58 protein-coding genes (1 of these 58 only partly in view) are annotated in these 54,935 nt (G+C 71.5%); 38 read left to right on the forward strand and 20 right to left on the reverse strand.

The window, feature by feature from the left end:
• Nucleotides 1–5 precede the first annotated feature (5 nt).
• The 8 genes from ACWCXC_RS19525 to ACWCXC_RS19560 all read left to right on the forward strand — a co-directional run bounded on the left by ACWCXC_RS19525 (nt 6) and on the right by ACWCXC_RS19560 (nt 6,805).
• Nucleotides 6–725 carry a lytic polysaccharide monooxygenase gene (locus ACWCXC_RS19525; protein WP_450890049.1) on the forward strand — a complete coding sequence of 240 codons (720 nt, stop codon included), beginning with the start codon at nt 6–8 and terminating at the stop codon, nt 723–725.
• Between the two features lie 161 nt (nt 726–886).
• Complete coding sequence (locus ACWCXC_RS19530) at nt 887–2,344, forward strand: menaquinone biosynthesis decarboxylase (protein WP_450682604.1); 1,458 nt, start codon at nt 887–889, stop codon at nt 2,342–2,344.
• Entirely contained in the window at nt 2,341–3,258 is a 918-nt protein-coding gene (gene mqnP / locus ACWCXC_RS19535; RefSeq protein WP_450682605.1) for a menaquinone biosynthesis prenyltransferase MqnP, read from the forward strand. Before ACWCXC_RS19530 ends, mqnP begins: the two co-directional genes overlap by 4 nt.
• Before the next feature lie 63 nt (nt 3,259–3,321).
• The gene (locus ACWCXC_RS19540; RefSeq protein WP_450890050.1) at nt 3,322–4,002 is read left to right on the forward strand and encodes a UbiX family flavin prenyltransferase; all 681 of its coding nucleotides are present in this window, start codon (nt 3,322–3,324) and stop codon (nt 4,000–4,002) included.
• A 109-nt stretch (nt 4,003–4,111) separates the two neighbouring features.
• The gene (locus ACWCXC_RS19545; protein WP_383650798.1) at nt 4,112–4,567 is read left to right on the forward strand and encodes an Lrp/AsnC family transcriptional regulator; all 456 of its coding nucleotides are present in this window, start codon (nt 4,112–4,114) and stop codon (nt 4,565–4,567) included.
• 48 nt (nt 4,568–4,615) lie between these two features.
• Nucleotides 4,616–5,779 carry an aminofutalosine synthase MqnE gene (gene mqnE, locus ACWCXC_RS19550; RefSeq protein WP_383650530.1) on the forward strand — a complete coding sequence of 388 codons (1,164 nt, stop codon included), beginning with the start codon at nt 4,616–4,618 and terminating at the stop codon, nt 5,777–5,779.
• A 105-nt stretch (nt 5,780–5,884) separates the two neighbouring features.
• Nucleotides 5,885–6,409 carry an N-acetyltransferase family protein gene (locus tag ACWCXC_RS19555; protein ID WP_450682606.1) on the forward strand — a complete coding sequence of 175 codons (525 nt, stop codon included), beginning with the start codon at nt 5,885–5,887 and terminating at the stop codon, nt 6,407–6,409.
• 141 nt (nt 6,410–6,550) lie between these two features.
• Entirely contained in the window at nt 6,551–6,805 is a 255-nt protein-coding gene (locus ACWCXC_RS19560) for a DUF4229 domain-containing protein (RefSeq protein ID WP_450890051.1), read from the forward strand.
• A gap of 494 nt (nt 6,806–7,299) precedes the next feature.
• Here the strand turns inward: ACWCXC_RS19560 and ACWCXC_RS19565 are convergent, their stop codons facing one another.
• Nucleotides 7,300–7,767: an NUDIX hydrolase gene (locus ACWCXC_RS19565; RefSeq protein ID WP_450890052.1), complete on the reverse strand. Its 468-nt coding sequence runs from the start codon at nt 7,765–7,767 to the stop codon at nt 7,300–7,302.
• A gap of 198 nt (nt 7,768–7,965) precedes the next feature.
• Between ACWCXC_RS19565 and ACWCXC_RS19570 the strand changes: the two genes are divergently transcribed.
• Nucleotides 7,966–8,094, forward strand: a complete 129-nt coding sequence (locus ACWCXC_RS19570) for a hypothetical protein (RefSeq protein ID WP_450890053.1) — start codon at nt 7,966–7,968, stop codon at nt 8,092–8,094.
• 445 nt (nt 8,095–8,539) lie between these two features.
• On the forward strand, nt 8,540–9,883 hold the full coding sequence (locus ACWCXC_RS19575) for a dicarboxylate/amino acid:cation symporter (RefSeq protein WP_450682608.1): 1,344 nt from the start codon (nt 8,540–8,542) through the stop codon (nt 9,881–9,883).
• 36 nt (nt 9,884–9,919) lie between these two features.
• On the opposite strand, the gene ACWCXC_RS19580 is transcribed toward ACWCXC_RS19575, so the two are convergent.
• Nucleotides 9,920–11,071 (reverse strand): glycosyltransferase, encoded by a 1,152-nt coding sequence (locus ACWCXC_RS19580; RefSeq protein ID WP_450890054.1) that lies wholly within the window; start codon nt 11,069–11,071, stop codon nt 9,920–9,922.
• Between the two features lie 211 nt (nt 11,072–11,282).
• Between ACWCXC_RS19580 and ACWCXC_RS19585 the strand changes: the two genes are divergently transcribed.
• A complete protein-coding gene (locus tag ACWCXC_RS19585) occupies nt 11,283–11,945 on the forward strand; it encodes a TetR/AcrR family transcriptional regulator (protein ID WP_450682619.1) in 663 nt (220 codons plus the stop codon).
• Between the two features lie 33 nt (nt 11,946–11,978).
• Here ACWCXC_RS19585 and ACWCXC_RS19590 read toward each other — a convergent pair whose 3' ends face one another.
• Nucleotides 11,979–12,830: a MaoC/PaaZ C-terminal domain-containing protein gene (locus tag ACWCXC_RS19590; protein ID WP_450890055.1), complete on the reverse strand. Its 852-nt coding sequence runs from the start codon at nt 12,828–12,830 to the stop codon at nt 11,979–11,981.
• Nucleotides 12,831–12,834: 4 nt separating this feature from the next.
• On the reverse strand, nt 12,835–14,154 hold the full coding sequence (locus ACWCXC_RS19595) for a 3-oxoacyl-ACP reductase (protein WP_450890056.1): 1,320 nt from the start codon (nt 14,152–14,154) through the stop codon (nt 12,835–12,837).
• Nucleotides 14,155–14,239: 85 nt separating this feature from the next.
• On the opposite strand from ACWCXC_RS19595, the gene ACWCXC_RS19600 reads away from it, so the two are divergent.
• Together ACWCXC_RS19600 and ACWCXC_RS19605 are read left to right on the forward strand one after the other, a co-directional pair.
• On the forward strand, nt 14,240–15,508 hold the full coding sequence (locus ACWCXC_RS19600; protein ID WP_450682612.1) for an acetyl-CoA C-acetyltransferase: 1,269 nt from the start codon (nt 14,240–14,242) through the stop codon (nt 15,506–15,508).
• A gap of 236 nt (nt 15,509–15,744) precedes the next feature.
• Nucleotides 15,745–17,646 (forward strand): AMP-dependent synthetase/ligase, encoded by a 1,902-nt coding sequence (locus tag ACWCXC_RS19605; RefSeq protein WP_450890057.1) that lies wholly within the window; start codon nt 15,745–15,747, stop codon nt 17,644–17,646.
• Nucleotides 17,647–17,667: 21 nt separating this feature from the next.
• On the opposite strand, the gene ACWCXC_RS19610 is transcribed toward ACWCXC_RS19605, so the two are convergent.
• Complete coding sequence (locus ACWCXC_RS19610; protein WP_450682614.1) at nt 17,668–18,444, reverse strand: helix-turn-helix domain-containing protein; 777 nt, start codon at nt 18,442–18,444, stop codon at nt 17,668–17,670.
• Between the two features lie 279 nt (nt 18,445–18,723).
• Between ACWCXC_RS19610 and ACWCXC_RS19615 the strand changes: the two genes are divergently transcribed.
• The 9 genes from ACWCXC_RS19615 (at nt 18,724) to ACWCXC_RS19655 (ending at nt 28,933) form a co-directional block, all read left to right on the forward strand.
• Nucleotides 18,724–19,398: a DUF4097 family beta strand repeat-containing protein gene (locus tag ACWCXC_RS19615; RefSeq protein WP_450890058.1), complete on the forward strand. Its 675-nt coding sequence runs from the start codon at nt 18,724–18,726 to the stop codon at nt 19,396–19,398.
• Between the two features lie 35 nt (nt 19,399–19,433).
• Nucleotides 19,434–20,399 carry an ATP-binding cassette domain-containing protein gene (locus ACWCXC_RS19620; protein ID WP_450890059.1) on the forward strand — a complete coding sequence of 322 codons (966 nt, stop codon included), beginning with the start codon at nt 19,434–19,436 and terminating at the stop codon, nt 20,397–20,399.
• Nucleotides 20,396–21,172: an ABC transporter permease gene (locus ACWCXC_RS19625; protein WP_450890060.1), complete on the forward strand. Its 777-nt coding sequence runs from the start codon at nt 20,396–20,398 to the stop codon at nt 21,170–21,172. Before ACWCXC_RS19620 ends, ACWCXC_RS19625 begins: the two co-directional genes overlap by 4 nt.
• 253 nt (nt 21,173–21,425) lie before the next feature.
• Complete coding sequence (locus tag ACWCXC_RS19630; protein WP_450686110.1) at nt 21,426–22,379, forward strand: LLM class F420-dependent oxidoreductase; 954 nt, start codon at nt 21,426–21,428, stop codon at nt 22,377–22,379.
• A gap of 76 nt (nt 22,380–22,455) precedes the next feature.
• Nucleotides 22,456–23,241: an SDR family NAD(P)-dependent oxidoreductase gene (locus tag ACWCXC_RS19635; protein WP_450686109.1), complete on the forward strand. Its 786-nt coding sequence runs from the start codon at nt 22,456–22,458 to the stop codon at nt 23,239–23,241.
• Between the two features lie 124 nt (nt 23,242–23,365).
• Nucleotides 23,366–24,487: an LLM class flavin-dependent oxidoreductase gene (locus ACWCXC_RS19640; protein WP_450686108.1), complete on the forward strand. Its 1,122-nt coding sequence runs from the start codon at nt 23,366–23,368 to the stop codon at nt 24,485–24,487.
• Between the two features lie 342 nt (nt 24,488–24,829).
• Nucleotides 24,830–26,569: an N-acyl-D-amino-acid deacylase family protein gene (locus ACWCXC_RS19645; protein WP_450890061.1), complete on the forward strand. Its 1,740-nt coding sequence runs from the start codon at nt 24,830–24,832 to the stop codon at nt 26,567–26,569.
• Complete coding sequence (locus tag ACWCXC_RS19650) at nt 26,566–28,029, forward strand: aldehyde dehydrogenase family protein (protein ID WP_450681594.1); 1,464 nt, start codon at nt 26,566–26,568, stop codon at nt 28,027–28,029. Before ACWCXC_RS19645 ends, ACWCXC_RS19650 begins: the two co-directional genes overlap by 4 nt.
• 154 nt (nt 28,030–28,183) lie before the next feature.
• Nucleotides 28,184–28,933, forward strand: coding sequence for a hypothetical protein (locus ACWCXC_RS19655; RefSeq protein ID WP_450890062.1), 750 nt, complete (start codon nt 28,184–28,186; stop codon nt 28,931–28,933).
• A gap of 129 nt (nt 28,934–29,062) precedes the next feature.
• On the opposite strand, the gene ACWCXC_RS19660 is transcribed toward ACWCXC_RS19655, so the two are convergent.
• Entirely contained in the window at nt 29,063–29,968 is a 906-nt protein-coding gene (locus tag ACWCXC_RS19660; protein WP_450890063.1) for a LysR family transcriptional regulator, read from the reverse strand.
• 134 nt (nt 29,969–30,102) lie between these two features.
• Here ACWCXC_RS19660 and rarD point away from each other — a divergent pair, with 134 nt between their 5' ends.
• From rarD to ACWCXC_RS19675, 3 genes are all read left to right on the forward strand, one after another.
• Nucleotides 30,103–31,035, forward strand: coding sequence for an EamA family transporter RarD (gene rarD / locus ACWCXC_RS19665; protein WP_450890064.1), 933 nt, complete (start codon nt 30,103–30,105; stop codon nt 31,033–31,035).
• Nucleotides 31,036–31,219: 184 nt separating this feature from the next.
• Nucleotides 31,220–32,656 carry an MFS transporter gene (locus tag ACWCXC_RS19670; RefSeq protein ID WP_450890065.1) on the forward strand — a complete coding sequence of 479 codons (1,437 nt, stop codon included), beginning with the start codon at nt 31,220–31,222 and terminating at the stop codon, nt 32,654–32,656.
• A 35-nt stretch (nt 32,657–32,691) separates the two neighbouring features.
• Nucleotides 32,692–33,183, forward strand: a complete 492-nt coding sequence (locus tag ACWCXC_RS19675; protein WP_450681598.1) for a carboxymuconolactone decarboxylase family protein — start codon at nt 32,692–32,694, stop codon at nt 33,181–33,183.
• A 40-nt stretch (nt 33,184–33,223) separates the two neighbouring features.
• On the opposite strand, the gene ACWCXC_RS19680 is transcribed toward ACWCXC_RS19675, so the two are convergent.
• Entirely contained in the window at nt 33,224–34,759 is a 1,536-nt protein-coding gene (locus tag ACWCXC_RS19680; RefSeq protein WP_450890066.1) for a CehA/McbA family metallohydrolase, read from the reverse strand.
• Between the two features lie 300 nt (nt 34,760–35,059).
• On the opposite strand from ACWCXC_RS19680, the gene ACWCXC_RS19685 reads away from it, so the two are divergent.
• Together ACWCXC_RS19685 and ACWCXC_RS19690 are read left to right on the forward strand one after the other, a co-directional pair.
• Entirely contained in the window at nt 35,060–36,178 is a 1,119-nt protein-coding gene (locus ACWCXC_RS19685; protein ID WP_450890067.1) for a serine hydrolase domain-containing protein, read from the forward strand.
• A gap of 85 nt (nt 36,179–36,263) precedes the next feature.
• Nucleotides 36,264–37,106, forward strand: coding sequence for a hypothetical protein (locus tag ACWCXC_RS19690; RefSeq protein ID WP_450890068.1), 843 nt, complete (start codon nt 36,264–36,266; stop codon nt 37,104–37,106).
• A gap of 79 nt (nt 37,107–37,185) precedes the next feature.
• Here the strand turns inward: ACWCXC_RS19690 and ACWCXC_RS19695 are convergent, their stop codons facing one another.
• On the reverse strand, nt 37,186–37,434 hold the full coding sequence (locus tag ACWCXC_RS19695) for a hypothetical protein (protein ID WP_450681602.1): 249 nt from the start codon (nt 37,432–37,434) through the stop codon (nt 37,186–37,188).
• 99 nt (nt 37,435–37,533) lie between these two features.
• Between ACWCXC_RS19695 and ACWCXC_RS19700 the strand changes: the two genes are divergently transcribed.
• On the forward strand, nt 37,534–38,379 hold the full coding sequence (locus ACWCXC_RS19700) for an LLM class F420-dependent oxidoreductase (RefSeq protein WP_450890069.1): 846 nt from the start codon (nt 37,534–37,536) through the stop codon (nt 38,377–38,379).
• Between the two features lie 43 nt (nt 38,380–38,422).
• Here the strand turns inward: ACWCXC_RS19700 and ACWCXC_RS19705 are convergent, their stop codons facing one another.
• Nucleotides 38,423–39,910 (reverse strand): hypothetical protein, encoded by a 1,488-nt coding sequence (locus ACWCXC_RS19705; protein WP_450890070.1) that lies wholly within the window; start codon nt 39,908–39,910, stop codon nt 38,423–38,425.
• A gap of 124 nt (nt 39,911–40,034) precedes the next feature.
• On the opposite strand from ACWCXC_RS19705, the gene ACWCXC_RS19710 reads away from it, so the two are divergent.
• Complete coding sequence (locus ACWCXC_RS19710; protein WP_450681605.1) at nt 40,035–40,421, forward strand: type II toxin-antitoxin system RelE/ParE family toxin; 387 nt, start codon at nt 40,035–40,037, stop codon at nt 40,419–40,421.
• A complete protein-coding gene (locus tag ACWCXC_RS19715) occupies nt 40,418–40,732 on the forward strand; it encodes a helix-turn-helix domain-containing protein (RefSeq protein ID WP_450681606.1) in 315 nt (104 codons plus the stop codon). Before ACWCXC_RS19710 ends, ACWCXC_RS19715 begins: the two co-directional genes overlap by 4 nt.
• Before the next feature lie 21 nt (nt 40,733–40,753).
• On the opposite strand, the gene ACWCXC_RS19720 is transcribed toward ACWCXC_RS19715, so the two are convergent.
• The 3 genes from ACWCXC_RS19720 to ACWCXC_RS19730 all read right to left on the reverse strand — a co-directional run bounded on the left by ACWCXC_RS19720 (nt 40,754) and on the right by ACWCXC_RS19730 (nt 42,919).
• Nucleotides 40,754–41,260, reverse strand: a complete 507-nt coding sequence (locus ACWCXC_RS19720; RefSeq protein WP_450890071.1) for a cupin domain-containing protein — start codon at nt 41,258–41,260, stop codon at nt 40,754–40,756.
• Nucleotides 41,261–41,402: 142 nt separating this feature from the next.
• Nucleotides 41,403–41,771, reverse strand: a complete 369-nt coding sequence (locus ACWCXC_RS19725; RefSeq protein WP_450890072.1) for a DUF4267 domain-containing protein — start codon at nt 41,769–41,771, stop codon at nt 41,403–41,405.
• Nucleotides 41,772–41,872: 101 nt separating this feature from the next.
• Nucleotides 41,873–42,919 (reverse strand): hypothetical protein, encoded by a 1,047-nt coding sequence (locus tag ACWCXC_RS19730; RefSeq protein ID WP_450890073.1) that lies wholly within the window; start codon nt 42,917–42,919, stop codon nt 41,873–41,875.
• Between the two features lie 412 nt (nt 42,920–43,331).
• Here ACWCXC_RS19730 and ACWCXC_RS19735 point away from each other — a divergent pair, with 412 nt between their 5' ends.
• A complete protein-coding gene (locus tag ACWCXC_RS19735) occupies nt 43,332–44,294 on the forward strand; it encodes an erythromycin esterase family protein (RefSeq protein WP_450890074.1) in 963 nt (320 codons plus the stop codon).
• Between the two features lie 49 nt (nt 44,295–44,343).
• On the opposite strand, the gene ACWCXC_RS19740 is transcribed toward ACWCXC_RS19735, so the two are convergent.
• Nucleotides 44,344–44,589, reverse strand: coding sequence for a DUF397 domain-containing protein (locus ACWCXC_RS19740; protein ID WP_450890075.1), 246 nt, complete (start codon nt 44,587–44,589; stop codon nt 44,344–44,346).
• Nucleotides 44,586–45,452 (reverse strand): helix-turn-helix domain-containing protein, encoded by an 867-nt coding sequence (locus ACWCXC_RS19745; RefSeq protein WP_450890076.1) that lies wholly within the window; start codon nt 45,450–45,452, stop codon nt 44,586–44,588. Before ACWCXC_RS19745 ends, ACWCXC_RS19740 begins: the two co-directional genes overlap by 4 nt.
• 142 nt (nt 45,453–45,594) lie before the next feature.
• Between ACWCXC_RS19745 and ACWCXC_RS19750 the strand changes: the two genes are divergently transcribed.
• On the forward strand, nt 45,595–46,032 hold the full coding sequence (locus ACWCXC_RS19750) for an ATP-binding protein (protein ID WP_450890077.1): 438 nt from the start codon (nt 45,595–45,597) through the stop codon (nt 46,030–46,032).
• A 293-nt stretch (nt 46,033–46,325) separates the two neighbouring features.
• Nucleotides 46,326–46,625, forward strand: coding sequence for a DUF6342 family protein (locus tag ACWCXC_RS19755; RefSeq protein WP_352279334.1), 300 nt, complete (start codon nt 46,326–46,328; stop codon nt 46,623–46,625).
• A 182-nt stretch (nt 46,626–46,807) separates the two neighbouring features.
• Here the strand turns inward: ACWCXC_RS19755 and ACWCXC_RS19760 are convergent, their stop codons facing one another.
• From ACWCXC_RS19760 to ACWCXC_RS19775, 4 genes are all read right to left on the reverse strand, one after another.
• Entirely contained in the window at nt 46,808–47,395 is a 588-nt protein-coding gene (locus ACWCXC_RS19760; protein ID WP_450890078.1) for a hypothetical protein, read from the reverse strand.
• Between the two features lie 244 nt (nt 47,396–47,639).
• A complete protein-coding gene (locus tag ACWCXC_RS19765) occupies nt 47,640–48,536 on the reverse strand; it encodes an aldo/keto reductase (protein WP_450890079.1) in 897 nt (298 codons plus the stop codon).
• Nucleotides 48,533–49,717 (reverse strand): cupin domain-containing protein, encoded by a 1,185-nt coding sequence (locus ACWCXC_RS19770; protein ID WP_450890080.1) that lies wholly within the window; start codon nt 49,715–49,717, stop codon nt 48,533–48,535. The genes ACWCXC_RS19765 and ACWCXC_RS19770 overlap by 4 nt, the downstream gene beginning before the upstream one ends.
• Before the next feature lie 15 nt (nt 49,718–49,732).
• Nucleotides 49,733–49,870, reverse strand: coding sequence for a hypothetical protein (locus ACWCXC_RS19775; protein WP_450890081.1), 138 nt, complete (start codon nt 49,868–49,870; stop codon nt 49,733–49,735).
• Between the two features lie 244 nt (nt 49,871–50,114).
• Between ACWCXC_RS19775 and ACWCXC_RS19780 the strand changes: the two genes are divergently transcribed.
• The 3 genes from ACWCXC_RS19780 to ACWCXC_RS19790 are packed head-to-tail and all read left to right on the forward strand — an operon-like array spanning nt 50,115 to nt 51,867.
• Nucleotides 50,115–50,534, forward strand: a complete 420-nt coding sequence (locus tag ACWCXC_RS19780; protein ID WP_450890082.1) for a hypothetical protein — start codon at nt 50,115–50,117, stop codon at nt 50,532–50,534.
• Nucleotides 50,494–51,018 (forward strand): DUF6879 family protein, encoded by a 525-nt coding sequence (locus ACWCXC_RS19785; protein ID WP_450890083.1) that lies wholly within the window; start codon nt 50,494–50,496, stop codon nt 51,016–51,018. The genes ACWCXC_RS19780 and ACWCXC_RS19785 overlap by 41 nt, the downstream gene beginning before the upstream one ends.
• 6 nt (nt 51,019–51,024) lie before the next feature.
• A complete protein-coding gene (locus ACWCXC_RS19790; RefSeq protein ID WP_450890084.1) occupies nt 51,025–51,867 on the forward strand; it encodes a helix-turn-helix domain-containing protein in 843 nt (280 codons plus the stop codon).
• A 149-nt stretch (nt 51,868–52,016) separates the two neighbouring features.
• Here the strand turns inward: ACWCXC_RS19790 and ACWCXC_RS19795 are convergent, their stop codons facing one another.
• Nucleotides 52,017–52,484 (reverse strand): hypothetical protein, encoded by a 468-nt coding sequence (locus ACWCXC_RS19795; RefSeq protein ID WP_450890085.1) that lies wholly within the window; start codon nt 52,482–52,484, stop codon nt 52,017–52,019.
• Between the two features lie 383 nt (nt 52,485–52,867).
• Between ACWCXC_RS19795 and ACWCXC_RS19800 the strand changes: the two genes are divergently transcribed.
• On the forward strand, nt 52,868–53,575 hold the full coding sequence (locus tag ACWCXC_RS19800) for a hypothetical protein (protein ID WP_450890086.1): 708 nt from the start codon (nt 52,868–52,870) through the stop codon (nt 53,573–53,575).
• A gap of 53 nt (nt 53,576–53,628) precedes the next feature.
• Here the strand turns inward: ACWCXC_RS19800 and ACWCXC_RS19805 are convergent, their stop codons facing one another.
• Entirely contained in the window at nt 53,629–54,024 is a 396-nt protein-coding gene (locus ACWCXC_RS19805; protein ID WP_450890087.1) for a cupin domain-containing protein, read from the reverse strand.
• Nucleotides 54,025–54,076: 52 nt separating this feature from the next.
• On the opposite strand from ACWCXC_RS19805, the gene ACWCXC_RS19810 reads away from it, so the two are divergent.
• Nucleotides 54,077–54,935 carry the 5' portion of a GlxA family transcriptional regulator gene (locus tag ACWCXC_RS19810; protein WP_450681617.1) on the forward strand. The gene runs 128 nt beyond the window's last position, so 859 of the gene's 987 nt are visible here — the first part of the coding sequence; it begins with the start codon at nt 54,077–54,079; the stop codon falls past the right edge of the window.

Genomic DNA, 54,935 nt, shown 5'->3' on the forward strand with positions numbered 1-54,935 from the left:
GTGGCATGAACAGCAAGCGCACAATGGCCATGGCGATCGGCGTGGGCATCGCTCCCCTCCTCGCGGTGGCGCTCCCGACGGCCAACGCCAGTGCTCATGGCTACATCTCCTCTCCCCCGAGCCGCCAGGCGCAGTGTGCCGCGGGCACCGTCTCCTGCGGTCAGATCAAGTACGAGCCGCAGAGCGTCGAGGGTCCCAAGGGCCTGAGAAGCTGCAGCGGCGGCAACTCCCAGTTCGCGGACCTCGACAATGACAGCAAGGGCTGGAAGGTCACCCCGGTCGGCAGCTCGACCAACTTCTCCTGGACCCTGACCGCCCGGCACGCCACCAGCACCTGGCAGTACTACGTCGGCGGCACCAAGGTCGCGGAGTTCAACGACGGCGGCCGCCAGCCCGGCGCCACCGTGACCCACAACGTGAACTTCGGGTCCATCACGGGCAAGCAGAAGGTCCTCGCCGTGTGGAACGTCGCCGACACGGCGAACGCCTTCTACGCCTGCATCGACGTGAACATCGGCGGCACCGGCGGCAACCCCGACCCCGACCCCGACCCGGGCACCCCCGGCGACTGCACCGCCGCCGCCTGGCAGGCCGGCTCGGTCTACAACGGGGGCGACACCGTCTCCCGCAACGGTCACAACTACCGCGCCAAGTGGTGGACCCAGGGCGACGAGCCCGGCACCGGCGGCGACTGGGGCGTCTGGGCCGACCTCGGCGCCTGCTGACGTCCGGCCCTCGCCGCGGCGGTCACCACGCCCCGGACCGGAATCCTCCGGTCCGGGGTGCGCCGGCCGGGCACGGGAGAGCCGCCCGTGCCCGGGGGCCGTCCGGCCGACGCGGGGGAGCCCCGCAGGCCCGCGGCCGGGGGGATGTCAGACTGGACGGCATGGCTTACGACGATCTTCGATCCCTCCTCCGGGCTCTGGAGCGCGAGGGCGAGCTCAAGCGCATCAAGGCCGAGGTCGACCCGTACCTGGAGGTCGGCGAGATCGTCGACCGGGTGAACAAGGCCGGCGGGCCCGCGCTGCTCTTCGAGAACGTCAAGGGCTCCTCGATGCCCCTGGCCATGAACGTCTTCGGCACCGACAAGCGCCTGCTCAAGGCGCTCGGGCTGACCTCCTACGCCGAGATCGGCGAGAAGATCGGCGGGCTGCTCAAGCCCGAGCTGCCGCACGGCTTCATCGGGGTCCGGGAGGCCTTCGGCAAGCTCGGCTCGATGGTGCACGTACCGCCGAAGAAGGTGAAGTCCGAGAACGCCCCCGTCCAGGAGGTCGTCCTCACCGGCGACGACGTGGACCTGGACCGGCTGCCGGCGCTCTTCACCTGGCCCAAGGACGGCGGCTCCTTCTTCAACCTGGGGCTCACCCACACCAAGCACCCCGAGACCGGCGTCCGCAACCTCGGCCTCTACCGGCTCCAGCGCCACGACCGCCGCACGATCGGGATGCACTGGCAGATCCACAAGGACAGCCGCAACCACTACCAGGTCGCGGCCCGGCGCGGGGAGCGGCTGCCCGTCGCCATCGCCTTCGGCGCCCCGCCCGCCGTCACGTACGCCTCCACCGCCCCGCTGCCCGCGGACATCGACGAGTACCTCTTCGCCGGGTTCATCCAGGGCAAGCGGATCGAGATGGTCGACTGCAAGACCGTGCCGCTCCAGGTCCCGGCGCAGGCCGAGGTCGTCATCGAGGGCTGGCTGGAGCCCGGGAGGATGCTCCCCGAGGGCCCCTTCGGCGACCACACCGGGTTCTACACCCCGCAGGAACCGTTCCCCGCGCTGACCATCGACTGCGTGACCATGCGCAAGCGCCCGCTGCTCCAGTCCATCGTCGTCGGCCGGCCCCCGACCGAGGACGGTCCGCTGGGCCGGGCCACCGAGCGCTTCTTCCTGCCGCTCCTCAAGATCATCGTCCCGGACATCGTGGACTACCACCTGCCCGAGTCCGGCGGCTTCCACAACTGCGCGATCGTCTCGATCGACAAGAAGTACCCGAAGCACGCCCAGAAGGTGATGAGCGCCATCTGGGGCGCGCACATGATGTCGCTGACCAAGCTGATCGTGGTCGTGGACGCCGACTGCGACGTCCACGATCTGCACGAGGTCTCCTGGCGCGCGCTCGGCAACACCGACTACGCCCGCGACCTCACCGTCTCCGAGGGGCCGGTCGACCATCTCGACCACGCCTCCTACCAGCAGTTCTGGGGCGGCAAGGCGGGCATCGACGCGACGAGGAAGTGGCCCGAGGAGGGCTACACCCGGGACGGGGGCTGGCCGGACATGGTCGAGTCCGACCCGGAGACGGCGGCGATGGTCGACCGCCGCTGGAAGGAATACGGACTGTGAGCGCCGCCGAAGCGACCCTGGGCTCCGGGCCCGCCCGACCGACCGGCAAGGTCAAGGCGTTCCTGCGGCTCGTGATGATCGAGCACTCCGTCTTCGCGCTGCCCTTCGCCTACATCGCCGCCCTGACCGCGATGTTCCAGGAGGACGGGACGATCCACTGGGGCACGCTGCTGCTCGTCACCGTCGCGATGGTCGGGCTGCGCACCTTCGCGATGGCCGCGAACCGGATCATCGACCGCGAGATCGACGCCCGCAATCCGCGGACGGCCGGGCGCGAGCTGGTCACCGGCGCGGTCTCGGTCCGCTCCGCCTGGACCGGGGCGCTCGTCGCCGTGGTGGTCTTCCTGGGCGCCGCCGCCCTGCTCAACCCGCTCTGCCTGGCCCTGGCCCCCGTCGCGGTGGTCCCGATGGTGGTCTATCCGTACGGCAAGCGGTTCACGCACTACCCGCACGCGATCCTGGGCCTGGCCCAGGCCATCGGGCCGGTCGGCGCCTGGCTGGCCGTGACCGGCAGCTGGTCGTGGGACGCGGTGATCCTGGGACTGGCCGTCGGCGTGTGGATCGGCGGCTTCGACCTGATCTTCGCCTGCCAGGACGTACAGGCCGACCGCGCCCACGGGGTGCTCTCGGTCCCGGCCCGCTTCGGGGTCCCCGCGGCGCTGTGGGGCGCCCGGGTCAGCCACGCCGTGACGACGGGCCTGCTGGTCTGGTTCGGCCTGGCCACGGACGCCGGTCTCTTCTACTGGATCGGCATGGCGATCGTCTCGGTGGCCTTCGTGTACGAGCACCGGGTGGTCCGCCCGCACGACCTGTCCCGGCTGAACCGGGCGTTCTTCCAGGTCAACGGCTTCATCGGGATCGCCCTGTTCGCCTGCGCGCTGCTCGACCTGCTGGTGCGCGGACTCGCCGTCTGAGCGGGGCGCCGCCCCGCACTCCTGGCGCGCCGCCCGTCCGGGGTGCCGGATAGGCTCGGGGGCGTGGATTCCGGGAGTTCGGTGAGTGAGCGGCGGCGCGCGCCTTGGATCGTCGGGGTGTCGGGCGCGTCGGGCACCCCCTTCGCCGCCGCGGTGCTGCGCGGTCTGCTGGCCGCGGGGGAGAGCGTGGACCTGGTGGTCAGCCGGGCCTCGCGGCTGACGCTGCTGGACGAGACCGGGATCGCCTTCCGCGACGCGCACTGGCGGGACGATCTCGCCGCCTGGCTGGCGCGGGGGGCGGACGGCAAGCCGCACACCTTCGACGTGGACGTGTCCGGCGTACGTCACTGGCCGGCCGGTGATCTGGCCGCGGGCCCGTCCTCCGGTTCGTACCCCGCCAAGGGCATGCTGATCGTCCCGGCGTCCACGGCCTGTGTGGCCGGGGTGGCGCTGGGGCTCTCCAAGGACCTGTTGCAGCGCGCCGCGAGCGTGACCCTCAAGGAGCGCAGGACGCTGGTCGTCGCGGTCCGCGAGACGCCGCTGAACGGCGCGACGCTGAAGCAGCTGGTGGCCCTCGACGAGGCGGGCGCCGTGGTGCTCCCCGCCTCCCCGGCGTTCTACGCGGGCGCGACGCACATCCAGGACCTGGTGGACTTCGTCGCGGGGCGGGTGCTGGACGCGGCCGGTGTGGGGCACGATCTGTACCGCCGCTGGGACGGGAAGCTCGGCGGAGCCGCCGGCTGATCCCGGGCGGCCCCTGAATCGCTTCTGAATTGCAGGCTGAAATACCTGTATGCCTTAGATTCAAAATGTAGACTCGCGATACTGCTGAACAATGGAAGGCTTCAGTCATATGGACGCGGTGGACAGGCAGCTCATTCAGGCCCTCAGGGAGAACGGCAGGGCCTCGTACGCCGAGCTGGGGCGGCTCGTGGGGCTCTCCGGGCCCAGTGTCACCGACCGCATCAACCGGCTGGAGTCGGCCGGTGTCATCACCGGCTACCGCGCGACCGTCGACGCGGCCTCGCTGGGCCTCGGGGTCACGGCCCTGATCGGCATCTCCCTCTCGGACGCGGCCGACCACGAGGACGTGGCGCGGCGGCTGAAGGACCTCGCGGAGATCGAGGACGCCTGGTTCATCGCGGGCGACGACTCGTACATGCTCAAGGTCCGGGTCGGTGACGTGGACGGGCTGGAGCGCACCATCCGCCGGCTCAGCGGCACCAAGGGCGTGTCGCGGACCCGTACCACGATCGTGCTCTCCACCAAGTGGGAGAACCGGGTCGGGGACCTTCCCGAAGAGGCGTAGGCGTACGGTGAGCTGAGTCCGTACCGAGAGAACGATGGAGGTGCCCTGGTGGACGCGGGACTCAAGCGCGAACTGGAGCAGAAGGTCCGAGGCGGAGAGCGGTTGTCCCGCGAGGACGGGATCGCGCTGTACGAGTCCGACGATCTGGCCTGGCTCGGCGGACTGGCGCACGAGGTGCGCACGCGCAAGAACGGTGACGTGGTCCACTTCAACGTCAACCGGCACCTCAACATGACCAACGTGTGCACCGCGTCCTGCGCGTACTGCTCCTTCCAGCGCAAGCCGGGGGAGAAGGACGCGTACACCATGCGCATCGAGGAGGCGGTGAAGCTCGCCAAGGCGATGGAGGGCGAGAACCTCACCGAGCTGCACATCGTCAACGGGCTGCACCCCTCCCTGCCGTGGCGGTACTACCCGCGGTCGCTGAGCGCGCTCAAGGAGGCGCTGCCGCAGGTCTCCCTGAAGGCGTTCACGGCGACCGAGATCCACCACTTCGAGACGATCTCCGGCATGTCCGCCTCCGACATCCTCGACGAGCTGATCGAGGCCGGTCTGGAGTCGCTGACCGGCGGCGGCGCCGAGATCTTCGACTGGGAGGTCCGCCAGCACATCGTGGACCACCGCACCCACTGGGAGGACTGGTCGCGGATCCACCGGCTCGCCCACGAGAAGGGGCTCAAGACCCCGGCGACGATGCTGTACGGGCACATCGAGGAGCCCCGGCACCGGGTGGACCACGTGCTGCGGCTGCGCGAGCTCCAGGACGAGACCGGCGGTTTCCAGGTCTTCATCCCGCTGCGCTACCAGCACGACTTCGTGGACATGAAGGACGGCAAGATCCGCAACAAGCTCCAGGCGCGCACCACGATGGCGACCGGGGCCGAGGCGCTGAAGACCTTCGCGGTCTCCCGGCTGCTGTTCGACAACGTCCCGCACGTCAAGGTCTTCTGGGTGATGCACGGCGTGCAGACCGCCCAGCTCGCGCTCCAGCACGGCGCGGACGACATGGACGGTTCGGTCGTCGAGTACAAGATCACGCACGACGCGGACAACTACGGCACCCCGAACAAGCTGGGCCGCGAGGACCTGCTGGACCTCATCCGGGACGCGGGCTTCCGGCCGGTGGAGCGCAACACCCGGTACGAGATCATCCGCGAGTACCCGGGCCCGGACGCGGAGCGGCGCGAGTCGCCGCAGCCGATGCGGGTCTGACGACCGGCGGGTCTGACGACCGGCGGGTCGTCGCACCGAGCTCCGGCCGCCCCGTGCGGCCGGAGCTTTTTCGCCTCCCGCGTATGTAAGGGTTAATCTTCGTCCATGGCTCTTACCTTTGAACTGGATCCCGCCCTCGACCGGCCGGTGCGGGACGGCATAGCCGCGCTCTGGGCCGATGTCTCCAACGCGGGCGGCGCGGTGGGCTTCGTCCCTCCGGTGTCGGCCGAGGACGTCCGGCCCGAGCTGGTCAAGCATCTGGTCGCCATGGCCGAGGGGCGGACCCGGCTGCTGGTCGGCCGCGACGAGGACGGCGCGATCGCCGCCACCGCCTTCCTCACGCTGAACACCCACCGGCTGATGCGGCACTGGCTCTGGCTCTACACGGTGATGGTCCACCCCCGCCACCAGGGCCGGGGCCAGGGGCGGGCGCTGATGGCCGCGGCGGCGGACGCCGCGCGCACCATCGACGGCATCGAGGCGATCCGGCTCACCTGCCGGGGCGGGACCGGCGCCGACCGCTTCTACGCCTCCTGCGGCTACAAGGAGGTCGGCCGGGTGCCGGCCGCGATCCGGGTGGCCGAGGGCGACGACCGCGACGACGTCATCATGCTGCTCCCGCTCGACTGACGGCGTTCACGGGCCGGGCCCGGGGGCTCCGAACCGTTCGATTGCGGGGCATGCTTCACTGGTCGGGCAGGACTGTCGTACGTAGAGAGAAGGCCAGCTGTGTCCGCTGCCAAGCCGAGCGCAACGATCCGGTACACCGCGATGCGTCTCAGCATCTTCGTCGGCTGCTTCGTCGTCGCGGCCGTCGCCGTCAACTTCGGAGTGATCCCGTCGGGTGCAGGGGGGTCCAACTTCGTCTGGGTCATCCTGCTCGCCCTGGTGCTCTCCGCGCCCCTCAGCTACGTCCTGCTGCGCAAGCAGCGCGACGAGATGTCCGAGCAGATCGTGTCCTCGGTCGACCGCGCCAAGGCCCGCCTGGAGGCCAACCGCACCCGCGAGGACGGCGTGACCTCGTAGGGGAAACCGTCCCGTCGCCTGTGCGCTATTGGTCCTGGGACGGAATCCCGGAGGAGGCGTCCCTCCCCGCCGTGCAACCACCCGCTTCCCGCGGCCCGGGAGAAGGCGCATCGGGCGTCCGTGCCGTCCTGGGGCGTGGACGAGCAGGCAGACGCCGGAGCTCGGCGAACGGCCATGGCGTTTTCGCGGCTGCGGGAGCATGGGCAGGCCACGGTCCAGCCGCCCCGTACGACCGGGCTCGCGTGCGGCGGCCCGCTTGGCGTGACCGACGAGCAGCATCTCCGTCAGCTCGACCGTCGTGGACCTCTCGAACCACCACCGGGCGCAGTCGCCGGTCACTACCCGCGCCCACAGCTCGGGATCGTGCTCGTGGACGGCCCCCAACGGTTGGAAGGCGTGCCGGCGCGCGGCCAGCCGATCGAGGTGAGCCGGTTTGCCGACGTTGTCAGGGCCGTGCCGTTGAGGCTGACGAAGTCCGGTAACTGCTCCATCGCTCACGCCTCGCGGATCGGTGTGTCGAGGACGGAGGCGATCGCGGCGGTGTTCGTGGCGATGAACTCGGCCAACTCCGGCGGCATCAGGTTCAGCTCACGGACGGCCTGGGCGGTGAAGGGCACCCGGACCACCTCGTACCCGCCCCGCTCCGGCTTCTCGAACTCGGTGCCCGTCCGCGCGGCCAGGTCCATCGACTCCAGGCGCGCCGCGAAGATGTGCTGGACTCCGACGCCTCCCTCCAACTGGTCGGTGATGAGGTGCACGAGCTCGGCACGCTCCAGCTTGCCGCCCAGTTCCTCGAACACCTCCCGATGCAGAGCCGCCTTGATGGTCGCGTCCTCTTCCTCGACACCTCCGCCGACCGAGACCCAGTACGGCTCCCTGCCGGGCTTGGTGCGCTTGATGAGGACCAGTTCGTCGCCGTCGAGAAGGATGGCGCGGGCGTTGCGCCTGACGATGTCGGTCATGCCGTGTGCTCCTTGGATGGGTAACCGGAGAGAACGGGCGGAGGGCGCCTTTTTGGCTGGCGTTTCGGCGTTTCACCAGGTGACGGACGAGGGGTACGACGGTGGTGACTGTGCAGAGATGGTCCGGCCGCGAGGCACGGCCGCTGCGCGAAGCCCTTCGCATGAGCCTGCGTGACTTCGCCGCCTACCTCGGAGCCAGTGACCGGCACCGCCCTTGACCGCGCATCGAATGAAGCGCAGGCGCGCTTCGCGGCGGCACTGGTGACCGCCCTGAAGTCCGGCGCCGAGGCCGCACTGCACGCCTACTACGCGGCCAGGAGGGTCTAGGGCCGTTCGGTCGGCTCCGGGCGAGACCAGAGTAAAGACTTTGTAAGCTTCCTCACAGTCACCCTTCTTTCTTTGTCAAACCCCAGCACCGGAGCGACCGCTCCTGTACTGGGGTTTTCGCGTGTCCGGGGCCGGAAGGACGGTCTCCGGGCCCAGAGAGCGCTTCCCAGGACCAAAGAAGAGCTTTGAGGGTCTCAAAGTTCAAGTGTTAACGTGTGCGCCATGAAGACAGCTGTGCGCCTCCGATCTGCCACGGGCACCCCGCTCGTGGAGCGCCTGCATGTCGATCTCTGCCGCTGTATGTCCGCGGTCTGTTGCCGCAACGTCTGAACCGGCACCATGCAGCGGCGCCGCCCCGGCCGTCATTCCCGGGGCGCGGGCGCCGCACCCGTTCCCCTCCGCACCGTCCCCGTGCGTCCCCATGCGTCACCTCTGGAGTGTGTCCGTGTCCGCGAACCCCGCGTCCGCCCCCGCCGGTGAGTCCACCGGCTCCGGCTTCCGTATACCCAAGGTCCCGTTCTGGGCCCAGATCGTCGCCGGTCTCGTCCTCGGCGTCCTGCTCGGCTGGCTCGCCCGCAGCCAGGACATCTCCTGGCTCTACACCACGCTCGACAAGGTCGGCCACATCTTCGTCCAGCTGCTGAAGCTGGCCGTCGCGCCCCTCGTCTTCTTCGCGATCCTGGTGTCGATCACCAACCTGCGCAAGGTCAACAACGCCGCCCGGCTGGCCACCCGCACCCTGCTCTGGTTCATGATCACCTCACTGATCGCGGTCGCCATCGGCCTCGCGATCGGCCTGATCACCAACCCGGGCTCCGGCACCGGCCTCACCCCGAAGGACGGCAAGCTCCCCGAGCACGCCGGCTCCTGGCTCGACTTCCTGACCGGCATCATCCCGGACAACGTCATCACGCCGTTCGCCGAGCTGAACGTCCTGCAGATCGTCTTCATGGCCGCCGTCGCCGGCATCGCCGCCCTCCAGCTCGGGGAGAAGGCCCAGCCGATCCTCACCCTCAGCGAGTCCGTCCTGGAGCTCCTCCAGAAGGCCCTGTGGTGGGTCATCCGCCTCGCCCCGCTCGGCACCGTCGGCCTCATCGGCTACGCCATCGCGGACTACGGCTGGGACCTGATCGGCAAGTACGCCACCTTCACCGCCGACGTCTACATCGGCTGCGCCCTGGTGCTGTTCGGCGTCTACCCGCTGCTCCTCGCCACCGTCGCCAAGGTCAGCCCGCTCCAGTTCTTCAAGGGCGCCTGGCCGGCCATCCAGCTGGCCTTCGTCTCCCGCTCCTCGGTCGGCACCATGCCGGTCACCCAGAAGGTCACCGAGCGCCTCGGCGTCCCGAAGGAGTACGCCTCCTTCTCCGTCCCGTTCGGCGCCACCACCAAGATGGACGGCTGCGCCGCGATCTACCCCGCGCTCGCCGCGATCTTCATCGCGCAGATCTTCGACGTGCAGCTGGGCATCGGCGACTACCTCCTGATCGCGTTCGTCTCGGTGATCGGCTCGGCCGCCACCGCCGGTCTCACCGGTGCCACGGTCATGCTGACCCTCACCCTGTCGACGCTGGGCCTCCCGCTGGAGGGCGTCGGTCTGCTGATGGCCATCGACCCGATCCTCGACATGATGCGCACCGCCACCAACGTGGCCGGCCAGGCGCTGGTCCCGGTCATCGTCTCGGCCCGCGAGAAGATCCTCGACCTGGACGCCTACAACGCGGCGTCGGCCTCCCCGGTCGACGACGAGGAGCCCGTCGAGGACCAGGCCCGGGTGCCGGTCGCCGCCTGACCCCTCGCCCCGCGCCGGGCTCCCCCGGGGGACGCGTCAGACGCCCCCGCAGCCCGCGCAGGCCCCGCTCGTGACATGTGGGCCTCTCCTCCAGTCCGGAGGGGAGGCCCACGACGCGTTCGGGGCCGGCCGGCGACGGCCCGCCCACGCGCGGTTGGCGAGCGTCCGGTCCCGGTAGGCGCGCGGCAGGTCGGGCAGGGCCAGCAGCCGGTCGCAGGCCCGCAGCGCCTCGTCGACCTCGCCCACCCGGTAGGCCGTCACCGAGTACTCGAAGAGCAGCCCCCACCGGTACACCCACGGCTGAACGGCCAGCAGGTCCTCCGGCGGCTCCCGGTCCAGCCCCGCCCGGACGAAGGAGTGCGCCGTGTGGTGCCGGCCGAGCCCGCGCAGCCGCCAGACCAGCTCGTAGCACGCCTCCAGCCGCTGCGGCCGGACCTCCCAGGCCCGTGACAGCGCGTCCATGGCGGACGGCCAGTCGCCGGCGTCGGCCCGCAGGATCCCGGCCTGGAGCAGCGAGCAGTAGACCTCCTCGGCCCAGCCGCCCATCCGCGCCCGGCGCTCGTACAGCGCCACCGCCCGCTCCCGCTCCCCGAGGTCGCGCAGCGCCTGGGCGAGGTGGAAGACGGTACGGGTGTTGGCCGGATCGCGCTCCAGCTCCGAGCCGAGCAGCCGGGCGTCCCGTGCTGCGCGGCCGTGGCGCGAGCCGCCGTCTGCGTGGTCGTGGATGACGAGCGCGTCCAGCAGCCGCTGGTCCTCGGCGACCCCCGCCGTCAGGTGCTCCCGGGTGACGCCCTCGTAGCGCCAGGCCACGTCCCCGCGGACCAGCCGCTTGATCCGGTGCTCGACGGGGCCCTCGTGGCGCAGCAGATAGGCGTCGGCCGTCAGCTCGGGCAGCGGGCCCCGGCGGTGCACCACATGGTCGGCGTCGACCAGCAGCAGATAGTCGGCGCGGGCGTGCGCCCGGCGGATGTTCAGCGTGCGGTTGTGCCCGAAGTCGCGCCAGGGGTCCTGGTGGAGTTCGCCGGGAATGCCGTCCAGCGCCCGGCGCACCAGGGCCTGGGTGCCGTCCGTGGAGCCGGTGTCCGAGATCACCCAGGTGTCCACGAGATCGCGTACGGAGGCGAGGCAGCGTTCGACGACCCGCGCCTCGTTCCTGACGATCATGCACAGGCAGACGGTCGGTTTCACGGCGGGCACCTCTCCCCGGCGGACAACTGCGGGCACCTCGCGGCCCTCGTGCGGGCGACGACCCTACGCAGGGGGTACGGGGGCGCGGCGGCGGCACGCCGCCGCGGGCGGCCGCGAACAGGTCTTCGGACGGCGTCCCCCGTAGGCTTACCGGGGAGTAGTGCGGCGGGGCGGGAAGGAAGTCGACGTGGGTGCTGTGAGGAACAAGCGGATGCCGCGCGCCGTGCGCGAGCGGCAGATGATGGACGCCGCGGTGCAGACGTTCGGGCAGCGGGGCTACCGGGCGGCGTCGATGGACGAGATCGCGGAGCTGGCCGGGGTGTCCAAGCCCCTGGTGTACCTCTACCTGCACTCCAAGGACGAGCTTTTCACCGCCTGCATCCGGCGGGAGGCCGCGGCGCTGCTCGCGGCGATCCGGGCGGGCGCCGAGCCGGGCCTGTCGGCCGACCGACAACTCTGGTCAGGACTGCGGGCGTTCTTCACGCACACCGCGGAGAATCCGGACGGATGGGCGGTCCTCTACCGGCAGGCGCGCACCCACGGCGAGCCGTTCGCCACCGAGGTGCACGTGATGCGCGAGGAGATCGTCGCCTTCGTGACGGGCCTGATCGGCGCCGCGGCACGCGAGGCGCACCACGACGCGGAACTCGCCGACCGCGATGTGGCGGGGCTCGCCCAGGCGCTGGTGGGGGCGGCGGAGGCGCTGGCCGGCTGGGCCAACGAGACCCCGGGCGTCTCCGCGAAGGAGGCCGCGGCCACCCTGATGAACTTCTCCTGGGCCGGTCTGGAGAACCTGATGCACGGCCGGCCGTGGCAGGTGCCGGCGGAGGAAGGCCCTCAGGGCGTGTGTGAAAGTGGCCCCGCCCGCCCGTAGGGCGCGCCAGGCGCCGCCGAGCGGGCGGGACCTTCACCACACGCCCTGAGGGCCGTCCGGCCCGGTCGTCGCGGTGCCGGTGAGGTGCAGTCGCTCCCCGTCCCGGCCGCCGCGCAGTTGGAACGCCGCGCCGTCGGAGGCGTAGGCGACGGTGCCGGGCAGCAGCACGGGGGCCCGGAAGTCGGCCCGTACGGTGTGGAGCCGGGCCGGTTCGGGGGTCTCGGCCAGGCAGCGGGCGACGGTCCACATGCCGTGGGCGATGGCCCGGGGGAAGCCGAAGAGCCGGGCGGTCAGCGGGTGGAGGTGGATGGGGTTGCGGTCGCCGGAGGCGGCCCCGTAACGCCGTCCGAGGTCGGCGGGCAGCCGCCACTCGGTGCGGACCGGCAGCGCGGGATCCGGGGTTCGGGGCTCCGGCCCGGCGGTCGCGTTCCGCGTGGTGTGCCGGGAGAGGTAGCCGCTGCGGGACTCCCACACCAGCTCCCCGGAGAGCCGCGCCTCGGTCACCATGGTCACCTCGGTGCCCCGTCGGTGCGGGCTCAGCTCCCGGGCGTACACAGTGAGTTCGAGCGGGTCCTCGGGGCGCAGGGGGCGGTGGGCGGTGATCTCGATCCAGGTGTGGACGAGGCCGGTGACCGGCAGCGGGAAGGCGCGGCGGGTCATGAGCCGCATGGCCAGGGGGAACGCCAGGACGTGCGGGTAGGTCACCGGGAGCGGTCCGGTCGCCGGGAAGCCGCAGAGCGCGCGGTACGCGGCCAGCGGGGCGGCCGCGGCCGGGGCGGGCGGTCGGCGGAGGCGGTCGGCGGGGAGGGTGGCGCCGGGGCGTCCGGCCCGTTTGAAGGGGGAGGTGACGGCGCCCCGGGCGAGCGAGAGGGCCAGGCTGGGCACGGGCTCACGCTCCCAGCAGGCTCTGGCCGCAGACCCGGACGATCTGACCGTTGACGGCGGTCGAGGCGGGCTGGGCGAACCAGGCGGTGGTCTCGGCCACGTCGACCGGGAGGCCGCCCTGGGAGAGGGAGTTCATCCGGCGGCCCGCCTCGCGGATGAGGAGCGGGACGGCCGCGGTCATCTTGGTCTCGATGAAGCCGGGGGCCACCGCGTTGACGGTGACGCCGTGGTCGGCGGCGGCGCGCGGGGCCAGGGAGCGGACCAGGCCGATGATGCCGGCCTTGCTGGCCGCGTAGTTGGTCTGGCCGTTGTTGCCCGCGATGCCCGCGATGGAGGCGGTGGCGACGATCCGGCCGCCCCGGCGCAGCGTGCCCGACGTCAGCAGGGCGTCGGTGGTGCGCAGGACGCTGTCCAGGTTGACGTCGATGACCGAGGCCCAGCGCTCGGCGGGCATGTTGGCCAGCCGCCGGTCGCGGGTGATGCCGGCGTTGTGGACGAGGATGTCGAGCCCGTCCGGGGCGGCGGACGCGATGCGGTCGGCGGCGTCGTCGGCGGTGATGTCGAGGGGCAGCGCGGTGGCGCCGAGCCGGTCGGCGGTGCGGACGAGGTCGTCCTGGGCCTGGGGGACGTCCAGGCAGACGACCCGGGCCCCGTCGCGGGCCAGGACCGAGGCGACGGAGGCCCCGATGCCCCGGGCGGCGCCGGTGACCAGGGCGGTGCGGCCGGTGAGCGGGGCGGCCCAGTCCGCGACCTCGCCGGGGGCGGCGTCGCCGACCTCGATGACCTGGCCGCTGACGTACGCGGAGCGGGGCGAGAGCAGGAAGCGCAGGGTGGACGCGGCGGAGGCGACGGCTCCGGGGGCGATGCGCACCAGCTGGACGGTGGCGCCCTTGCCGATCTCCTTGCCCAGCGAGCGCACGAAGCCCTCCAGGGCCTGCTGGGCGGCGGCCTGGTGGTGGTCCTCCGCTGAGGGCCGCATGCCGATGACGACGATCCGGCCGCCGGGGGCGAGCGAGCGGACGACCGGGTGGAGGGCGGCGTGCACCGCGCCGAGCCCGGCGGCGGTGTCGACGGCGGTCGCGTCGAGCACCAGCGCGGCGGGCCGGTCCGCGCGGGCGTCGACCGTGAGGCCGGTGGCGGCGAGGATCGCGGCCAGCTCCTCGGTGACGGCGGAGTCCCCGGCGGTGAGGGGGCGGACCGGGCCGGTCAGCGTCGGCGTCTCCAGGGTCCAGCGCCGCAGCCGGGCGGGCTGCGGCAGACCGAGCCTGCGGGTGAGGAACCTGCCGGGTGCCGTGCCGGTCAGGTGCAGATAGCGGTCGGCCATTGTCCAGACTCCCTGCTCGGTCGTAGATTTACTCCGGAGTAAGGTTACTCAAGGGTCAGGAGATGGTCGAGATGAGTTGGTCGAGATGATTCCCCTCGCACTCCCGCGGCCCCGCCGGGTCGCGGTCATCGGGGGCAGCCGCATCCCCTTCGCCCGCTCCGACGGGCCCTACGCGCGCGCCTCCAACCAGCAGATGCTGACCGCCGCGCTCGACGGTCTGGTGGAGCGGTTCGGGCTCCAGGGGCAGCGCGTCGGGGAGTTCGCGGCGGGCGCGGTCCTCAAGCACAGCCGGGACTTCAACCTGGCCCGGGAGACCGTGCTCGGCTCGCGGCTCGACCCGCGCACCCCCGCGTACGACGTCCAGCAGGCCTGCGGCACCGGGCTCCAGGCGGTGATCGCCGCCGCGAACAAGATCATGCTCGGGGCGATCGACTCCGCGATCGCCGGCGGCACGGACACCACGAGCGACGCCCCGCTCGGCGTCAACGACGAGCTGCGCCGGCTGCTGCTGTCCGTCCGGCGCGCGACATCGGCGGGCGCCCGCGCCAAGGCCCTCACGGGCCTGCGCCCCCGCCACCTCGTCCCGGACATCCCGCGCAACGCCGAGCCCCGCACCGGACTCTCGATGGGCGAGCACGCCGCCGTCACCGCCCGGCAGTGGGACATCGGCCGCGCCGAGCAGGACCTCCTCGCCGCCACCAGCCACCAGCGCCTGGCCGCCGCCTACGACCGGGGCTTCCTGGACGACCTCGTCGTCCCGTACCTGGGCCTGGAACGCGACCAGAACCTGCGCCCCGGCTCCACGGTCGAGAAACTCGCCACCCTGAAGCCGGTGTTCGGCACGGACCACCCGGACGCGACGATGACCGCGGGCAACTCGACGCCCCTCACGGACGGCGCCGCGACCGTCCTCCTGGCGAGCGAGGAGTGGGCCGAGGCGCACGGCCTGGAACCGCAGGCGTACCTCTCGCTGTACGAGACGGCCGCCGTCGACTACGTGAACGGCGAGGACGGGCTGCTGATGGCGCCCGCGTACGCCGTGCCCCGGCTGCTGGAGCGGGCCGGGCTCCGGCTCGACGACTTCGACCTGCTGGAGGTGCACGAGGCGTTCGCCTCCCAGGTGCTGGCCACGCTGGCGGCCTGGGAGAAGCGGGGGCTCGGCCCCGTCGACCGGGACCGGCTCAACGTGGCGGGGTCCTCCCTGGCCACCGGTCACCCCTTCGCCGCGACGGGCGCCCGGATCGTCGCCACCCTGGCCAAGCTGCTCGCGGAGCGGGGCGCTCCGGGCCGGGGCCTGATCTCCGTCTGCGCGGCGGGCGGCCAGGGGGTCACGGCGATCCTCGAACGCGTCTGATCCGTACGACCGCTGTCCGCGGTCCGGCGAGGCACGCCCGCCCGCGTCGCCGGACCGCCCGGTCCGGTCCGGGAGCCCTTCCGCTCCCGGCCGGACGGTTCGCACCGGCCGGGGGCCGCCTCCCGCGCCGGACGGCTCGGGCCGTGTCCGTGAGCCCCCGCCCGGCCTCCGGGCGACCGCCGGGGTTCCGGTCCGCGCCCAGGTGCACCGCCCGACCCCATCCCGAGGAGCCGCACGTGTCCACGCCACCCGCACCCACCACCCCCGTCCTGGTCGAACCGGAGAGGACCAGGGACGCCGACGGCACCGTCCGGCAGGTCTCCGTACCGGCGCTGGCCCCGCCCGTCCTGCGCGGATCGCTCGCCGAGATCCCCTTCGACAACGCCCGCGAGGCCCCTGGGGAGGCCGTCCTCAGCCGCAAGCGGGCGGACGGGGTGTGGGAGGACGTGACGGCGGCTCAGTTCGTGGCCGAGGTGCGGGCGGTGGCCAAGGGGCTCATCGCGGAGGGGCTGCGCGGCGGCGACCGGATCGCCATCATGGCCCGCACCACGTACGAGTGGACCCTGCTGGACTTCGCGTCCTGGGCCGCCGGACTGGTCACCGTGCCCGTCTACCCGACCTCCTCCGCCTTCCAGGCCCGCTGGATCCTCCAGGACTCCGGGGCCGTCGCCTGCGCGGTCGAGACCGCCGAACAGGGCCGCCTCATCAGCCAGGAACGCAAGGGGCTCGCGCACCTGGCCCACCTCTGGCAGTTCGACACCGGGGCGCTGGACCGGCTGAAGAAGAGCGGCGAGGGCGTCCCGGACGACGCCGTGGACGCCCGCCGCGCCACCCTGGAGCCCGACACCCCGGCCACCCTCATCTACACCTCCGGCACCACCGGCCGCCCCAAGGGCTGCGTCCTGACCCACGGCAACTTCTACGCCGAGGTCGACAACGCCATCGAACTCCTCCACCCGGTCTTCAAGTCCGTCAGCAAGTACCCCGCGTCCACCCTGCTGTTCCTGCCGCTCTCGCACGTCTTCGGCCGGATGGTCGCCATCGGCTGCCTGCGCGCCCGGGTCCGGCTCGGCCACGCCCCCTCCATCAGGACGGAGGACCTGCTCGACGACCTCGCCGGGTTCCGGCCGTCGTTCCTGCTGGCGATCCCGTACGTCCTGGAGAAGGTCTACAACACCGGCCGGGCCACCGCCGAGACGATGGGCCGCGCCTCCTCCTTCGACCGCGCGGCCCGCATCGCCCAGCGCTACGGCGAGGCCGTCGAGGCCGCCCAGCACGGCACGGGCCCCGGCCCCGGGCTCGGACTGCGCGCCGCCCGCGCGCTCTACGACCCGCTGGTCTACCGCCGGATACGGGCCGCGCTCGGCGGCCATCTGCGCTACGCGATCTGCGGCGGCTCCCCGCTGGGCCGCCGGCTCGCCTCCTTCTACGCGGGCGCCGGCGTCGAGATCTTCGAGGGCTACGGCCTCACCGAGACCACCGCCGCCGCCACCGTCACCCCGCCGCTCCGCCCCCGCCTGGGCACCGTCGGCTGGCCGCTGCCCGGCACCTCCGTACGCATCGCCCCGGACGGCGAGGTCCTGCTCAGCGGCGGCCAGGTGTTCAGCGGCTACTGGGACGCGGAGCGCGGCGAGGCCGTCCCCGTCCTGGACGACGGCTGGTTCGCCACCGGGGACATCGGCGCACTCGACGACGACGGCTACCTCACGATCACCGGCCGCAAGAAGGACATCATCATCACCTCGGGCGGCAAGAACGTCACCCCCGCCCCCCTGGAGGACTGGCTGCGCGCCCACCCCCTCGTCAGCCAGTGCATGGTCGTCGGCGACAACCGCTCCTTCATCACCGCCCTGATCACCCTGGAACCCGACGGCCTCGCCCACTGGCGCCGGATGGCGAAGAAACAGGACGTCCCGATTCGCGACCTGATCCACGACGAGGAGCTGCGCACCGCCCTCCAACGCGCCGTCGACGAGGCCAACCGCCTCGTCTCCCGCGCCGAATCCATCCGCAAGTTCACCGTCCTCCCCGTCGACTTCACCGAGGAGAACGGCCACCTGACCCCGTCCCTCAAGCTGAAACGGGACGCCATCGCCCGGGACTTCGCGAAGGAGATCGAGGAGCTGTACCGGAAGTAGGCGGGGCGGGAGAGGCAGGGCTCAGGCGCGGGGCGGGGCGTCCGCGCCCTCCGTGTCCGGCTCGGCCGGTCCGGCGGGTCCGTCCGGGGCCGGGGCGGTGTGGAGGATGGCTCGGGCCTGTTCGGCGGCGCGGGCTATGGCCTCGGAGACGTAGTCGAGGAAGCGGGCCATGTTTTCGAGGCGGACCCCGGCCGGGGTGTCCGCGCCGAGGACGGGGACGCCCTGGCGGGCGGTGTCGACGAGCTGGGCGGTGGAGCGGGCGCTGGCCATCATGGACCGGTACATGATGTCGTCGTCGACGGTGTAGCGCTCGCGGCGCCGCTCGTCGCGCGAGCGGCCGATCATGCCCTGGCTCTCCAGGTAGGAGATGGCCTTGGAGACGGACGCCGGGCTGACCTGGAGCCGCTGGGCGAGTTCGGCGGCGGTGAGGCTGCCGGTGTCGGTGACGTACAGGCAGGCCAGCACCCGGGACACCATCAGCGGGGCGCCGGACGCCAGGAGGACGGTGGTCAGCACCTCCTCGAAGGCGCGGACCGCCTCGGGGTCGCGCCCGTGGGGCTGCGGAGGGGTGTGCGCGGCGCGGGGCTCGGGCTTCTTGCGGCGGTGGGCGCGGTGTTCGGTGGCGCGGTGGGCCACCTCGGCGCGGTAGGCGGTGGGGCCGCCGTTGCGCATGACCTCGCGGGTGACCGTCGAGGTGGGGCGGTCCAGGCGCCTGGCGATCTCGGCGTACGCGAGGCCGTCGGCCAGCCCCAGGGCGATCTGCCGGCGTTCCTGCTGGGTGAGTCTGCCTCCCGGCATCGCGGCCTCCTCGGTGCTCCGGGCGCGCGGCCCGGTGGCCGCGCGACGGGCCGACTATAGCGTTCGATCCCAAGCCATTGCAACGGTCTCTGGAGTGTTGCGTTGCGTTATGCGCGAGGTCATTGCATCAAATTCCCTGTATCTACGTGCAGTTACTGTCTTCTGATGCAACAAAGTCGTTGCCGGTCCAGTGAATGCAACGTAGCTTTTCCTCTGTCGGAAAGCACGGGCCACCGGGGCCCGAAGCGCCGGCAGGCTCCACAGGAGAAGGAGAAAGCCATGCAGAAGTTCGACACCCCCGCCGCCGTCCGCGCCGTCCTCGACATCCCCGCCGGGCGCATCAGCCTCATCGCCGCCGACCGGGCGGACACCGCGGTCGAGGTCCGTCCGGCCGACGCCTCGAAGAGGCGCGACGTCCGGACCGCCGAGCGGGCCGAGGTCCGTTACGCCGAGGGCGTCCTGCACATCCGGATCGCCCCGGAGACCAAGCACCGCGTGATCGGCGACTCCAGCGGTTCGGTCGAGGTCACCGTCCAGCTCCCCTCCGGTTCGCACGTCGAGGCCACCGCGGCCGCCGCCGAGTTCCGGGGGGTGGGCCGGCTCGGGGACGTCGCCCTCGACGGCGGGTTCGGCAGCGTGAAGCTGGACGAGGCCGCGAGCGCCCGCCTCTCGGCCCACGACGCGGCCGTCACCGTCGGCCGGCTCACCGGGGACGCCGAGATCCGCACCCAGCGCGGCGCCATCACCGTCACCGAGGCCACCCGGGGCGCCCTCGACCTGAGCACCCAGCTGGGCGACATCACGGTCCAGGCGGCCCGGGGCGTCTCCGCCTCGCTGGACGCCGGCACCGCACTCGGCCGGATCGACAACAGCCTGCGCAACGCCGACGCCACCCCCGCCCTCACCGTCCGGGCGACCACCACCCAGGGCGACATCACCGCCCGCAGCCTCTGAAGCCGGAACCCAGAACTCGCGAAGGAGCGATTCCCGTGACGAACACCGCCATCGCCGCGCACGGTCTGCGCAAGTCCTACGGCGACAAGACCGTCCTCGACGGCATCGACCTGACGGTCCCCGAAGGCACGGTCTTCGCGCTGCTGGGGCCGAACGGTGCGGGCAAGACGACGGCCGTGAAGATCCTCTCCACGCTGGTGCGGCCGGACGCCGGGTCCGGGCCGGTCCGGATCGGCGGCCACGATCTGGCCACCGACGCCCAATCCGCCCGCGCCACCATCGGCGTCACCGGCCAGTTCTCCGCCGTCGACGGACTGATCACCGGCGAGGAGAACATGCTCCTGATGGCCGACCTCCACCACCTGCCCAAGAACGAAGGCCGCCGCGTCACCACCGAACTCCTGGACCGCTTCGACCTCACCGACGCCGCGAAGAAACCCGCCTCCACCTACTCAGGCGGCATGAAACGACGCCTCGACATCGCCATGACCCTCGTCGGCGACCCCCGCATCATCTTCCTCGACGAACCCACCACCGGCCTCGACCCCCGCTCCCGCCACACCATGTGGGGCATCATCCGCGACCTCGTCACCACCGGCGTCACCGTCTTCCTCACCACCCAGTACCTCGAAGAAGCCGACCAGCTCGCCGACCGCATCGCCGTCCTCAACAACGGCACCATCGCCGCCCACGGCACCCCCGACGAGCTGAAGCGCCTCGTCCCCGGCGGACACGTCAAACTCCGCTTCACCGACCCCACCGCCTACCGCACCGCCACCACCCAACTCCCCGACGCCACCCCCCACGACGACACCCTCGCCCTCACCCTCCCCAGCGACGGCAGCCAACGCACCCTGCGCACCATCCTCGACCGCCTCGACACCGCAGGCATCGACGCCGACGAACTCACCGTCCACACCCCCGACCTCGACGACGTCTTCTTCGCCCTCACCACCCACAACAACACCGCACCCGCCGCCGCCAAGGAGACCGTCCGATGAGCACCCTCACCCTCGCCGTCCGCGACTCGACCACCATGCTCCGACGCAACCTCCTCCACGCCCGCCGCTACCCCTCCCTCACCCTCAACCTCCTCCTCACCCCGATCATGCTGCTCCTCCTCTTCGTCTACATCTTCGGAGACACCATGAGCGGTGGGGCGGGCCGCGACGCGTACATCGCGTACCTCGTGCCGGGCATCCTGCTCATGACCATCGGGTCCACCACCATCGGCACGGCGGTCTCGGTCTCCACCGACATGAGCGAAGGGATCATCGCCCGCTTCCGGACCATGGCCATCCACCGCAGCTCGATCCTCTTCGGCCATGTGGTCGGCAGCGTCATCCGGACCCTGCTCAGCCTGGTGCTCGTCGGGGCCGTGGGGGTGGCGATGGGCTTCCGCTCGACGGACGCCACCGTCCTGGAGTGGCTCGCCGCCTTCGGGCTGCTGGCCCTCTTCACCCTCGCCTTCACCTGGATCGCCGTGGGCATGGGGCTGGGCAGCCCGAACGCGGAGGCGGCGAGCAACAGCGCCATGCCGCTGATCCTGCTCCCGCTGATCTCCAGCGCCTTCGTCCCGCTGGACTCCATGCCCGGCTGGTTCCGGCCGATCGCCGAATACCAGCCCTTCACCCCCGCCATCGAGACCCTGCGCGGACTGCTCCTCGGCACCGAGATCGGCAACAACGGCTGGATCGCCCTGGGCTGGTGCCTGCTCCTCACGGTGCTCGGTCACCGCTGGTCCCGCGCCCAGTTCGACAGGGAGGCCGCGTAATCGCCGTGCGGGCGCGGGACCGTCCCGCGCACCGCCGCACCGCCCCCGGGGCGGCGTGCACCGACTCCGTGTCGGACGCACGCCGCCCCTTCGGCGTACCGGGGCCGGTCCGCCCCGGCCGGTTGGCCCGTGCCCCTTGTCTGATGCGGCGTCAGGCATGACGATGGCCCCGCGCGGCGTCAGGTGACGGTGCGTCAGAAATGGCGTCGGGTGCGGCGTCAGCCGCGGCGTCACTCAGGGAAGGAGGCCGACGGTGCCGATATCGACCGCCGGACCGCTGTCGTACGGGATGCAGCTCCCGATCCAGTCGCAGAGCGCCATCTACGCGGAGCCCTGGGAGGCCGGGGCCACCCCCGCCGACCTGGTCGAGATCGCCCGCACCGCCGACCGGGCGGGGTTCACGTATCTCGCGAGCTGTGACCACGTCGCCATTCCGCGCCGGCTCGCGGAGGGCATGAGCACCGTCTGGTACGACCCGGTGGCCACGCTGGGCTTTCTGGCCGGGGTCACCGAACGCGTGCTGCTGATGAGCCATGTCGCGGTCGTCGGACTGCGCCATCCGCTGGCCACCGCCAAGCAGTACGCCACGCTCGACCACCTCAGCGGCGGCCGGCTGGTCCTCGGAGTGGGGGCCGGTCATGTGCGCGAGGAGTTCGAGGCGCTGGGCGCGGACTTCGAGGGGCGCGGGGCGGTGCTGGACGAGACGATCGACGCGCTGCGGGCCGCGCTCGGGCCCGAGGAGTACCCGGAGTTCGCGGGGGAGCGGTTCTCGTTCGCCGGGCTGGGGCAGCGCCCCCGTCCGGCGCAGGAGCGGGTGCCGGTCTGGGTGGGCGGCTCCTCGCCCGCCGCCGTGCGCCGGGCGGCCGTGCGTGGCGACGGCTGGCTGCCGCAGGGGGACCCCCGGGCCAAGCTGCCGGAGCAGATCGCCCGGCTGCACGCCCTGCGCGAGGCGGCGGGCGTGAGCGAGCCGATCGTGGTCGGTGCCATCACCGAACCGCTGTACGTGGGGGAGCCGGAGTGGTCCGTGGGGCGGCGCACGCTCAGCGGGAAGCCGGAGGCCCTGGCGGAGTCGCTGCGGGAGTACGCCGCGATGGGCGTGCACCAGATCCAGGTGCGGTTCCGCAGCCGCTCGCTCCATGAACTGACCGATCAGATGGCGGCGTTCGCCGCCGATGTCGCACCGCACCTCGACGGCCCGGACGAGTAGCGGCCCCCGACGAGTAACAGCCCCGACGAGTAGCGACCCCGACGAGTAACGGCCCCACACAGGCAGGGAGACGACCATGGGAAAGCTGGACGGACGGACCGTGCTGATCACCGGCGCGGCGCGCGGGCAGGGCGAGCAGGAGGCCCGGCTCTTCGCCGCCGAGGGGGCCCGGGTGGTGATCGCGGACGTGCTCGACGAGCAGGGCGCGGCCCTGGCCAAGGAGCTGGGCGAGGACATCGCGCTCTTCACGCACCTGGACGTGAGCCGTGAGGAGGACTGGCAGGCCGCCGTGGCCGCCGCCAAGGACGCCTTCGGGCGGATCGACGGGCTGGTCAACAACGCGGGCATCCTGCGCTTCAACGAGCTGGTGTCCACCCCGCTGGAGGAGTTCCAGCAGATCGTGCAGGTCAACCAGGTGGGGGCGTTCCTGGGGATCCGGACGGTGGCCCCGGAGATCGAGGCGGCCGGCGGAGGGACGATCGTCAACACCTCCTCGTACACCGGGCTCACCGGCATGGCCGGCGTCGGGGCGTACGCCGCGAGCAAGCACGCGGTGCTGGGGCTGACCCGGGTGGCGGCGGTGGAGCTGGCCGGGAAGCGGATCCGGGTCAACGCCCTGTGCCCCGGGGCGGTGGACACCGCGATGACCAATCCGGCGGCGTTGGACCCGGGCGCGGACCCGGAGGCGACGAAGGAGGCCGTGGACGCGCTCTACCGGAAGCTGGTGCCGCTCGGGCGGATCGGCAGGCCGGAGGAGGTGGCGGCCCTCGCGCTCTTCCTGACCTCGGAGGACTCCTCGTACATCACCGGGCAGCCGTTCGTCATCGACGGCGGCTGGCTGGCCGGGGTCAGCCTGTTCTGACCGGGACCACGACCGCCGCTAGCTGACGAGGCGTCAGGTATTGACGGGTCGGGGTCGCGGTGGAACAGTCGGACGCATCACAATCTGACGGTGTGTCAGAAACAATTGAGGACGGTGAACCCCCTTGGAATTCGGGCTCTTTGTACAGGGGTACGTGCCCGCCGCGCGGGCCAAGGCCGACCCCGGGGCAGAGCACAAGGCGCTGATCGAGGAGACCGAGTACGTCATCCAGGCGGACAAGTCCGGCTTCAAGTACGCCTGGGCCTCCGAGCACCACTTCCTGGAGGAGTACTCGCACCTCTCGGCCAACGACGTGTACCTGGGCTATCTCGCACACGCCACCGACCGCATCCACCTCGGATCGGGGATCTTCAACCCGCTGGCACCCGTCAACCACCCGGTGAAGGTGGCCGAGAAGGTCGCCATGCTCGACCACCTCTCCGAGGGGCGCTTCGAGTTCGGCTCCGGACGCGGCGCGGGCAGCCACGAGATCCTGGGGTTCATGCCGGGCATCACCGACATGAACCACACCAAGGAGCTCTGGGAGGAGACCATCGCGGAGTTCCCCAAGATGTGGCTCCAGGACGAGTACGCCGGCTTCCAGGGCAAGCACTGGTCGCTGCCTCCCCGCAAGGTCCTTCCCAAGCCGTACGGGAAGTCGCACCCGGCCATGTGGTACGCGGCCGGCTCGCCCGCCTCGTACGCCATGGCGGGCAGCAAGGGGCTCGGCGTGCTGGGCTTCAGCGTGCAGAAGGTCTCCGACATGGAGTGGGTCGTCGAGTCCTACAAGAACGCGGTCAAGGACGCCGTACCGGTCGGTGACTTCGTCAACGACAACGTCATGGTCACCTCCACGGCCATCTGCGCCGAGACCCACAAGAAGGCCGTGGAGATCGCGGTCGGCGGCGGGCTGAACTACCTCCAGTCGCTGCTCTTCCGCTACCACGACACCTTCCCCCGGCCCGAGGGCATCCCCGAGTGGCCGGAGCTGCTGCCGGAGTACTCCGAGGAGATCATCGAGCTGCTGATCGCCGAGGAGCTGATGATCTGCGGCGACCCGGACGAGGTGCTGACCCAGTGCCGCCGCTGGGACCGGGCCGGGGCCGACCAGCTGAGCTTCGGCATGCCGATCGGGATCAGCCGCGAGGACACGCTCAACTCGATCCGGCTGATCGGTGAGCACGTGATCCCGAAGATCGACACGGACCCCGTGCACCGCACGACGCGGTTCCGCGAGTCGGCGTAGGGCGTGTGCCGGGGGCCTAGGGCCTTTCGTTCGGATCATGCTGGGCTCGCGGGGTGTGGCACGCGTGTCTGCGGCGTTGTCGTCGGTTGCCAACGCTCCGCGTTGACGCCCTCCTCCGCCTTGCAGCCCCACGCACCACACCCCGCTCCCTGATCCAGCCTGATCCGAACGAAAGGCCCTAGCCCCCGGACCCCGGCTCCTCGAACGCCGGAGGGGCTTGGTTGTACCCCCCGCACGGGCGGCGTCTTCCCGGACCGCCGCCTCACGAGCCGGGGTGCGTGCCGCGGCCGTACGCACCCCGGCGCACACGCGTGCTTCGACCCCCGAGAAGGGAACCCCGTCATGCTCGACCACCTCATCCGCGGAGCGACCGTCGTGGACGGCACCGGCGGCCCCTCCTACCGGGCGGACGTCGGCATCCGGGAGGGCAGGATCGCCGTCGTCGCCGAACCCGGCACCGTCTCCGAGGAGGCGGCCACCTCCGAGGACGCCACCGGGCTCGTCCTCGCCCCCGGTTTCGTCGACCCGCACACGCACTACGACGCCCAGCTCTTCTGGGACCCCTACGCCACCCCGTCGATGAACCACGGCGTCACCACCGTCGCGGGCGGCAACTGCGGCTTCACGCTCGCTCCCCTGCACCCCGACCGCCCCGAGGACGCCGACTACACCCGGCGCATGATGGCCCGGGTGGAGGGCATGGCCCTCACGGCGCTGGAGGAGGGCGTGGACTGGACCTGGTCGAGCTTCCGCGAGTACCTGGACGCCCTGGAGGGCCGGATCGCGGTCAACGCGGGCTTCATGGTCGGGCACTGCGCGCTGCGCCGCCATGTGATGGGCGCGGACGCGGTGGGCGGACAGCCCACGAAGGCCCAGATGGACGCGATGCTCGCCCTGCTCCACGACGCGATGGACGCCGGGGCCTGGGGCCTGTCCACCACCCAGTCCTCCACCCACGCCGACGGCGACGGCCGGCCCGTCGCCTCCCGGCACGCGCTGCCGGAGGAACTCCTCGCCCTGTCCCGCGCGGTCGGGGAGCACGAGGGCACCCAGATCGAGGCGATCGTCGCGGGCTGCCTCGACCAGTTCTCCGACGAGGAGATCGACCTCTTCGTCGACATGACCGCCGCCGCCGGACGCCCCCTCAACTGGAACGTGCTGACCATCGACGCGGCCGTCCCCGAACGCGTCCCGCGCCAGCTGGTCCCCAGCGAACGCGCCCGCCGCGCGGGCGGCCGGATCGTCGCGCTCACCATGCCGATCCTCACCCCGATGAACATGTCGCTCGGCACCTTCTGCGCCCTCAACCTGATCCCGGGCTGGGGCGACGTCCTCGCCCTGCCCGTCCCCGAGCGCATCGCGCGGCTCCGCGACCCGGACGTCCGCGCGGAGATGCTGCGCCGCGCCGACAGCAAGGAGGCGGGCGTCTTCCGCCGGCTGGCCGACTTCGGCCGATACGTCATCGGGGACACCTACAGCGCCGCCAACGAGGGCCTGAGCGGCCGGGTGGTGCGCGACATCGCCGCCGAACGCGGCCAGGACCCCTTCCACTGCCTGGTCGAGATCTGCGCCGCCGACGAACTGCGCACCGTGCTCTGGCCGATGCCCACGGACAACGACCCGGACTCCTGGGCCCTGAGGAAGCGCACCTGGGAGCACGAGGACGTGCTGCTCGGTGGCTCCGACGCGGGCGCGCACCTGGACCGGATGTGCGGCGCCCCCTACACCACGCGCTTCCTCGGCGACTGCCTGCGCGGACGCCGGCTCGTCCCGCTGGAGCGGGCGGTGCGGATGCTGACCGACGACCCGGCCCGGCTGTTCGGGCTGCGGGACCGGGGGCGGGTGGAGGAGGGCTACCACGCGGACTTGGTGCTCTTCGACCCCGAACGCATCGACGCCGGGCCCGCCCGGCTCGTCCACGACCTGCCGGGCGACAGCCCCCGGCTGGACTCCAAGGCACTGGGCATCGTCTCGGTCCGCGTCAACGGCGTCGAGACGCTGCGCGACGACAAGGTGACCGGCGCGGTCCCCGGGACCGTGCTGCGCTCCGGCCGCGACACCAGGACGGTGAGCACCCTGTGACGACCTCACCCCAACGCCTCTTCATCGGCGGCGAGTGGACCGAACCGGCCGCCGGCCACTACGAGGTGGTCAACCCGGCCACCGAGGAGATCGTCGGCCTCGCCCCCGAGGCGAGCCGCGCCCAGGTGCACGAGGCGGCGGCCGCGGCCCGTACCGCCTTCGCCTCCTGGTCGCGCACCCGCCCCGAGGAGCGCGCCGCGATCCTCGACCGGGCCGCCGACCTGATGCACCGGGACTTCGCGGCGCACGCGGAGCTGGCCCAGGCGGAGAGCGGCGCCACCACGGGCACCGCCCGGGGCATGCAGGTCGCGGTGGGCGCGGCCCGCTTCCGGCGGTACGCGAAGGGGGCCCTGGAACCGGTCGAGGAGGCGGTCGCGCCGCAGATCAACGAGGCCGGTCCGATGGGCCGGGCCGGGATCTTCGGCGCCCTGGCCGTCCGCCGCCCGGTCGGCGTGGTCACCTGCATCACCTCGTACAACAACCCCTGGGCCAATCCGGCGGGCAAGATCGCCCCGGCGCTGGCGATGGGCAACACCGTCGTGGTGAAGCCCGCCCCGCAGGACCCGCTCTCCGTCTACCGGATGGCCGAGGCGCTGGCCGAGGCGGGCGTCCCGGCCGGGGTCGTCAACGTCGTCAGCGGCGCCGCCCCGGACGTGGGCGAGGCGGCCGTCGACTCACCGGACGTCGACATGGTCAGCTTCACCGGCTCCACGGCGGTCGGACAGCGCATCGCCGAGGTCTGCGGCCGGGCCATGAAGCGGCAGCTGATGGAGCTGGGCGGCAAGGGCGCCGCGGTCGTGCTCGACGACGCCGATCTCGACGCGGCGGTGGCGGGGATCGGGACGACGTTCTCGTTCTACAGCGGACAGATCTGTACGGCTCCGACCCGCGTCCTGGTCCACCGGTCGGTGCACGACGCGCTGATCGCCAAACTGGCCGCGTACGCGGGCTATTTGACGGTCGGGGACCCCACGGCGAAGGGCACGGTCGTCGGCCCGGTCATCTCCGCCGCCCACCGCGACCGCGTTGAGGCGTACGTGGAGCTGGGCCGCAAGGAGGGGGCCCGGGTGGTCACCGGCGGCGAGCGCCCGGAGCCCACCGGGCGCGGCTTCTACGTCGCGCCGACGCTGCTGGCCGACTGCACCAACGACATGCGGGTGGTGCGGGAGGAGATCTTCGGACCGGTCGTGGTGGTGGTCCCCTTCGACGACGAGGAGGAGGCCGTCGCGCTCGCCAACGACAGCGACTACGGGCTGATCGACTACGTGTGGTCGGGCGATGTGGCCCGGGCCTTCCGCGTCGCGGGCCGGCTGCGCGCGGGCGGCGTCGGCGTCAACACCATCGGCCGCAACATGGAGGCCCCGTTCGGCGGGTTCAAGCGCAGCGGGGTGGGCCGCGACGTCGGCTCGTACGCCCTGCACGCCTACAGCGAACTCCAGGCGATCGTCTGGCCGGGCTGACCTTCCCGGACCGGGGCGGGCGCGGGCGGTGCCCGCCAATCAGACGCCCCGGTACTTCAGTTGACTGAATAGAGGCCTTGCCGGGGTTGGTCGCCGTACTTACGCTTCATCTCCACGTCCTGGGTACTGAGCACCGAGGCGGAAGGCCGTCGCTGTGAACCTCGTTACTCTGTTTCCCTTCCTCCTCATCGGGCTTTTTCTTCTTCCCGCCGTCTCCTCCCGGATCCGACGCCGAACGGCGGCGGTCCTCGTCGAGCGTGAGGACGCCTTCCTGGCCGCGTTGCCAACCCCTTCCGTCGAATCAGCTGACATGAACGCGCTGGCACTCGAAGCCCTGGATCAGCTGTGCACGCGCAGCAACAGCATCCCGGGCGCCTCCGCGGACATGCAGGACTACTTCGGGGCGCGCGGCTGGAACGCCGCGGACATCCACCACATCATGGGCCGGCTCGCCAGTCTGGATTTCGCCCACCAAGTGGTGGGCGCCGCACACCCCTTCGGTCCCTACCGGTACTGGACCACGCAGAGCGGAGTGAAGGAGAACATGGCGAACTTCGGCCGAAAGGCTAATGCGCCGCACATCAACATCAACCAGAAGACCGGCCGCGGTGACAACCACCTCAACGCGTCCTTCGGCTCCGGGTCCGCCTCGCTCAACCAGTCCCACCAGCGCCATGTGCATCAGGAGCTGGCGCAGAGGCTCCGCGAAGAGTCCGCCGACGCGCCCCCGCTGATCGCGGACGCCGCCCAGAGCTATGCGCAGATCCTGGAAGCGGCACTGGCGACCGGGGACACCGAAGCCCGCGATGAATCGGTGGGCCGCATTCAGCGGTTTCTGCAGGCGGTGGGCAGCGGGTTTCAAGCCAGCCAGCAGTTGCTCTCTCTTCTCGGGCTGCCGGACTAAGAGGTCGTTACTTACGGTGGCTCCTGGGGCCACCGGCCATGCGGTCCGGCCACGAACGCCCCCCTGGGAGCCGTACGCCGTGCCCCGTGGGATACCACTCCGGCGGCCGACGTTCGGGCGGAGGCGGGATCAGCACTGCTGGTGCAGGGCTTCGAGGTAGGCGTGGAGCGCTGGTGAGGTGGGGGACTGCCGGCGTGTCACGGCGTAGAGCCGTCGGGTCAGGGTGGTGCCGGCGATGTCGCGGATGGCCAGGCGCGGGTCTGCCGCCGGCAGGGTCAGGTCGGGCAGCAGGGTCACCGCGCCTGCGTGGCGGACGAGTTCGAGCTGGACGTCGGCATCGTTGGAACGGTGCCGGAGGTCGGGGTCGAATCCTCCGTGCGCCCGGCAGGTTCCGATGACCATCGCGTGATGGCCGGTACCGCTGCTTGAGGAAGCCCATACCTCGTGGCGCAGCAGGGAAAGAGGGACGGGCCCGGGTCGGGCGGCGAGTGGATGCCCCGCCGGCAGCACCACGCGTGTGCCTTCGCGCAGGAGCAGGTGGTGGTCCACGCCGTCGGGGCGCGGGCGAGGATGGCCCTCGTACTCGTCGCTGATGACCAGGTCGACGGTGCCCAGGCGCAGCTCGGGCAGGGCCACTTCGAGTTCGAGTTCGGTGATCTCCACCTCGACGCGTGGGTGCACGCGTGCCATCTCCACCAGCGCGGGGATGAGCAGCCGCCGGGCCGCCGATTGCAGACCCACGGCTCGGATCCTTCCGCGGACTTCCTGGGTCAGGCCCGCCAGTTCGGTCTCGGCGTCCTGGGCCACGCTCAGGAGGACGGTGGCGTGACGGGCGAGCACCTTTCCGGCCTCGGTGAGCCGGACCCCTCGTCCGGCCGGCTCGACCAGGCGGGCACCGGCTTCCCGCTCCAGTACCGCCAGCTGCTGGGAGACCGCCGAGGGGCTGTAGCCGATCGCGGCGGCCACGGCGGCGAGGGTCCCCCGTTCGGCGAGCTCGCGAAGCATCCGCAGGCGGCGGAGATCAGACAGGACCATCCACAGATCCTAATGAATCAGGTCCATTATTCATCGCTGGTCCTTAGCGGCGAAGTGGGGAACGCTGGAGGTCGCCGCCCGCCGCTCCCAGGGCGTCCCACCCTCCCCGCCTCTCCCGGAAAGTACTGACGCTCATGAACGCGCGCACCCCGTCCCCGGCCTCCGGGATCTTCTCCTCGGTCGGAGCGTCGGTCCTCTTCGGGATCATTTTCATGATCCCTCCGCACCTTCTGCCGTTGGATCCCGAGCAGATCCTGGGATACCGGATCATCGCGATGGTCGCTCTCCTGGCCGCCTTCTTCTGCGTGGCGCGGACGTGGGACCAGGCCGCGGCGCTGGCCGGCCGCCTGCGCGCCACGCCGTATCTGGCCGGCGTCCTGGTCGTGGACGCCGCTCTCCTGGGGCTGCAACTGTGGCTCTTCGGGTGGGCGCCCAGGAGCGGGCACGGCCTCGATCTCTCTCTGGGCTATCTCATCCTGCCGCTGGTCATGGTGATGGTCAGCGTCGGGCTCTACCGCGAGAAGCTCTCCCGCCGGCGGATCGCGGCCGTGCTCTGCGCCGCAGCGGGAGTCGCGGCGGCCGTCGTCCTCGCCGACGGGCTGCGCTGGCCCACCCTGCTCGTTGCCCTCGGGCTACCGCTCTACTTCGTCAGCCGACGCGCCTTCGCTCTGGACTCGGCCGCGGCCCAGCTCTTCGAGCTCGGTGCGATGCTCCCCTTCTCGGTCTTCGTCCTGGCGGCCAAGCCGTCGCTCGGCACAGTCGTCCACCGTCCGCGACTGATCGCCGGACTTGTCCTGCTCGGGCTTCTCAGCGCCGCCGGCTTCGCGCTGTACCTGACCGCCGGCCGTGTCCTGCCGTTCTCCCTGTTCGGGGTGCTCAGCTATGTCGAGCCGGTGCTGCTGGTGCTCGTTTCCCTGACGTTCCTGGGCGAGCCCTGGCGGCCGGCCGACACGTTCGTCTACCTCCCGATCTGCGCGGGACTCGTTCTTCTCGCGCTCGAATCGGCGGCAAAGGAACCCGCAGCGCGGAAGCGGCCCGTGCCTCGGGCCGCCGGCGCCCGCCCGTGACCCAGGCCGGACCGCCGCCGGACGGGCCGACGGCCGGGTCAACGGAGCCCCCACGCACGCACACCGACATCTATCTCGACATCAAGCATCTTGCCATCAAGTCTCTTGACATCGAGAATAACTCGGGAGAGGCTTCCGGAGTTCCTTGATCTCTTGACGTCGAGATGCATTCCGGGGGTGGGCGGTGCGCCACGCGAAGGGCAGCGGTACGGCCGCAGCCGGGGCCGAACGCGGCGGGCTGCTCGCCCAGTTGCGCCGGCCGCCCGGCGGCCGGAACGCGCGGACCATGCTGCTCGCGCTGGCCGTGGACCGGACCGGATCCGGACTGTGGGCCGCCTCCTCGGTCCTCTACTTCACCTTCGTCACCCGGCTGAGCCCCGGGCAGATCGGCGTGTTGCTGGGCGCGGCCGGAGTGGCGGGCATCGCCGGATCGCCGCTGGCCGGACGGCTGGCGGGCCGCTTCCCGGTCCGCGCGCTGCTGATCGCCTGCCATCTGCTGCGGCTGCTGACCCTGGTCCTGGTGCTCACCTGTACGGGGTTCGGGGCGCTGCTGCCCGTCGTCGCGGTCACCTCTCTGGGCGACAGGGCCGCCAAGACCCTGGAGATGCTGTTCGCGACCCGCGCGGCGGGCGAACGCCGGGCCGCCTACCAGGCGTTGTCCCGCAGCGCGGCCAACGCCGGCTACGGCGTGGGGGCCGGGCTCGCCGCCATCGGCCTGGCCGTGGGCACCCCCGGCGCCTACCGCGCGATGATCCTCGCCAACGCCGCGTCCTTCGTCGTCGCCGCCCTGCTGGTCCGCCGGACGCGGGAGCCCGACGGCACACCCGCCGCCGCGATCGCCGCCGCCCCTCCACCGGCCTCCGCCCCGCACGAGGACGCCCCCCCTCCGTCGGCCCCCGCCCCGCACGCTTCGGCCGCGCGGCCCAAAAGCCCCTGGCGGGACCGCCGTTACCTCCGCTTCGTCCTGCTCGACATCCCGATGAACCTCGACGACTCGGTCCTCGGCGTCGGCCTCCCCCTCTGGCTGGTGAGCAGCACCGCCGCACCCCACGCCCTCGTCCCGGCCGTCCTCGTCATCAACACCGTGCTCGTCGTGACGCTCCAGCTCACCGTCTCCCGCCGCACGGAGGGCCCGCGCCGGGTGCTCGACTCCCTTTCCCTCTACGGCGTCCTCATGGCCGCCTGCTGCGCGCTGATCGCCGCGGCCGTGCGGTGCGGGACGTGGGCGGCGGCCGTCGTCCTGCTCGCGGCGGCGGTGCTCGTCACCCTCGCGGAGCTGATGCGCTCGGTCACCTCGTGGGAGCTGGCCGTCCTGCTCGCCCCCGACGACGCGCGCGCCGCGTATCTGGGCGTCGCCGGCATGTCCCAGGCCATCCAGAAGTCCGCGGGGCCGCCGCTGCTGACCGGGGTCGTGATGGCGGCGGGCCCGGCGGGCTGGCTGGCGCTCGGTGCGGCCGTCGCGGCCGTGGCCGCCGTGCAGCGGCGCTGCTGCGCCCGGCACCTGCGTACGCGGGAGGCCACCGGCCCTCACCGGACGGTCCCGGCCGCCCGCTCGGAGCCGTACGGAAGAAGTTCCACCGGTCCCGTCACACACGCCCCACGCGATCCGTCGACGCAGTGACCGACACCCACGGACCGCGAAGGACACCCACCGTCATGACCCAGCAGGACACCCGCACTCCCCGCTTCACCGACCCGACCGCCCTGGTTCCCGAACTGGGCGAGGTGGGACCGGCGTTGTTCCGCGCCACCGGCAACGGCACCCTCCCGCGCACCACGATCGGCCTGGTCCAGCTCCGGGCCGGCCAGCTCGTCGGCAACACCTATCTGACCGTGCTGCACACCGGGAACCTCCGCCGGGCGGGGGAGAGCGAGGAGCGCATCACCGCCGTGGCCACCTGGCACGACGCCCCGTACTTCACCCCCGCCGAACGCGCTGCCCTGGCCCTCGTGGAGGCCGTCCACACCCCGAACCCGGCCGGGGAGCGCGTCCCCGACGCGCTGTACGCGGAGGCCGCCGCGCACTACGACGAGAAGGCGCTCGCCACCCTCGCCACGGCCATCGGCCAGGTCGGCTTCTTCACCGCCCTCGCGCTCATCGGCAGGCCGCTGCCCGGCGTCGCCCCCGCCGAGCAGTGGCGGAAGTGACGTCCGGTTTCGCGGACCGGGGCGGTCGGCCCGGTCCGCCTCAGCCCTCCAGGAACACCGGGTTGGTGAGGGCGGCCAGAGCACCGGGCAACCCCGGGACCGTGGCGGAGTGGCGGATCTCGGCGCGGACGTAGGCGGCGCAGGCGGGGGTCGTGGTCCATACGGCGGTCACGTCCCTCGCATCCGGGACGGCGGTGGTGAACAGGGTCCCCTGGTCGGTGACGAAGCGGACCGTGCAGCCGGGCACGCCGCTCGCCTCCAGCCGCACCGAGACCGGCGTGGCGTCCCCCGCCACCCGCAGCCGCTCCCCGATCCCGGCGTGCTGCCCGCGCCCGCCGGAGACGCCGAAGGACAGCGACACGGCCGAGGACTCCGCGAGATAGGACCGCCCGGCCCGGATGCCCGCCACGATCGCCTCGCGCGACAACGCGTCCGCCAGGACGACGGTCTGCGGGGAGCCGACCGGCTCCGGCTCCCGGTGCGCGTCGCTGTTGCCCACCGCCGGAACCCACCGGGAACCCGAACGCACCGACGCCACCAGGGCGTTGTCCCACTCGGCGAGCGCGATCTCGTCCTCCGGGGTGTACGCCCCGTTCCACACCTCCACCGCGTCGGCCTCGCCGAACCCGAACTTCCAGTGGCAGCCGATGCAGGTGGCGTGCGGATGGGCGGGCACGACCAGGCCGCCGGCCCGCCGCACGGCCCTGGCGTAGTGGGCGAAGCGGTTGTCCCGGGCGCGGTAGCGCCAGTCGATCCAGGTGCCCGGGTCCGTGGCGACCGCCAGCACGTGCCCGTTGCGGGTGGTGATCTCCTCGCCCGTCAGCACGAGCAGGTCGTCGCCCCACAGCCCGTCCCACGCACGGTGCGCCGACGAGGTGTTGTGCTCGCTGCTGTTGACGAAGTCCAGCCCGGCGGCCCGCGCGGCGGCGGCGATCTCGGCCGGGGTCCGCTTCCCGTCCGAGTGGACGGAGTGCAGATGGCAGTCGCCCCGGTACCAGGCCCGCCCCCGCCCCCTGGCCCGCTCCGGCGGATGGACCGGCGCGGGCGTCGTCCCCGCCGGCCCGAAGCGCAGCGTCACCGTCACCTCGTAGGCCAGCCCCTGCGGCGCGACCGTGTACGGCCCCAGCGCGATGTGCCAGGTCCCGGCCCGCACCGGCCCCGCGAGATAGCCGGGCGTCGCCTCGTCGGCCCGGATGAAGAAGCCGCTCCGCGCCCCGCCGGACCACCCCCGGAACCCGTCCCCGCCCAGCGCCGTCCCGCGCTCGTCGAAGATCCCGATGTCCAGCGCGTTGCCCTGCGTCCCCGCCGGAACGGCCGGCTTCTCGTACGCGTACGAGACCGCGATCTCCGCGACCCCGCGCGGCACCTCCACCGGCAGGTACACATAGTCCGGCGACCCGGGCGGCAGCACCCCGCGCACGGTCCGGGTCCGGGTCCCGCTCTCCGGTGCGCCGGAGGCGTCCGGTCCGGCGGCGTCGGCGAAGCTCACGCTCCCCAACGTTAGGGTGCTCGCCGCCGTCGACACGAGCAGGCCGCGCCTGGCGATCGGGCGGTGTGCGGGACGCGGTGCGGACATGCGGGGCTCCCGGGACGTCGTGGACCGGAGGTGGCGGTCCGGCTGCGTGGTCCTTGGTCACGGACACCGTGGCGCGGCCCCGTGAACGGGGCGTGAACGGCGGTGGTGCGCCACTGATCGGCGGTGAAGCAGGGCGAGTTGGGAGGCGTTCCCCAGGCGGGGGGTGGGGCGTTCCCCCGGCCGGCAACGGTGACGGGCCCCATCGTCCCGCCCCGCCCGTTCCGGCAGGCTCGGTGCACACGGAAACGGGGGCCGTCCCCGTCCCGCCCGTCGGGCGGACCACCGAGAGACGAGGCAGCGATGAGACGCACGAACCGGGCCCTGGTGACCCTGGCCACGGCCCTGGCGGTGGTCGCGGTCCCCGCCGCCGCCTCCGCGGCGCCCCGGCCCGCCCCGCACGACGCCGCCCTGCGGGAACGCCTCGCCGCCGTCGTCTCCTCCGGTGCCGTGGGCGCCCTCGCGGAGGTCCGGGACGGGCGGCGCGTCTGGCGCGGCACCGCCGGGACGGCCGAACGGGACACGACCCGGCCGGTCCCGGTCGACGGCCGGTTCCGGATGGGCAGCATCACCAAGACGTTCCTCGCCACCGTCGTCCTGCAACTCGCCGCCGAGGACCGGCTGGGCCTGGACGACAGCGTCGAACGGTGGCTGCCCGGCACCGTCCCCGGCGGCGACCGCATCACCCTGCGCCACCTCCTCAACCACACCAGCGGCCTGTACGACTACAAGCGCACGCTGACGATGCCGCCCTCGCCCGCCTTCCTCGACGACCGGCTGCGCACCTGGACCGCGTCCGAACTGGTGGGCAGGGCCGTGGCCCAGCCGCCGACGTCCACGACCCCGGGCACGGCGTACGCGTACTCCAACACCGACTACGTGCTCCTCGGGCAGATCGTCGAGCAGGCCACCGGCCGCTCCTACGCCGACGAGATCACGGACCGGATCATCCGGCCGCTCGGCCTGCACTCCACCTCGGTGCCCGGGACGTCCCCGCGCATCCCCGGACCGCACCCGCACGGCTACGTCCCGGTCGTGGACGACGACGGCATGCGGCTCGTCGACTACACGGAGATGAACCCGTCCCTGATGGGCGCGAGCGGCGAGATGATCTCGACCACCCACGACCTCAACCGGTTCGTCTCGGCCCTGCTCGGCGGCCGGCTGCTCCCGGACCACCTCCTCGACGAGATGCGGACACCGGGCCTGGAGCACGGGTCGTACGGGCTGGGCCTGACCTGGCGCACCACCGCCTGCGGCACCCCGGTCTACGGCAACGACGGCGACGCCCTCGCCTATCAGACCTGGTCGTTCACCACGCGCGACGGCCGCCGCACGGCCACGGTCGCGCTCACCCCGGACTTCCGGGGCGACGCGGACGACGCCGTCGACGCCTTCCTGGACCGGGCCTTCTGCGGATGACCCCGTGAGGGCGGCCGGAACGCGCCTTCTACGCTGTGCCGACGCGTCCGCGCCGCCGACCGGCGCGGAGCGAGGAGGAGGGGACATGCGAAGACACGCGGTGTGGGGGGCGACGGCCGTCTCGGTGGTCATGGCCGTGCTCGGGGCGTCGACGGCGCACGCCGAGGGGGAGGGCGACATCCGGGTCGTCAAGGGCGTGACGAACGGCGGGAAGAGCGTCGTCGTCGGCATCGACCAGCCGGTGACCTTCCGGTCCACGCTGACGGTCAAGGACGACTCCGGCGTCAAGGGCCTCTCCCGCGCCCAGGCGTTCCACCGGACCTCCACGTCCGGTGCCCCCGTCGAGACGGTCGACATCAGTTGCAAGAAGCTCAGCACCACCACCTCGGCCTGCACGGCGACGATGCGCATCGATCCCGCCTGGTTCCCCTCGTACAACGAGAACCGCAACGCCAATGAGGCGGCCGGGAGTTGGGGCATGTACGGCATCGCCAACGCCAACGACGGCGACTACTGGATCTACGACGGGCTCGCGCCCTTCGCGTTCAAGCGCGCCGCGACCCTGACGGCCTCCGCCGCCCGCGCCTCCCGCTTCGGCACCGGGCGGCAGGTCACCGTGACCGGGGCCCTGGCCAGGGCCGACTGGGAGGCGCTGAAGTACCGGGGGTACGCCGGCCAGGGCCTCAAGCTCCAGTTCAAGAAGGCCGGTTCGTCCTCGTACACCACGGTGAGGACGGTGACGACGAACAGCGCGGGACGGGTCAGCGCGACTGTCACCGCCCCGGGGTCGGGCAGGTGGCGCTGGTTCTACCAGGGAACGTCCACCACGATGCAGGTCGCCTCCCAGGGGGACGAGGTCTTCGTCGGCACGACCGCCCTGCGCTCCACACCGCCACCACCGGTGATCCGTTCCGCGCCCGTGGAATGACGCGGGTGTCCCCGTGCGGCGGCGCCCGCCGCCGTGCGGGGGACGTGGATGCGCGGGGGCCGTGGACGCGCCCGCGTGCTCAGGAGCGCCTGCGCCGGGCGCGGACGGCCAGGGCGAAGGCGATCCCGCCGGCCGCGGCCAGCAGGAAGCCCGCCGCGCCTTCGGCCGTCCACCCGCCCGCGCCCTGCTGGCGCAGCTGGACCGACGACGCGGTCCGGGAGACGGCGGGCACCCGGAGGACGTCCCTGACCGTGACGGGGGCGCCGCCGAGGAGGACGCCGGTGACGAGCAGTGCGGTGAGAACGGTGCCGGTGCGTGTGGGACCCATGGGTGTCCGACCTCCCCCCGTAGCCGCCGAAGGCTCGGCTTTGCGCACCGTACGGCATACGTTTGAGCCGCCACCAGACAACGACGGAGGTGTCCTCGTATGCGGATCGCCACAACGATCTTCCTCACCGATGAAACGATCACACCGGTACGGCTGGCGCGCGAGCTTGAGCAGCGGGGATTCGCCGGGCTCTACCTCCCCGAGCACACCCACATCCCGGTGAGCCGCGACACCCCCTACCCGGCGGGCGGCGAACTGCCCCCGGAGTACGGCAGGACCCTGGACCCGTTCGTCGCCCTGGGCCAGGCGTCCGCCGTCACCGAACGCCTGGCGCTCGGCACGGGCATCACGCTGATCGCCCAGCACGACCCGATCGATCTGGCCAAGCAGATCGCCACCCTGGACCATCTCTCCGGAGGCCGGTTCACCCTCGGCCTCGGCTTCGGCTGGAACGTCGAGGAGGCCGCCGACCACGGCGTCACCTGGACGACCCGCCGCGAACTGGGCCGCGACCGGATGGCCCTGATGCGCGCCCTGTGGGCGGACGAACCGACGGCCTACGAGGGGCGGTTCGGCTCCGTCCGGGCCAGCTTCGCCCACCCGAAGCCGGTCCAGGCCCCGCGCGGCCCGGTCACCGGTCCGCGCACCCTGATCGGCGGCGCTGCCGGCCCCAAGCTCTTCACGCACATCGCGGAGTACGCCGACGGCTGGATGCCCATCGGCGGCCGGGGCCTGTCCGAGGCGGTGCCCCGGCTGACCGCCGTCTGGGAGGACGCGGGCCGCGACCCGAAGGACCTCCAGGTCGTCCCGTACGCCGTCCTGCCGACCCCCGGCAAACTCGCCCACTACGCCGACCTGGGCATCGAGGAGGTCGTCCTCCAACTGCCCCCGGCCGGCGAACCCGAGGTGCTGCGCACCCTGGACGCGTACGCGGCATACCTCTGAGCGGGACGAGGCGGGGCGGGGCGGGTGCGGCCTGTCCGGGAGCCTAGGAACCTTCCTGTACGAGGCGGCGCATCGTCGGGACCGGCAGCGCCGGATTGGCCGCCGCCCGGCCCGCGAGTGCGGTGTCGTCGAGGAGGGCCGCCAGCCGGTCGCCCGGAAGGCGCGGATGCCGGGCGGCGTCGGCGCGGACGAGGGGGTCGGGGTCACGGGTGAGCCGGTCGACGGCCTCCGGCCCCGTCTCGGGATCGAGCAGCGCGAGCCGCCGCAGCGCGGGGTCGGGGTCGTCGGCGTACCGGGCGAGCCCGGCCCGGGGGAAGGCGGCGTGACCCGTCAGATGCCACCGCCCGGGGCCGGTGTACTCCACGAAGCTCCGGAGCAGCAGCGCGGCCGGGGCGTGCGGATGGTTCTGGGCGAGCAGGACGCGTACGCCCGGGTCGGGGTCCTCGGCCAGCAGCGCCACCAGATCGGCGGGCAGGTGCGGCAGCACGGCGGCCCGCCGCCGCAGCAGCGGATGCCCGGACCGGGCGAGGGCGCGGACCCGCTCGGGGCCGGGCAGGGAGGCCGGGTCGTACACCGGGACGTGCTCGTACGCCCCGTCCTGCGGTACGGCGTAGTCGATGGCGGCCCGTTCGGCCTCGGTCAGCGCCGGATGGACGGAGACGGCCAGCCGTACGTCCGGGTCCGGGTCGGTGGCGAGCGCGCGCAGCAGCTCCGGCGCCAGCCCCGGCCGCTCCGCCACGTGCGCACGGACCTCGGGGTCCGGATGGGCGGCGAGGACGGCGACGGTGTCGGCGGGGGTCGTGGCATTGCCGGCCAGCAGCCAGGCGTTCCCGGGCAGGGCCTCGGCGACGACGTCGGGGGCGAGCGCCCCGTACAGCAGCAGATGGGTCCGGGCGTGGCAGCGGTGGGCGGGCAGGTCCTCCCGCACGGCGTCCGGGTCCCGCTGCCGCGCGTCCAGCGCTTCGGCCCGGGCGGCGTCCTCCCGCACCCCCACGTCCGGATCGGCCAGCAGCGCCGCCCGCACCTCCGGCGTCAGGGAGTCCCAGGCCGTGGCCGCCACGCCCATCCTGCGGACGGCCGCCGAGGGATGCGTGGGCATGGCCCGCCGCAGCCCCGGCGAGATCTGCCGCCCGAGCCCGGACACCGTCTCCGCGTCGTACGTCTCGATGATCCGCACCACCGTGTCGTCCGGCAGCGGCCGGGGCGCGCACACCCCCTCGCCCCGTGGCTCCTGCGCCAGGTGCGCCCGCACGAACCACTCCGGGTCATCCACCAGCCGCGCCCGCTGCTCGGGCTCCGCATACGGATTGCGGGCGTAGAAGCTCCGCGTGTACCGGTCCGGATGCACCACGACCGCGTCCACGACCGCCTCCGGCAGCACCCGGTCCCGGCACAACACCATCCGCACCGCGTCCGCCCCCTCCGCGAGCAGGCGCAGCAGCACGTCCACGGGCGCGGCGGGATTCAACGCCAGCCCGGCCAGCCGCCGATCCTCGGGACCGGCGGCGGCCCATATGTCTTCGGGGGTCATGCGGGGGATCGTGCCACGTGACCGCCCGGGTCGGTCGGGTCGGTCGGGGCCGCCGGGCGGGGAGCCTTGACCCAGACTCGCTGTCCCGTAGCCCATAACACCTATGCCATATATCATCAACGTTATGAACGGCGAGCGGTACACCATCGAGATCGAACCCGAGGTGCGCCTCTGGCTGGAGAACATTCCCGCCCACCTCTATGTCACCGTCGAGCAGAAGGTCGACCGACTGGCCCTCAACGCCACCACGCTTGGCGAGCCCTATACGCGCCACCTCGGCGGCAAACTCCGCGAGCTACGCTTCGACCTCGACGGCAACGCCCAGCGCATCACCTACTGGCTCGCGCCCGGACGCCGCATCGTGCTTCTGACCGTGTTCCGCAAGGCCAGGATGCGCGAGACAGCGGAGGTGGAACGTGCCCGTTCCGTCCTGGCCGCCTGCGAGGCCCACCACGTGCCGGCCGCCGAGCACACCGTCTACAGCCGCGACATCAAGGAGGAACCGCGATGAACCACGCCGAGTGGAAGACCGGTCGCCACCGCAAGCTCCTGGGGGAAGCGGCCGAGGACAACCCCGAGTACGACCGCCTCTACGAGGAGGCCGAGCTGGCCCACGACCTGGGGCAGATGGTGTACGACCGGCGCACGGCTCTCGGCCTGTCGCAGACCGAACTCGCCGAACGCTGCGGCATGCGGCAACCCCAGATCTCCCGCATCGAAGGCGGGGGAACCGTCCCCACCATCCCCCTCCTGCGACGCCTCGCCCGCGCTCTCGACGCCGATCTCACGATCAACCTCACCCCTCACGGGAACGCCGCCTGACCGAGTCCCGGGAGAGCCGCATCATGCCTCCCACCGGGCTCGGGCCCCGTCCCACGCCGTGCTGCCCAGGAAGTACGTGTCGTACAGCTCCTGGACCTCCAGCAGGCTGTCCGGGGCGACCTCGCCCAGCGCGATGCGCTTCAGGTGCCGGAAGTACTCGAAGCGTTCGACGCCCGGGGTGATGACGATGAGGATGTCCGCGTCGCTCCCCGGCTCCGCCGCGAAGGCGTGCGCGAGCCCCGGCGGGACGACGACGAGGTCCCCGGGCCCGGCGGTGACGACGTCGTCGCCGGAGAGGAACTGGGCGGCCCCGTCCAGCATGTAGAACATCTCCGCCGAGTTGTCGTGCCGGTGCGGCCGGGCCCCGTCGGCCCCGTTCACGAGCGTGACCCGCTGGGTGGAGAGCGCACCTCCCGTGGAGCTGCTGTCGGCCAGCAGCCGGACGGTGGTCGGGGCGGCGCCGACGACCTCGGCGTCGGTGGAGCGGACGATCACGGACTCGGAGAAGTCGGGAAGGAGGAGGGACATGGATGAACTCCTGGTGCGGAACTTGTTGCGGAAGGAAAGGAAGAGCAGGCGTACGTACGTGGACGGGCGGGGGCCGTACGCGGACCGGCGGGCGTCCGTACGCGGACCGGCGGGAAGCCCGTACCTGGCCGGGCGGCGGCGGTCAGACGGCGAAGAGCAACCCCGCACCGATCAGCACGACGACCGCCGTGGCGAAGTGGATTCCGAACGCGACGGCCCGCGTCCCCCCGTTGCGCAGCACGATCACCGTGTCGCCCAGCGGCACCAGCGCCACGGCCACCATGAACCAGGCACCCGCCTCCGCCCCCGCGAAGGCCAGCAGCGCCAGCCCCATGACGCCGGACACCGCGTCGCGTAACCCCTTGACGGCCAGATAGGCCGCGTCCCCGCCCTCCTTCGCCGCCACCCCGTACCCGGCGGCGGCCGGACCCGGCTGCACCAGGAACCGCACCCCGATGAACAGGACGAACAGGTCCAGCACGACGGCCAGCGTGTAGGCGGTGACGGTCATGGAACGGCTCCCCGGGACGGCTGGGACATGGACCACCAGCCTCGAAGAGTCCGCCCGCCGCGACAAGGACGATCTCCGCAACGCACCGTGAACCCACGGGTTCACGTTGCCCCGCGCGCCGCTTCCTCCCGGCAGTCCCGGCACGACCCGGGCTCGGCCGCCCTGAAGGCCCGTTCGCACCCGTCGCAGTTCTGCATCGGCACCACCGCACGCGTCCGCTTCGGAACGAACCCCGGGGCCCCGCCGCCCGACCCGGCGGGCAGCGGACTCGGCAGCAGCGCCGTCAGCCGGTGCCGCACCAGCTTCCCCGGATACCGCACCGGCACCGGAAGGTCACTCGTCAACGCCCTCCGCACGTCCTGCCCCGAAGCCTCCCGCTCGAACCACGCCACCACGGCGGGCGCCAGCGAGGCGATGTCCCCCTCCGTCAAGGTGAGTTGAGGAACATCCCGCCGAAGACCCGCCAGCAGCGCGCCAGCGGCTTCGAGGAGCGGGGTCGAGGGGTCGGAGGGCTGGGGGAGCGGCCGGGCGGTGGGCGCGGAAGGAGACGGAGTCGGCCGCGAAGGCCGCTCCAGCCGCGTCGGTGGGGCCGGGGGTGTGGGCGGCGTCGGCGGTGTCGCCGGTGTCGTGACGATCGGAGGGGGCGGCGGTACGGGCGCGGGCAGCGATACGGATACGGGCGCGGGCACGGATACGGCCGCCGGCGCGGATGCGGGCACGGACACGGGCCGCGCCGCGCGCCGGGTCCGGGCCTTCTCCCGGGCGGCCGGGTCGTGCGCGCTCCCGGCACCGGCACCCGACCGGCCCCCGGGGTGGTTGTAGGACACCGTCCGCGTGAACACCCGCCCGTCAGGCCTCCGTTCACGCGTACGCCGCAGATACCCGTGCCGCTCAAGCTCGCGCAGTGCCCCCGCGATGCGGTGCTCGCTGTCGGCGGGCAGCCGCGCGGCGAGCGCCTTGATGCCGATCTTCGCCCCGGGCGGCAGCGACTGGATGTGGAGCGCGAGCCCCCGGGCGGCGAGCGAGAGGTCGGGGTGCTGACTGAGGTGGTTGCCCACGACGGTGAAGCGCTCGGTATGACGAACGTTGACGTGCTCGACACCGGATGGTGGAGCGTAGGAGGCCGCGATAGCCTGCGAGACAGCCATCAGGAAGGGGACCTTCTTCCGAGGTGGTCAGGCCCCCGCCTGGGATTGTGTTCCCGGTGGGGGCCGTCGTGCTGCTGGAGCTTGTTGGCGTGAGCATATGCCCCGCGACCAGCCCAAAATCCAGCCCGGACCGCCGAGTTCACCCGCCCGGGTGACGGCTCCCGCAGGGTGGGTTGGTTGGGTAGGAGTTCTCTTCCAGAAGCCTTGAAAAGCCTTTACGTCGCGGCCCACCGCGACGCGGTTCCCCGCGTCGTGGCGCACCGGATCGTGGGTACCCGCGACCCGGTGCGCCGGGACGCGGCTCAGCCCTGACGTGCGTACGCGACGAACGCGGACCGGGCGTCCGGGGTGACCCGGACCTGGATATCGGCCCCTTGACCTCAACTTCGGTTCAGGTCGGACGATCTGGTCCATGCAGACAGCGACGGAATGGATCAGGCGGAACTCCCACACGCTTGTCGCGGGGAAGCCGGACGGGCCCTTGGACGATCTGCGCGCGCTCGCCCCACTGGTGCGCGACGCCAAGATCGTGGCGCTGGGGGCCGCGACCCGGCAGACCCGCGAACTGTCGGAGGTGGCGCACCGCGTGGTGCGCCTGCTGGTGGAGGAGGGGTTCCGGAGTGTGGCCCTGGAAGGCGACGATCCCGGCAGGCTCGGCCTGGAGACGTACATCGCCACCGGCCAGGGAGACCCGGGCGCCATGCTGGCAGGGGCGCGGGCCTTCTGGCGGACGGCGGAAATCCTCGAACTCGTCCGGTGGATACGGTCGTACAACGAGCGCCACCCGGACGACCCGGTACGTTTCGCACGGCAGCCGGCCGAACCGGTGCACCACACCACCCGACTCAGCGGCCTGGCGGAAGCGGAACGCGCACTCGCTGACGGTGCGACCTGGTGGCAGCGGCACTCAGGAGACAAGGTCGTCTACTGGGGCGGCATGGCCCACACCGCCGTCGGCGCCCCGCGAACCGTGTCCGTGTCTCCCGCCGAACCCCCGCAAACGCACCAGAACATGGGCGGATACCTGCGTGAGCACTTCGGCCCGGCCTTTCGCTCCATCGGCCTCACCGTGTCGCACGGTTCCATCGGCCAGCCGTTGCCGACACCGGGCCCGGCCTTCGTGGACAGCGCCCTGGGCGAGGCCGCCGGAAACAGGCCGGCCTACCTCCTGGACCTGACCCTTCCCCGCCCCGAACCGGTCCGCCGTGTCCTGGACACCCCGACTCGCACCCGCCTGATCGGCCCGGTCTACGACCCGCGGCACGACGAGTCCCACCACATGTCGGGCGGCGCCCTCACGGCATGGTTCGACGCCATCATCCACACCCAGGAGGTCACACCGTCCCGACCCCTGCGCGCGCCCGCCGAGGGATAGGGCCCTACCGGGTCGTGGGTTCCGGCGACCCGGTGCGCCGGGACGCGGCTCAGCCCTGACGCGCGTAAGCGACGAACGCGGACCAGGCGTTCGGGGCGACGTCGAAGTGGGGGCGGTGGATGTCCTTGGAGTCGCGGATGTGGATGGTGGCGGGGGTGGCGGCCACCTCGATGCATTCCCCGCCTTCACCAGAGCTGTAGCTGCTCTTGCGCCAGTTGAAGGCCACCTCAAGGCACGCTCCACCTTCGCCGCTGCTGTAGCTGCTCTTGAACCAGTGCAGTTGCTCGGTAGTCATCGCTCTCCCAGCATCTTCTCGATCAGCGTCAGGGACTCCCTCGGGGTGAGAGCTTCCGACCGGATGATCCCATAGCGCTCGCTGAACACACGGACCTCCTCAGGGTCGGTGATTAAGCGCGCGTGCCCGTATGCCTCCACGTAGGCGACCTGCTGACGCCCCTTGGGTGTGAGCATGATGAACGACGCGTCGAGACTCGGGTGCTCCTCGCGTTGAGTCGGCATGATCTGAAGCGTGACGGTGCGCATCTGACCTACATGCAGCAACCGGAGCAGTTGGCGCCTGTGGCAGTCGGCTCCGCCGATGGGACGTTGCAGAACGACTTCTTCCATGACGTACGTCATGGTCGGCGGCGGCCAGCGTTCGAACAGCTGCTGGCGGGCCATTCGATCGGCGACGCGACGTTCGATGGTTTCCTCGTCAAGCAGGGGGCGCCGCTGAGTGAACAACGCCCGCGCGTACTCCTCGGTCTGGAGCAGCCCCGGGATCGCCTGGTTGCTGTAGTCGTGCAGGGCGACCGCCTCCGCCTCCTCCCGCGCATAGTTCCGGAACCAGTCCGGGTGCCGCGTCCGGGCACGGGACAGCGCGTCGCGGACCTCGTCGGCCGCTGCGGCAAGGACCCCGTTGGCGCCGAGGACGTCGTCGACGCGGACGAGGAAGTCCGGCTGGGGCGTACGGACGCCACGTTCCATCGCGGAGATGAGGTCTTCCCCGCAGTGCATGACCTGGCCCAGCTCCCGTTGGGACAGGCCCGCGCGTTCGCGCAGGACCTTGAGCTGTTTGCCGACGGCCTTGAACAGGTGGGCCGTTCCGTCGGTCTCCGCCGGCCGTTCGGGCCGCTCCTCGAATCGCGCGTTCGCCATCTGCGCCGTACCCGCCTCTACTCGCCCGGTTCCGGTTCCGGTCCGACAGTCCCGTACAGCCTGTGGAGGGGACCCGTACGGCTACCCGGTGTCGTGGTGTCACTCCTGGTCAGCGTACGAGCACGCGGCCACGCTGAGTCACATGAACGCCGAAATCACCCTTGAGGGCGCAGAGTTCGCCCAACGCCTCTCCGCGACCCGACGCGGCGCGCGTCTCGCGCGCAGGCTTGCCGTGCAGCAACTCGACGCGTGGGGCGTGCCGTACGGGAGCGAGCTGTCCGAGGACGTGGCGGTGATCGTGGCCGAGCTGGCGGCGAACGCGGTGACGCACGGGTATGTGCGGGGGCGTGATTTCGAGGTGCGGTTGACGACCGGTGCGTACGGAATCCGGATCGAGATCGCGGACGCGCGGGGCGAGCGCCGCCCTGAGACGCGTGCGCCGCGTGCGCCGGAGGGGGCGGTTGCGGAGTCCGGATTCGGCCTGTGCCTGGTGGAGGCGCTGGCGGAGAAGTGGGGCGTGGCCGAGCGCGTGGTCGGCAAGTCGGTGTGGGCGGAGGTCGGATGGAGGGGGCGGAGGTGATGCCGTGAGGCGGTGTGCGGGAGGGGGCTGGTGATGCCCGGTTGGGTCGCCGGTCCCCGGTTCGGGAGAGGCGATCTATCCGTTACGCCCCGGGACTGTCACGGCTCTTTTCGGGCTTCTTCGTATCTCCTTCACCTTGAGGCCAGTTCACGACAAAGCGGGGCGTTATCTGGTCATAGTCCCGCGATGTGAGGCCGTCGTGTGAACGAACTGCGTAGGTTCTGGGCTCGGCTCGGGAAGCCCCATGGCGCCCGGCCGCACAGCGCGTTCACCGCAACCGGAGGGGAAATCGCATGGCTGACATCGACCTCGGCGTGGCGTCCGACTGGGACGAGGGGGACACTCACGGCCGGGTCAAGCTGCGGCAGAACCAGGTCTACCCCACCTCACCGAAGAAGGACGTGCTCATCAGCTCCCCGGTGAGCATCGAGCTGTCCGTGAACACGAACTACTCCTCCTCGCAGGAGGCGGACAAGATCTACTTCACGACCCACCACGGCTCCACGAAGAAGATCATCGCCGTGCTCGACTCCGACGGGAACCTGCACATCGCAGGCCGCCTGATAACCGAGCAGAAGGACCTCGGCTACTAGCCGACACCTCTCGGACCAGCTCGCCGACCGGATGAAGCCGGCGGCGCGGGGGAGTCCGGCGAGGTAGAGGGTGGCGGTCTTGTCATCACGGATGGCAAGACCGCTCCGCTGGTTCGGCCTTCAGCGCACTGACCGCCGTCGACCATCCGTACAACCGGTCGTCCAGCTCCGGCACGCACTGGTCATCCTGTTGACCGCCCAGGGCGCCGGGCAGGGTGCTCCGCGACGAGCTGGGCCACCCGTTCGCGGAGCGGGCCCTCCAGCTCCAGGTTGTTGCCGCGCCGCATGCCCTGAAGGAACTCCGAGGCGACGACCAGTTCGGAGAAGCGGCCGGCGGGGGTGTCGAGTACGTACGCGAACTCGCGCCGGACCCGCTCTGCCAGCTTCGGGACGATCAAGCTGGTGATGAACAGGGTGGCGGCGTCGTACCCGGCCGGTGCCATGCCCCAGCGTTCCCAGTCGAGGATGCAGAGCTTCGGCCCGCAGACGTTGCTCCACTGGATGTCTGCATGAGCTGTCGACCAGGCAGGGACCTCGGTCTCGACCTCCGCTTCGAGGAACGCTGGCAGGGCCCAGTGAAGGCGGTCCTGGCGGATGGCGACGCGGTCCGTCTCTACCGCTGTCACGGTGTCCAGAGACTGTCGTAGTGCCGACCACCAGGTGCCGGGGAGATCGGGCGCGTAGTCCAGGAGGGCGCCGTCACTGAGTGGCAGGCAGTCCACGCGGTCGTAGACCTCCGCGCGGTAGGCGAAGGAGTCGCGCTTCCACATGTGCACCGTGTGGAGGCGGGGCCGAGGAACGGTGGCCGGTACCAAGGTCTCGGCCGCCTGCGGCCCATCCCATGAAGGTGTGCGATCCGCGGGGACGGAGAGCAGCCGAAGCCACCGGTCTGTGTCAACCGGCGCGCTGATGCTCCTGCCCTCCCAGCCCCAGATCGGTGGTCCGGCGATGGTGACCCGGAGAGTGGAGGCCGCGTGCCCGGCTGCTTCCAGCAGCCGGGCAGCGGTGGTGTCATCAGGTGCTGAAGGCATCAACAATCCTTCGGACGTGTGGCTTCTCGACAGGCCGCGAGACGGCAGCGGCGGCGTCTTCCCAGTGGTCCGCCGAGGAAGCGGAGAGCAGCACCCGCGTGACCCCTGCCGTGGAGGCGACCACTCCGAGGGCAACTCGCAGGGGAGAGGCGCCAGGGACCAGCTCTTCCGCCACCGCCTCGGGCAGCATCTCGAGGAGCTTCCCTCCGTGGAGCGGTGCGGAGGCGAAGACGTCGATGCCCTGGGCCTGGGCGGCCGCAAGGGGGCCATAGCCATGTGAGGCTTCCGCCAGGGGGCCGATCTGGACGATGGACAGGGGGAGCTGTATCGCCTTGAGGTGGTTGGCCCCGCCGGCGGCCCGCTTCGCGATCTGGGCGATGCCATCCACCGAGATGAGGTCTTCGTGGATGGCGCTCCAGGTGGCGACGCCGTAGCCCTTGGTGAGACCGCGATCAACGCAGCTCTCCAGTGCCACGAACGCTTGGTACAGGCGCCTCTCCAAGGTGGCCAGGTCATGAAGTCCCAGCTCCGGGTTGTGGAGGAAGGTGATGTCGGGGACACGGCCAAGGGCGGTGCGACTCTGCTGTGCCTGCCAGCGGATGGCGCGCGGCCCGAGGCAGTGACCGGCCCCCGCTTCCTCGTCGGTCAGCACGCCGACCGCAAGGGCACGTCTCCTCTGCTCCGGGCTGAAGAAACCCACCTTTGTGGAGACTGGGGTCAGCTGGTGGGCGGCGAGGATGGGCTGAAGCGCTTCTTCTGCCTCCCCGTGCAAATAGTTCGGCGCGGTGTCGATCCAGTCGGCTCCACGGGCCATGGCCGCCTTCGCTGCTTCGGGAAGGCCGCGCACCCGGTAGGTTCCGAGGCCGAGGGATGCGGTCATCGGGCGCCGTCCACGGCGACGATCTGCGCCTTGACCAGCTCCCACGCAACACGGGCGACCTGCTCGACCGTGAGTCCCGCAGCGGCTGCCAGAGCCCCGAGCCGGTGAGGCTGCTGGTTGCCCAGCATCCGCAGGACGGGATGGACAGCCCCAGCGAACGTGAGGCTCTCCCCACCTGCCATGAGAATGGTGTTCCCTCCCTCCGTGAACCGCAGTTCGTGGCGTGTGGTCAGGAGTCGGACCGACAGACCGGGGTCGGAGGGAAGGCCGTTGACGTACGGGAGACTCGGCCGGAACCTCACCCGCTCGTTGGCGTCCCGGAGCGTGAAGTACCGCTCGATCACCTCGGGGTCGCTCAGCTCGGCGACGAGAAGATCCCGCAGCGCCGACGCGGTTTCGGCCCGCTCCTCGACGGAGCCGAAGCGTGGTAGATCGGCCCTGACGATCTCGTGTTCACGCAGGATCTCCGAAAGCCACACGATGAGGTCGGCCCCCGTTGTGACGCTCAGGCCGCAGGTCAGGTGAAGGGACCTGTCGCCCTCGGACGCGGAGACAGCGTGCCACCAGCCGCGGGGAAGGTAGAGCATGTCTCCGGAGGTGAGAACGAACTCGGCCACGGGCTCCTCCGGCGGCCTCCCGGGCTCCGCCACATCCAGGTGCATGGGTGCGGTCCGGGTGGGCCCGTAGAGCTTCCAGCGTTTCGATCCGTCGATCTGGACCACTACCACGTCGTGATCATCCCAGTGCACTCCGAATCCCTCTCGGGCCGTCCAGGACGCGTACAGGTTGACCTGGATTTTGGATCGCAGCGCGATCTCCAGCTCGGAGGCGAGCCTTTGAACGCCCGGGGACAGTTCGTCGACAGCGTCGATGACGAGGGTGGCTCCGTTGGCGAGTTGCTCATGCAGCGCGGCCGGATGGGTCCGATGGAAGACGGTTCGGCGTTTGGCCACCTCGGGGACGGTGTACGCGTCGAGAGGGATGGCCACCCCATCGGCGGAGAGCCGCAGGCGGGGCGGATCCATACGGTGCCGGGCCAACATCTCGTTGAGGTCGGTCCACGTGATCACGTCGGCGACGGAGCCGGCGTCGCCGCGAGTCAGGCGGTAGCTGCGGCCGAACGCCTCGGTGAGGAAGTCCTCGCCGAGGCGCGCGACGACCGCAGGGACAGGCGCGGTCATATGGTTTCCGTTCCGTCAGTCGTTGCCGTCGGACTTGCCGGCAGTGGTGTCGGACGGGACGAACATGCGGGCCCGAGCGGCGATGACCTGGTCGCGAGCGACCAGCAGTTCGCTGCTCTCGTTCGTGGGCTGAGCCGAGGTTGCCTGTTCCAAGGGAGTGTCCTCTCTCCAGTCGGTCCGGGGCGGATTCCCTGGGCCGTCATACACACGCCCGCTGCCCTTGTGCTTCGCGCAATGGGACGGCGTGCTGTGGGTTCGGATTGACGCTAGAAGGGACGAGGACCAACTCCCAAGCAGTTTGCATCAGTTTGCAGCAGTCCGTTTGACCGGCTGAAACGCAGCAGTGAGTCTCATCGTGTCGCGCAAACCGACGCAAGGCGGCAGACAGGAGACAGCCATGAAGTTACGGTTCCTAGGTAAGAACTCCAACGTGGGTGATTGCCCGACCTTGTACTCCACCGATCAGGGCACGTACCTCGTCCAGGGCTGGAAGATCTTCGCGAACGACCTGCTGATGCGGCTCGACATCCCCGAGGGCCATACGGCCGTCGAGGTGCCGACGGAACTGTTCGAGCACCTCACGAAGGACGGGCTGCCGACCGGGGAGATCAGACGATTGGAGGACCCGATCATGGTTCTGACGCCGAACGGTACGTTCGTGGTTCAGGGCCTGGAAGTGACCGATTGTGAGGCTCTGGGGCAGATGGAGATTCCGGACTACGAGACCGCGGTCGAGGTCCCCAAAGCCACCATCACCGCCCTACTGGAGGAGCCGCGTGGAGTTGATCTCCGGCGCCGAGCGCAATCTGCTCATTGAGCGCATCTCATACGACGCCTTCCATTTGGAGCTGAGGGACGACTACTCGGTCCCGGTCGAGGACGGGCCGTACGAGCGGTGGCTACGCGGCGAACCGGATGACCTGGAGTGGTTCGCGCCCTGGGCCGAGTTGATGGAACGGGTCACGGGGCCCGGTCGGACCGTGCGACGGGTTCGGGTCGTGACCGAGCCCCATAGCCTGTACATCCAGTGGGAGCACGCCACCACGGCCGTGAATGAGAAGGCCGGCGAAGTGATTCGATGGCTGCCGCGACACAAGCTCCCCGGCGGTCTGCGCTTCCCCGTGGATGGCAACGACTGGTGGCTCCTGGACGACAAGGTCGTGGCCGTGGGGCACTTCAACGAAGCCGGGAGGGTGCTGGGTTCCGAGATCATCGAGACCCCCGACATCGTTGCCGAGTGCGTCCGCGTTCGGGACCTGCTCTGGGCCATCGCCATTCCTACCATCGAGTACAAGCCCTGACCGACCGTGAGTAAGCAGGCGCAGGAGGCCCGTGAGGCACTGGGCGCCCGGCTGCGTGGGTTCCGGAAGGATGCCGGATTCGCCAGCGGGCGGGCGCTTGCGCGTGCTCTGGGCTGGCAGGAATCGAAGGTCTCGCGGCTTGAGAACGGCAAGCAGAACGCGAGCGAGGACGACATCCGGGCCTGGTGCGGGGCAACCGGCCAAGAGGGGCATGTACCGGACCTCATCGCCACGGTTCGGCACATCGACGAGCTGTGGGTGGAGTGGCGCCGACAGCTCCTGGCCGGTGCCAAGACTCGGCAGACGAAGTCGCTCCCTGTCTACGCCAGGACCAAGGTCTTCAGGATCTGGAACCCCGCCATGGTCTGGGGCACTCTCCAGACGGCGGAGTACGCGGCCGAGGTGTTCCGGCAGGCTGTGTCCTTCTATGAGTTCCCCAATGACATCGAGGCAGCGGTGCGGAAGCGGCTGGAGCGGCAGCGCTACCTGTACGAGGGGGAGCGGGTGTATAACGTGCTCCTCGGCGAGCAGGCCCTGTACTCGAACGTCGGCGGTCCAGACGTCATGAAGGCCCAACTCGACCGTCTGATAGCCGTTATGGGATTACCGCGGATAAGTCTTGGGGTGGTCCCCGCCGACGCGCGGACGGCCATCTGGCTTGGTCACTCGTTTTCCATGTTCGATGACAGGCTCGTACTCGTAGAGACGTTCTCGGCTGAGATGTCCGTCACCCAGCCCCATGAGATCGAGCTGTACAACAAGGCATTCGCGCTTCTGCGTCAGTCGGCGGTGTACGGGGAGACCGCTAGGTCGCTGATTCTTGAGGCGAGTCGGCGTTGTGATCCCTGACTAGCGGCCAAGTTCTCCTGTCGGAACGGAAAGCCAAGTCGAGCCCGACGGTATTGACTCGGCCGAGGCCGGAGCTGGCCACGCCGCGCGTTGCGTGGGAGTGGCCTGGGTGATGTCCGTTGGGTCGCCGGGTCGGGTGTGCTGATTCCTCAGCTCTCGCTCGGGCGGCGGAGGGTGGCCTTCGCGGTGACGCGGATCCGCTTGGTGCGGCCGGCGTCGGTGAGGATGCCGAGGGCCTCGGTGTTCGTTCCGGCGGCGCTCTTGAGCTGGAGCCAGTTGGATGACGCGAGCAGGTCGTCCGGCTGCCAGGGCAGTTCGAGGGCGATGGCACGGAACAGTGACCACTCCCGCAGGCGCTGGGCCAGGAAGGCGTGGCCGTCCGTGGCCCGGTCCATCGCCTGTGCCCACCCCTCATATCGGGGACCGGGGTAGAGACCGGCGGCTCGACGGTCCAGATGCCGCAGTACAGCGGACTGGGCCATCGTCCGGTCCGGATCAGTGAGCACGCGGCGGACGAGGTCGGCCTCGTCCGGGTCGGGCACCCGGTTCAACTGGTCGAGGTAGGCCGTGAAGCGGGCGTGTTCGTCCGGGTTTCGCGGGGTGTCGTGGACGTTCATGCGGCATGCTCCTCGCGCGCGACCAAAGTGTTGGTGCCCCATCGTGCGTTGGGGCGGACAGGGGCACCAGGTGGGGCTGGCTCCGGTGAGCGATCGCCTTGTGGTGGTCGTTGCCTCACACGAGACGGCGGCCGCGCGCGTCTGTGTCGGCAGCCGGCCCGGACATGCGCTCGTTGACTTCCGCCACTGGTGTGGCGCGGCGGCCGCCGATGGGCGCCTTCCCGCGCGATTGCGGCGATCGAACTGATCCGCACGTCCCGAGCGTTGCTTCTTCCTCTTGGTGTCCGGGCGGCAGCCGCCCTCTGGGGATCCGCCATGGAGGGGCGCGCATGGCGGCATCGGACGCCGGGGCGCAGGGGGCACGCACGTGCGAGGATGCTGGCGTGGTGGATGCGATAGACGCCATGGACTGGGGCGCTGTGCCCGGTCCGCCCGGCTGGTACGAGCCGGATCGTGCCGCTCGCGGTATGCGCGCGCTGGCCGATGCGAAGGGCCTGGTGCAGGCGGCGGACGCCGGCTCGCTGCTCGGCGGTGGCGGAATCGTGCACGGCCACAGTGGCGCGGTGTTTCCGGCGGCCGCCGTCGCGACCCCGCTGCTCCTGGACATCACCCAGCACGGTCACCCGGCGGCACGGGACACCGCGTTGGGGCTGATCGACGAGGCTCTGTCGCTCCATCCCCACGCCGACTACATGCGGGTGGCGACGTCGTACGGCACAGCGGTCCCGATCTGCTGTGCCATCGCCCACCGGCTGCGGGCCCGTACCGCCCTCCTCGCCGGACTGAGCACGTGGGGCCGGACGCTGCTCGCCGACGCCGCCGAGCACTGGCGCTTCGAGATCCGGGAGTGCGTCGGGGACGGCGACGACACGGCAGCCTTCGGAGTCCTGGCCGGTACCTTCCCGGGCGGCGTGCAGGCCGGGGAACTGCACCTCGGCGGGGAGATCGCCGTGGTGGACGACGTCGCCCTCGAATACCCGCCCGTGAAGGGCACGGACGAAGCGTGCCTGCGGGTGACGGGACGGCGTCCGGACGACCTTCCGCCCGGGGCTGTCCTGCTTCCCGCGGAGTGCGGTGAACGCGTGCACTGACCGGCCTCTGCGCGAGGGGACCGGACCGGAGGCAGCCCGGCGGGACGGGGCGGTCAGCTGCCCAGCTCATGCCCCGTCGTCGCGTCCACGTGGTCCGGGATCTCCTCGTGGCGGTCGCCCACCGTCGGGGTGCCGGTGGGCTCGAAGAGGAGGATCGAGGCGCCGTCGGGGGCGGTGGGCTTGTGCTCGGTGCCCTTGGGGACGGTGAAGACCGAGCCCCGGGGGAGGTGGACGGTGCGCTCGCCGTCGGCCTCGCGCAGCGAGATGTGCAGGTCCCCTTCGAGGACGAGGAAGAACTCGTCGGTGTCGTCGTGGACGTGCCAGAGGTGTTCGCCGTGGACCTTGGCGACGCGGACGTCGTAGTCGTTGACGCGGGTGACGATGCGAGGGCTCCACAGGGCGTCGAAGGAGGCCAGGGCCTGGCTCAGGGAGAGAGGATCGTTGCTCATGGGCCCATCCTGGGGTGTGACGTACGGGGCCCGTGAGTGCTAGGAATCGCATATGGCGAAAGAATCCTCGCACGAGGCGGAGGCGGCGCACGTCCACCGGGTCGTGGTGATCGTGGACGAGAACTCGAACCCGTTCGAGCTGAGCTGCGCGATCGAGATCTTCGGGCTGCGGCGGCCGGAGATCGGGCGGGAGCTGTACGACTTCCGGCTCTGCTCGCCGGAGCCGCGCACCCTCATGCGGGACGGATTCTTCACGCTCACAGGCGTCGCCGGACTGGAGGCGGCCGAGACGGCGGACACCCTGATCGTGCCCAACCGGCCGGACACCGACGTGCCCCGGCGTCCGGCCGTCCTCAACGCCATCCGCCGGGCGCACGCCCGGGGCGCCCGGCTGGTCGGTTTCTGCAGCGGCGCGTTCACGCTGGCCGAGGCCGGCGTCCTGGAGGGGCGGCGGGCCACCGCGCACTGGCAGTGGGCGGACTCGTTCCGGGCGCGCTTCCCCTCCGTACGGCTCGAAGCGGACGTGCTCTTCGTGGACGACGGCGACATCCTCACCGCCGCCGGGAGCGCGGCGGCGCTCGACCTCGGGCTGCACGTGGTCCGCCGCGACCACGGCGCGGAGGTCGCCAACTCCGTGAGCCGGCGCCTCGTCTTCGCGGCCCACCGGGACGGCGGGCAGCGGCAGTTCGTCGAGCGGCCCGTGCCGGAGGTCCCCGACGAATCCCTGGCACCCGTGCTCGCATGGGCCCAGGAACGGCTGGACGCCCCGCTCACCGTCGCGGACCTCGCGGCACGCGCCGCCGTCAGCCCCGCCACGCTGCACCGCCGCTTCCGCGCGCAGACGGGAACGACGCCCCTGGCCTGGCTCACCGGCGAACGCCTCGCGCTCGCCTGCCGGTTGATCGAACGGG

This window comes from Streptomyces sp. NPDC001515, assembly GCF_053597115.1.

What these genes read in the sequence shown, in the direction of transcription:
- ACWCXC_RS19525 (WP_450890049.1), top strand. Translation starts at nt 6, where the DNA reads ATGAACAGCAAGCGCACAATGGCCATGGCGATCGGCGTGGGCATCGCT.
- ACWCXC_RS19530 (WP_450682604.1), top strand. Translation starts at nt 887, where the DNA reads ATGGCTTACGACGATCTTCGATCCCTCCTCCGGGCTCTGGAGCGCGAG.
- ACWCXC_RS19545 (WP_383650798.1), top strand. Translation starts at nt 4,112, where the DNA reads ATGGACGCGGTGGACAGGCAGCTCATTCAGGCCCTCAGGGAGAACGGC.
- ACWCXC_RS19555 (WP_450682606.1), top strand. Translation starts at nt 5,885, where the DNA reads ATGGCTCTTACCTTTGAACTGGATCCCGCCCTCGACCGGCCGGTGCGG.
- ACWCXC_RS19560 (WP_450890051.1), top strand. Translation starts at nt 6,551, where the DNA reads ATGCGTCTCAGCATCTTCGTCGGCTGCTTCGTCGTCGCGGCCGTCGCC.
- ACWCXC_RS19565 (WP_450890052.1), bottom strand. Translation starts at nt 7,767, where the DNA reads ATGACCGACATCGTCAGGCGCAACGCCCGCGCCATCCTTCTCGACGGC.
- ACWCXC_RS19585 (WP_450682619.1), top strand. Translation starts at nt 11,283, where the DNA reads ATGCCGCGCGCCGTGCGCGAGCGGCAGATGATGGACGCCGCGGTGCAG.
- ACWCXC_RS19595 (WP_450890056.1), bottom strand. Translation starts at nt 14,154, where the DNA reads ATGGCCGACCGCTATCTGCACCTGACCGGCACGGCACCCGGCAGGTTC.
- ACWCXC_RS19600 (WP_450682612.1), top strand. Translation starts at nt 14,240, where the DNA reads ATGATTCCCCTCGCACTCCCGCGGCCCCGCCGGGTCGCGGTCATCGGG.
- ACWCXC_RS19610 (WP_450682614.1), bottom strand. Translation starts at nt 18,444, where the DNA reads ATGCCGGGAGGCAGACTCACCCAGCAGGAACGCCGGCAGATCGCCCTG.
- ACWCXC_RS19615 (WP_450890058.1), top strand. Translation starts at nt 18,724, where the DNA reads ATGCAGAAGTTCGACACCCCCGCCGCCGTCCGCGCCGTCCTCGACATC.
- ACWCXC_RS19625 (WP_450890060.1), top strand. Translation starts at nt 20,396, where the DNA reads ATGAGCACCCTCACCCTCGCCGTCCGCGACTCGACCACCATGCTCCGA.
- ACWCXC_RS19635 (WP_450686109.1), top strand. Translation starts at nt 22,456, where the DNA reads ATGGGAAAGCTGGACGGACGGACCGTGCTGATCACCGGCGCGGCGCGC.
- ACWCXC_RS19645 (WP_450890061.1), top strand. Translation starts at nt 24,830, where the DNA reads ATGCTCGACCACCTCATCCGCGGAGCGACCGTCGTGGACGGCACCGGC.
- ACWCXC_RS19660 (WP_450890063.1), bottom strand. Translation starts at nt 29,968, where the DNA reads ATGGTCCTGTCTGATCTCCGCCGCCTGCGGATGCTTCGCGAGCTCGCC.
- rarD (WP_450890064.1), top strand. Translation starts at nt 30,103, where the DNA reads ATGAACGCGCGCACCCCGTCCCCGGCCTCCGGGATCTTCTCCTCGGTC.
- ACWCXC_RS19675 (WP_450681598.1), top strand. Translation starts at nt 32,692, where the DNA reads ATGACCCAGCAGGACACCCGCACTCCCCGCTTCACCGACCCGACCGCC.
- ACWCXC_RS19680 (WP_450890066.1), bottom strand. Translation starts at nt 34,759, where the DNA reads ATGTCCGCACCGCGTCCCGCACACCGCCCGATCGCCAGGCGCGGCCTG.
- ACWCXC_RS19685 (WP_450890067.1), top strand. Translation starts at nt 35,060, where the DNA reads ATGAGACGCACGAACCGGGCCCTGGTGACCCTGGCCACGGCCCTGGCG.
- ACWCXC_RS19690 (WP_450890068.1), top strand. Translation starts at nt 36,264, where the DNA reads ATGCGAAGACACGCGGTGTGGGGGGCGACGGCCGTCTCGGTGGTCATG.
- ACWCXC_RS19695 (WP_450681602.1), bottom strand. Translation starts at nt 37,434, where the DNA reads ATGGGTCCCACACGCACCGGCACCGTTCTCACCGCACTGCTCGTCACC.
- ACWCXC_RS19700 (WP_450890069.1), top strand. Translation starts at nt 37,534, where the DNA reads ATGCGGATCGCCACAACGATCTTCCTCACCGATGAAACGATCACACCG.
- ACWCXC_RS19705 (WP_450890070.1), bottom strand. Translation starts at nt 39,910, where the DNA reads ATGACCCCCGAAGACATATGGGCCGCCGCCGGTCCCGAGGATCGGCGG.
- ACWCXC_RS19710 (WP_450681605.1), top strand. Translation starts at nt 40,035, where the DNA reads ATGAACGGCGAGCGGTACACCATCGAGATCGAACCCGAGGTGCGCCTC.
- ACWCXC_RS19715 (WP_450681606.1), top strand. Translation starts at nt 40,418, where the DNA reads ATGAACCACGCCGAGTGGAAGACCGGTCGCCACCGCAAGCTCCTGGGG.
- ACWCXC_RS19720 (WP_450890071.1), bottom strand. Translation starts at nt 41,260, where the DNA reads ATGTCCCTCCTCCTTCCCGACTTCTCCGAGTCCGTGATCGTCCGCTCC.
- ACWCXC_RS19725 (WP_450890072.1), bottom strand. Translation starts at nt 41,771, where the DNA reads ATGACCGTCACCGCCTACACGCTGGCCGTCGTGCTGGACCTGTTCGTC.
- ACWCXC_RS19730 (WP_450890073.1), bottom strand. Translation starts at nt 42,919, where the DNA reads ATGGCTGTCTCGCAGGCTATCGCGGCCTCCTACGCTCCACCATCCGGT.
- ACWCXC_RS19735 (WP_450890074.1), top strand. Translation starts at nt 43,332, where the DNA reads ATGCAGACAGCGACGGAATGGATCAGGCGGAACTCCCACACGCTTGTC.
- ACWCXC_RS19740 (WP_450890075.1), bottom strand. Translation starts at nt 44,589, where the DNA reads ATGACTACCGAGCAACTGCACTGGTTCAAGAGCAGCTACAGCAGCGGC.
- ACWCXC_RS19745 (WP_450890076.1), bottom strand. Translation starts at nt 45,452, where the DNA reads ATGGCGAACGCGCGATTCGAGGAGCGGCCCGAACGGCCGGCGGAGACC.
- ACWCXC_RS19750 (WP_450890077.1), top strand. Translation starts at nt 45,595, where the DNA reads ATGAACGCCGAAATCACCCTTGAGGGCGCAGAGTTCGCCCAACGCCTC.
- ACWCXC_RS19755 (WP_352279334.1), top strand. Translation starts at nt 46,326, where the DNA reads ATGGCTGACATCGACCTCGGCGTGGCGTCCGACTGGGACGAGGGGGAC.
- ACWCXC_RS19760 (WP_450890078.1), bottom strand. Translation starts at nt 47,395, where the DNA reads ATGTGGAAGCGCGACTCCTTCGCCTACCGCGCGGAGGTCTACGACCGC.
- ACWCXC_RS19765 (WP_450890079.1), bottom strand. Translation starts at nt 48,536, where the DNA reads ATGACCGCATCCCTCGGCCTCGGAACCTACCGGGTGCGCGGCCTTCCC.
- ACWCXC_RS19770 (WP_450890080.1), bottom strand. Translation starts at nt 49,717, where the DNA reads ATGACCGCGCCTGTCCCTGCGGTCGTCGCGCGCCTCGGCGAGGACTTC.
- ACWCXC_RS19780 (WP_450890082.1), top strand. Translation starts at nt 50,115, where the DNA reads ATGAAGTTACGGTTCCTAGGTAAGAACTCCAACGTGGGTGATTGCCCG.
- ACWCXC_RS19795 (WP_450890085.1), bottom strand. Translation starts at nt 52,484, where the DNA reads ATGAACGTCCACGACACCCCGCGAAACCCGGACGAACACGCCCGCTTC.
- ACWCXC_RS19805 (WP_450890087.1), bottom strand. Translation starts at nt 54,024, where the DNA reads ATGAGCAACGATCCTCTCTCCCTGAGCCAGGCCCTGGCCTCCTTCGAC.